We start from the raw sequence: 57,671 nt of genomic DNA, 5'->3' as shown, positions 1-57,671 counted from the left end.
CGTAAGGAGTCATGCAGTAATACTGCAGGTCCTTGATAGTATGCATTCCCTCCTCAGGCATATCCTGCTGTGTGAGCACCTGGGTCAGCTCCTTGGCGCGGTCGTTGCGGTAGTTGATGAATATCACCACGTCGCCCTCCTGTATCGTTCCGTTCACGTTGGCGTTTGAGATAGGCTTCACAAACTCGTCGGTCACGTCGGCAGCATAGCTCTCCTCCATAGCCTTCACCATGTCGGTAGCCTTTGTTCCCTTGCCCTCTACGAGCAGGTCGTAAGCCTCCTTCACGCGGTTCCAGCGCTTGTCGCGGTCCATGGCATAGAAACGTCCCACGATGCTTGCGATGTGGGCGTCGTTCTTCTCGCAGTGGTCAGTCAGCTCCTTGATGAATCCCACACCGCTCTTAGGGTCGGTGTCGCGTCCGTCCATGAAGCAGTGTACGAAGGTGTCCTTCAGTCCGTACTCCTTTGAGATTTCCACGAATTTGAACAGGTGGTCGAGAGAAGAGTGCACACCTCCGGTGGAAGTCAGTCCCATGAGGTGTAGGCGCTTGCCTGTCTTCTGTGCGTAAGAGAATGCGTTCACCACCTCAGGGTTCTTCAGAATAGAACCGTCGGCGCAGGCGCGGTTGATTTTCACGAGGTCCTGATATACGATGCGGCCCGCTCCGATGTTGAGGTGACCCACCTCAGAGTTGCCCATCTGTCCGTCAGGCAGACCCACGTCCTCACCACAAGCCATGAGCTGTGAATGGGCGCTTACTGCCGTAAGATAATCGAGATAAGGAGTAGGAGTGTTGTTGATCACGTCTCCCTTTCCATGTTTGCCGATACCCCATCCGTCGAGTATCATCAATAAAGCTTTCTTTGCCATGATAATTTTTATGTGTTATATTAAATGGTTGACAGTTGATGAGTTTGACGGGTTGACCGGAAGGCTTGTCCCTGTCATCACCCCGTATAACGGGTATAACAGAATGCATGTCTTGTAGACATCCCGTTTCTTTTGAGTGCAAAATTACAATATCTGTTTATATTTTCCAAGAAGAAAACTGCTAAATAGCTTTAACTGCCTAATGTCTTGACATATACCTATCCCCATTGTCAATCGTAGTTGGCAAAACTCCTTGAAGGCTTGTCCGTTCTCTGTTTTGACGTTTTTCTCCTTGCACAGCCCCGGCTTCTGTCCTGTTCGCCATCTTTCCTTCTTTCCGGTCCGTCAGTCTTCTTTCCGGTTCGTCAGTCCGTCCTTCTTTTCTTCTCCATTCCTTCCGTCTAAATCAGCTCAAAGTCAAATAATTAGTAAGAAAATCGCTGAAAAGTAGGAGGGTAATTAAAAAAACAGTAAATTTGTACCCAAACATTACCTTTTTTTTAGTATGAAGAAGATATACACACTATGCGCACTGGCATTTGCCGCTCTCACGGCATTTGCTTCTCCCGCAAGACCGGGACAATGGAAAACGGTACGTCTCGCTGACGGTACCGAAGTTAGAGTAGAGCTTAAGGGCGACGAATGGGGAAGCTATTGGCAGGCAGCCGATGGCAAGACATACGTGGAAGACGGTGAGACCGGTATTTTCAAACCGGTTGACGTGGCTCGTATGCTGAAGGCAACAGAGCCGATGAGACTTCAGAGAGCACAAGACCGTGCCGTCCGTCTGAAGAAACTCTACAACCAGAACCAGCTCCAGGCCAGCACTTCTCACAAGAAGGCAATCTCCGGAGGCAAGAAGAAGGGACTCATCATCCTCGTCAACTATCCTGACGGAAAGTCAGCACAGTTCCAGCCGGAGCACACCAGAGAACTCCTCCAGGAAGTTGCCAACGGCAAGAACTACACCAACAAGGAATTAGGCTTCACTGGTAGCGTGGCGGATTATTTCCGCTCTCAGAGTCTCGGCAAGCTCGATATCGAGTTCGATGTTGTAGGTCCATACATGCTTGCCCACAAGCGTTGGTATTACGGCACTAACCAGGGTTATTCCCACGACACCAAGCCAGGAGAGATGATTGCTGAGGCAGTATTGGCAGCAGATGCAGATGTAAATTATGCCGACTACGACTGGGACGGCGACGGAGAAGTTGACCAGGTGTTCGTGCTCTATGCCGGACTCGGTGAGCACGATGGCGGATCAGCAACAACAATATGGCCACATGAGTCTAAGCTCAGCGCTTCAGACTACAAGAAGGCCATCAACCTCGACGGTGTGAAGATCGATACCTACGCCTGCAGTAGCGAGTTGCAGAGAGGCAGTACCATCTGCGGTATCGGTACCATCTGCCACGAGTTCTCACACTGCCTCGGATTCCCTGATACCTACGACCCAACCAAGACACGTTTCGGAATGGGCACTTGGGACCTCATGGACGTTGGTTCTTACATCGACAACGGTTTCACACCTTCTTGCTACACAGGTCTGGAGCGTATGATTGCCGGATGGCAGAACGCCAAGGTGTTGGCAAACGACACCATTGTAAACAATATGGGCCCTATCTCAGAGGGAGGCGAGTTCTTCATCGTTTATAACGAAGGCTACAAGAATGAGTTCTATATCCTCGAAAACCATCAGAACGTAGGTTGGGACGCAAAGCGCAAGGGTACAGGTCTGCTCGTGAACTATGTAGACTACGATGAGAGAGTGTGGACCGGAATGGCTCCTAACGCCAACGGCGACTATGCGAGATACACCATCATCTGTGCCGACGGTTACAACTATGACCAGTATCCAGACAACAACTGCTTCCCATACGGCAGCGTGAACAGTCTGACAGACAATTCTGAGCCTGCCGCTACACTCAACCACGCCAACGTGAACGGCAAGAAACTCATGGGCAAGCCTATCACCGATATCCACAGAAATGCCGACGGCACAATGGGATTCACCTTCAAGCGTGAGGTGGAGCTGAGCAACACTCCGAATCCATGGGACAACCTGGTTGTTGACGGCATCGCTGAGGTCAACGCTGCTACACAGGCTAAGGCAGACAACCGCATCTATACACTCGACGGCCGTTTCCTCGGCACCGACATGAAGGCGCTCAAGAGCGGTATGTATATCGTGAATGGAAAGAAAATCCTAAAATAACAGAAAATGAAAAGAATCCTATTATCCATATCCGCGGTTCTCGCTGCCATCGCCATCCAGGCAATGCCGGTGAAGCCGGGAATATGTCGCAACATCACTCTCGCCGACGGCACAGTAGTCAAAGCTGAGCTCGTGGGCGACGAGCATCTCACATATTGGCGCACTGCCGACGGTGCCTGCTACAGACAGACACCGTCAGCTGGCGTGTTCTCTAAGGTGGAGCTTTCCGCTCTGCAGAGTGAATACGACGCAGTGGTGGCGCAGAAGGCAGCCCGTGAGAAAGCCATCCTGGAGTCGGCACGCACATCAATGCCGGTGAAAAAGGTAGAGGGAAGCAAATTCCAGGGCAAGAAGAAATGTCTTGTCATCCTTGCCAACTTCGCCGACACCAAGTTCAAGCCGGAGCATACGCTCGACCTCTACAAGCAGATCATCAACGGAGAGAACTACTCCGACGAGACGCTCGGATTCAAGGGTAGCGTGCGTGACTACTTCAAGGCTCAGAGTGGCGGACAGTTCGAGATCGACTTCGACGTGGTAGGTCCGGTAGACCTGCCGAAGGGATATGCCGGATATGGCAAGAACGACGCCTCGGGCAGAGACCAGGCGGCACTCGTATATCCTATGGTGGAGGATGCTGTGAACCTCGCCAAGGACCAGGTGACAGACTGGAAGCAGTATGACTGGGACGGCGACGGCCTCGTTGAAGAGGTGTTCGTCCTCTATGCCGGACACGGACAGGCAACATATCCTCAGGATCCGGACCTCGTATGGCCTCACAAGTCTGCCATCGACCCTATGACCGTTGCCGACGGAGTGAAGGTCAGCGTCTACGCCTGCAGCTGCGAGCTGGGCGCCACAGAGGCAATCGACGGTATCGGTGCCTTCTGCCATGAGTTCTCACACTGTATGGGACTCAAAGACCACTACGACATCAACGGTAGGGGATATGGAACAGGATTCTGGGACATCATGTGTTTCGGATGCTACAACGGCAACACATTCCTCCCTGCTGAATACAACAGCTATGAGAAGATGTTCTGTGGATGGAAGGAGCCTATAGTGCTCAACGCCGAACCGCAGAAGATCGAAGGCATGAAGGCTCTCGCTGCCGGTGGCGATACATACATCTTCTATAACGACGGAAACGAGAACGAGTATTATATGCTCGAAAACCGTCAGAAGACCGGTTGGGACGCCGCATTGCCAGGCGAGGGACTCATCGTGCTCCACGTGGACTACAGCAAGGGCGCCTGGGAAGACAATCAGGTGAACTACAACGCTGCCCGTCAGCGCATGACTGTGATTCCTGCCGACAACACTCTCGGTTCTACCGATGAGGACAAGGCTGGCGACGCATGGCCTTATCAGGGCAACAACAGTCTGACGAACTATTCCCGTCCGGCTTGCACCGTGTACAACGCCAATACCGACGGCACGGGCTACATGAACAAATATCTGCTCAACATCACACAGAACGCCGACGGCACAATCTCGTTTGAGTATACCACAAAGAGCGCCACAAAGCAGGACAAGCCGGAGGGAGCATTGCTCTATGAAACATTCGACAACTGCAGCGGCATCGGCGGTAATGACGGCATCTGGGATGGCGACAACGTGGGATTGGCAGACTTCTTCCCTGACAATGACGGATGGTCCGGCACTCCGAAGACCGGTGCCAACAAGTGTGCGCTCCTCGGTAACGCTACACGTAAGGCAAACGCCGTCACACCATCGTTCAAAATCTCTGAACCGGTAGTGATTTCGTTCCTCGCAGCCCCATACACAGGCAGCTCAGACAACAAGCTGATTCTGGCTGCAAACTATGGTTGCGACGCCGTGCTTGATGTCACAGAGTTCGCTCTCGTTCCTGGTCAGTGGACAGAGGTAAAGGCTAATGTCACCGGTTCTGGTGATGCCGCTATCCGCTTCAAGACCAACGACAAGGGCGTGTTCATCGACAATGTGTGCGTAATTCCTGTGAGCCTTGCCGGTATCAGTTCTGCCACTGCCGACCAGTCGCCAAAGAACGGCGAGATATACTCTATCGACGGTCGCTACATGGGTAAGTCAGTCAGCGATCTTCGCCCTGGCATCTATGTGATGAACGGTAAGAAGCTCGTGAAGTAACATTCAGAAACATTCCATTCAGACCTCGTGTCTGCACATAAAACAAGGATTGGATAATTGGAGAAGCTGAGACTCTCCGGTTGTCCAATCCTTTTATTATTTGGTGTTGGTCAATATGATTAAAAAAAGTTGCCCATAACGCTGATTCTTTGTAAAACCAAGAATTTTTGGAAAACTGTCAGATTGTCTGGTTTTTCGTCGCAATATTCTGACCGACAGGTAGTTGGCTGTCTTTCGATTGTCAGGCAATTGTCTGGATGGTTTGCTGATGAAAAGAATTATCAGGTGAAAAGAATTCTCAGGTGTGAGGAATTCAGACTACAGGAATTGCCTGCGTTGGCAGAATTCAGGAAACAGGAATATGGGTGTTACAATATGAACTTATTGGGCAGATGTCTGAAAGCAAATCTGCCCAACAGGGGCAAGCACGTTGCCCATGATGGGCAAGCACGTTGCCCCACTTGGGCAAGCAGCTTGCCCATTTCATGAAGTTTTTGGTTGAAAACAAGGGCCGACATAACAAAGAAATGTCAGCCCTTGTGTCTTTTGACCGTTTTGGGTTAAATCACTCCGAACTGGTGTAGGAACACGAGCAGGATGCAGATGGGGCAGAGGAATTTCATGCAGAACATATACACGCCGAAATACTTGCCCGGCATCGTGCCCCAGTTGGTGTATTGGTCCTTCACTATCTTCTTGGGAACATACCATCCCAAGAACAGACAGGTGAAGAATCCGCCCAACGGCAACAATATCTGACTTGTGATGGAATCGAGCCAGTCGAACAGCGACTTGCCGCCCAGACAAATGATATCCAGATCGCTCAACGACAGAGAGCACAATACGGCAATCACCATGCTGACAGCCGTCACGATGGTAGCAGAACGGTTGCGCGACACATTGAACTCCTCTTCTACGAATGCCGTGCTCACCTCATGGATGGAAATCAGTGATGTAAGAGCCGCCAGCGACAGGAGAATATAGAATGACAGTGCCACCAGATATTCCACAACAGGAATGCCCCCGAAAGCCTCCTGGAAGACGTTTGGCAGAGTGATGAATATCAGCGACGGACCGCTGTCGGGGCTTACGCCCACGCTGAATGCTGCAGGGAAGATAATCAGTCCTCCGAGAATCGCTATCACCGTGTCTATAATGCCTATCTGCATCGCAGAACTCGTAAGGTTTGTTTCTTTCGAAAAGTAAGAGGCGAAGGTGCACAGACACCCCATGCCGATGCTCAATGAGAAGAATGCCTGTCCCAGTGCGCCGAGGAACAGCTCCTTGGTTACCTTGCTGAAGTCCGGCTTGAACAGGTATTCCACACCCGCCCATGCGTTTGGCAGCATGCAGGATGCCACCACAAGTACTATCAGCAGCACGAACAGTGCCGGCATCATCATCTTTGAAGCCTTCTCGATGCCGTCTTTCACTCCTCTGATGATGATAAGATGTGTGACAATCAGGAATGTCACAGCCCAGAATATCGGTTTTACGGGGTCTTTCTCAAAGGTGTTGAAGAAGTCGGCAAAAAACTGCGGGTCCCCGTTCAGCTGTCCTGCCGCCGATGCGTAGATATATTCGAAACACCATCCCGACACCACGGCATAGTAGCCGTTGATGAGGAGTCCTGTCAGCACTCCCAGATATCCCACCAGTCCGAAAGGTGTCTTGCCGGCAAGTTTGCGGTAAGCCCTCGCCGTGTTTGAGGCGGAATGTCTGCCGATTATGAATTCGCTCATGATACATGGTATGCCAAGCGCAAGCACGCAGACCACATAGACGATGATGAATAGCGCACCGCCGTTCTGCCCCGCCATATACGGGAAGCGCCATACGTTGCCGAGACCCACTGCCGAACCCGCCGTGGCGAGTATCAATCCAAGTTTACTACCGAAATTAGCTCTGTTCCCTTTTTCCATAACTGTGCTTTCTTTTGGTTTTAGAAATGAATATGCTATCCTAATTGTAATATTGATTTAGTTAATTGTCGCAAATGTATCAAATATTTTTTACTTTTGCATTAAAATATCAATTAAAATGAGACGAATCCCACAATTAATGCGTTTTTACCCCTTGTCGTGGCTCTGCATAGCCATAATCTGGGTGGCGTGCTTCTGCACTCCGCCACATACATCACTCGACGATGTGCCGTTCATTGACAAATGGACACATATCGCGATGTATGCCGGAACGTGTAGTGTGATATGGCTCGAACACCTGCGCCGCTACCGCTCCTCTGCCAGTCCGCGCCGCCTGCTCCTCTGGGCTTGGCTCGCTCCGGTGATGATGAGCGGACTGATAGAACTTCTCCAGGCATACTGCACGGGAGGCAGGCGGAGTGGCGATTGGCTCGATTTCCTTGCCAACGCCACGGGAGCTACCCTGGGCTGTCTTTTGGGATATCTGGCGTATAGGGTGAAGTACAACAGATGAGCGGGACAACTTGAAATCTTAACCCCGATATTTTGATATTAGCATTATTTGTAGTACATTTGCACGTATATTAATCAGCTAAAAACACTTATGAAGAAAACGATATCATCATTCGCAATACTTATGGCAGTGATATTCCTCGCATCATGCGGAGGAAAGAAATTCCATGTGAACGGAAATATAACGGAAGCTAAAGACTCAATGCTCTATTTCGAGAACATGAGTCTCGACGGACCGGTTGCCATAGACTCCGTGAAACTCTCTGCCGACGGATCATTCAGCTTTAGCGACGATGCGCCGACAGCGCCGGAATTCTATCGCCTGCGCATAGCAAACCAGATCATAAACCTCAGCGTAGACTCCACCGAGACCATCACAGTGAAGGCATCCTATCCCAAGATGTCAACAGGATATACCGTGAGCGGAAGTGAGGAATGTGCCACCATCAAAGACCTGGCTATCAAGCAGATAAACCTCCAGTCGTTTGTCATCGGCATCGAGAACAACCCAGCCATCGGATACGACGCCGCCGAGGATACCATCCGTAAGGTGATAGAACAGTATAAGGATTTCATCAAGCGCAACTATATCTACAAGCAGCCGATGAAGGCATCCTCATATTTCGCCCTGTTCCAGGCTCTGGGACAGCGACTCATCTTCAATCCCCGTGAGAGCAAGGAAGACATCAAGGCGTTCGCTGCCGTTGCCACAAGCTGGGATACATACTATCCCGGTTCGCTTCGTGGCGAAAACCTCCACAACATTGCCATCGAGGGAATGAAGAATGTGAGAATCATGCAGAACAAGCTCGCCGAAAGCCAGCAGGGCATCGACCCTTCGAAGGTGCACACCTCTAATATCATAGAGATTGCTCTGCCTGACAACCATGGCAATATGCGCCGCATCACTGACTTGGTAGGCAAGGCAGTGTTGCTCGATTTCCATGTCTTCGCATCCGAAGGTTCCACACAGCGCATCATGAAACTAAGGGAACTCTACAACAAATACCACTCTCGCGGACTGGAGATTTTCCAGGTGTCGCTCGATCCAGAGGAACATTTCTGGAAGACACAGACCGCAGCGTTGCCATGGATATCCGTGCGTGATGCCGATGGAGTGGACTCCAAGCTCCTAATGCTCTACAACATCCAGAAGTTGCCGACCTTCTTCCTCGTAGACAAGACGAACACCCTCTATAAGCGTGACGAGCAGATCAAAGACCTCGATGCTGAAATCCAGAAGATACTCTGATAGTATCTTCGTTGGCGGGGAGCAGCGGCGAATGCGCCCGCTCCAAATAAAATGACAGACAATTCAACTGACTATATATATAAGGTATGCGCGCGCATACCTTATATTATTTGCACAAACTACCCATTGACATCAAACCATCCAGACAATCGAAAACAATTGTCTGGTCGCTAACTGCCTGTATGTCAATACGCTATACTGAAAACCAGACAATCTGACGATTTTTTCTGTTTTTTCGCTGTCATCATATTTTCTCCAGTCTGTCGTGGCATCTTAATATCTTGGTAAGCTGGATTCTGTTAGTCTGTGACACTGCAAAAACAATTGTTTCACACCCATTACAGCCGTGTGACATCTGTTATATTAATAAGTGTATATATGTCCGTCATCGTTGTACACTTATTGCTATCAGTGTGTAAGAAATAGGACCGTAATGTGAATAATTATGATTGTAAATATACATTTATACCTCTATTTTAGTTAAATTTTTGGGGAAAAGCAGTTTTTATTACCTTTAGTTTTGTTTGGAATGGAAATAATATATAAATTTGCAAAAACGTAACAATAATTTATTCATTCATTAATTTAGGGAAGAGAGTATTTATGGAAAAAAGACTAACAATGCTGTTGGCCTCCCTGTTCCTCTTCGTAGGAATGGCTCTGGCTCAAACAGAAGTCTCGGGTACCGTGATATCTCACGATGATGGTCAACCCGTTATTGGTGCTACAATCATGTTGAAGGGCACTAAGACAGGTACCGTTACGGATATCGACGGTAAATTCTCGCTGACATCAACCCAAAGTAATCCAACCATCATAGTGACTTATGTCGGTATGAAGGATGTAACCATGAAGGGCAAGAAAAACATGAAAATTGTTTTGGAGTCTAATGCACAAGAGATCGGCGAGGTCGTAGTTACAGGTATGCAGAAGATGGACAAGCGTCTGTTTACTGGTGCCACAACTAAGATTGATGCAAACAAGGCAAAACTTGACGGTGTGGCTGATATCAGCCGCTCGCTCGAAGGCCGTGCAGCCGGTGTATCTGTGCAGAACGTATCCGGAACGTTCGGTACCGCGCCAAAGATCCGCGTGCGTGGTGCTACCTCTATTTACGGTTCGTCTAAACCACTGTGGGTGGTTGACGGTGTCATCATGGAGGACGTGACGGAAGTAGACGCCGACGCTCTCTCTTCTGGTGATGCAGCAACACTTATTTCAAGCGCCATCGCTGGTCTGAACTCTGACGATATCGAAAGCTTCCAGATCCTGAAGGACGGTTCCGCTACATCTATCTATGGTGCACGCGCCATGGCTGGTGTGATCGTTGTTACCACAAAGCGTGGTAAGGCAGGTACCTCTAAGATCAGCTATACCGGTGAGTTCTCTTATCGCCTGAAGCCAAGCTACAAGGAGTTCAACATCATGAACTCTCAGGAGCAGATGGGTATCTTCAAGGAGATGCAGAACAACGGTTTCTTCTCGTTCGTAAGCTCATACCGCGCAAGCAACTCAGGTGTGTTCGGTAATATGTACCACCTCATGAACCAGTACGACCCTGCAACTGGCAAGTTCGGTCTCGACAACACTCCAGAGGCTATGAACGCTTACCTCCAGCAGGCTGAGTATCGCAACACTGACTGGTTCGACCTGTTGTTCAACAACTCGATTTCGATGAACCACTCTATCAGTATGAGTTCTGGTACAGAGAAGGCTCAGTACTATGCTTCATTCAGCTTCATGGATGATCCAGGTTGGTACAAGAAGAGCAACGTTAAGCGTTATACTTCTAACATCAACGCTCTGTACAACATCAGCAAGAAGGTTTCTTTGAACATGATCGGTAATGCTGCTTATCGTAAGCAGCAGGCTCCTGGTACCACAAACTCAAGCGGTATCAACGGTGTGACCGGTGACGTGTCGCGTAACTTCGACATCAACCCATATTCTTACGCTTTGAACAGCTCTCGTACTCTCGATCCAAATGCAGAGTATCAGAGAAACTACGCTCCGTTCAACATCTTCCACGAGCTCGACAACAACTACCTCAACTTCGACGTTGTTGACATCAAACTCCAGGCTGAACTCAAGTACAAGCCTATCCGCACAGTGGAACTCTCTGTTTTGGGTGCTTACAAGTTCTCTACCACCACACAGGTGCAGACAATCACTGAGAACTCTAACCAGGCACTTGCATTCCGTGCTATGGACGACGCTACAATCCGTGACAACAACTCATGGTTGTACAAAGACCCGGACAGCGCAAACTCACTGCCTATCACAGTATTGCCATCTGGTGGTTTCTACCAGGAGACAAAGTATAAGATGAACAGCTGGGACTTCCGTGCTACAGCATCTTATAACGACGTAATCAAGGACGACCACATCATCAACGTATATGGTGGTATGGAGATCAACAACGTTGACCGTAACAGCACATACTTCAACGGTGTTGGTATGAACTTCGGCAATGGTCTGCTCGGAAGCTACGACTACCGCTACTTCAAGCAGGCAAGCGAGGAGAACTCAATGTACTACTCTGTAGGCAACGGCTACAGCCGTGAGGTTTCTTTCTTCGGTACTGCTACATATTCTTGGAAGGGCCGTTATACAATCAACGGTACTGTACGCTACGAGGGTTCTAACCGTCTGGGTAAGGCTACAAGCGCCCGCTGGTTGCCTACATGGAACATCTCTGGAGCATGGAACGCTCATGAGGAGACATGGTTCGAGAAACTGAACAAGGTTCTCTCTCACGCTACTGTTAAGGCAAGTTACTCTCTGACCGGTGACAAGCCTGCCATCACAAATGCTAACGTAATCATCGGTAGCTACAACGTATGGCGTCCTTACACTGTTGACAAGGAGTCTGGTCTGCAGATCAACAGCTTCGCTAACCCTGACCTGACATACGAGAAGAAGCACGAGCTCAACCTCGGTATCGACCTCGGTTTCCTCAACAACAGAATCAACTTCTCGTTCGACTGGTATACTCGTGACAACTACGACCTCATCGGTCCGAAGCGTACAACTGGTGTAGAGGGTTCTATCCTCAACTATGCCAACGTAGCATCCATGAAGTCTCATGGTGAGGAGTTCACACTCAGTACACGTAACATTGTGACCAAGGACTTCACATGGTCTACTGACTTCATCTTCTCTCACACTAAGAGCCGTGTGACTGACCTCGACGCTCAGACACGTATCTACGACCTTATCTACGGTAACGGATTTACAATGAAGGGCTATCCTTACAGAGCTTTGTTCTCTATGGACTTCAAGGGCCTGAACAACTCAGGTCTCCCAACATTCGTAAACGAGAAGGGCGAGATCACTACAAGCGACATCGACTTCCAGTCTTACGACCTCTCTCATCTGAAGTATGAGGGTCCTACAGATCCTACAATCACCGGATCTCTCGGTAACGTGTTCTCTTACAAGAACTGGCACCTGAACATCTTCATGACATACTCGTTCGGTAACGTTACACGTCTTGACCCATCATTCGCTTACTCATATTCTGACCTCTCGGCTATGCCTAAGGAGTTCAAGAACAGATGGGTGGTTCCTGGAGACGAGCTGAGAACTACTATCCCAGCTATCGCCGACCTCAGAACAATCCAGAGCGATACATATCTGAACAGAGCTTACAACGCATACAACCTCTCTACAGAGCGCGTTGCAAAGGGTGACTTCATCCGTATGAAGGAGATTTCTCTCGCATACGACTTCCCTCTCAAGTGGATTAGCAAGATCGGTCTTACAAGCGCAAGCGCTAAGCTGCAGGCTACAAACCTCTTCTTGATCTATTGCGACGACAAGCTGAACGGTCAGGACCCAGAGTTCTTCAACGCCGGTGGTGTTGCAGCTCCTATGTCTAAGCAGTTCACATTCACATTGCGTCTTGGTATCTAATCAATTAGTATACATTAATAAGATTATAATATGAAATATATAAAGTATTTAGCGGTGTCGGCGCTTTGCGCAATGTCACTTACTTCTTGTAATGACTATCTCGACAGACTGCCGGACGACCGCGCAGAGGTGAAGACGGTAAGCCAGGTTAAAGAGCTGCTTACGTCTGCATACCCTGAGGGAAACAACAATACCATTATGGAGCTTATGTCGGACAACGTTTCTGACAACGGTACTTCTTATGCTTCTACTCCGTTGAAGGACGAGCTGTATCGCTTCGAGGACGTTGACGATACTGGTAACGACTCTCCATATTTTGTATGGAACCAGCTCTACAAGTCGGTGGCTACTGCCAACCAGGCGCTCGAGTATCTCGGACAGGTTACTCCTACTGAGGAGTCTGCAGCTGTAGAGGCTGAGGCTAAGATGATCCGTGCTTACTCTATGTTCCAGCTCGCCACTACTTTCTGTATGGCTTGGGACGAGTCTAAGGCTGATGAGTATATGGGTCTTCCTTATCCGAAAGAGCCTGCCAAGTTCATCGGCGGACAGTATGACCGCGGAACTCTCCGTCAGCTCTATGCAAACATCGACAAGGATATCGAGGAGGCACTTCCAAAGATTGACGAGTCTATCTACACTGTTCCTAAGTATCACTTCAACAGAAAGGCAGCTTACGCATTCGCAGCTCGCTTCAACCTGTATTACAACAACATGGACAAGTGTATCGAGTATGCTAACGAGGTTCTCGGCTCTGACCCACGTTCCGTACTGCGTGACTTCGAGCAGTACACTCAGTTCGGTGCTCAGGATATCGGTAACAAGTATATCCAGTCTGGCGAGAAGGCTAACCTCATGCTGTTGGCTTCTTACTCTTCTGAGGGTTACATGGTAATCTACCCTGTATATCCACGTTTCCAGCACAACCAGAGCGTTTGCTCTTACGGTACATTCTGGGCTAAGGCTCCTTGGGGCCAGGGTTCTGGTTCTGACGCACAGAAGGCACTGCTCTACTATGCTAACATGATGTACGGTAGCAGCACTGCTGTTCAGTTCCCAAAGATGTTGCCACAGATGGAAATCACCGACAAGATCAACCAGACAGGTTATCTCCACATTGTTGACCCGATCTTCACTGGTGACGAGACTCTTCTCTGCCGTGCAGAGGCTTATGCCCGCAAGAAGATGTACACTGAGGCTGTAGCCGACATCAATCTTTGGATTGAGAACCACTGCCGTGCTCAGAGCGGTGACGAGGTTCGTCCTGTGATGACAGAAGAGTTGATCAACGAGTTCATGGAGCAGCTCGACTATACTCCTGTAACATTGGAGTACTGGAGTGACCTTACAATCCGCAAGGAGCTTCACCCACAGGGATTCGAAATTGAGACAGGAACCCAGGAGAACATGATCAACCTCATCCTCCACATGCGTCGTCTGGAGACTATCTTCCAGGGACTCCGCTTCCCTGACTTGAAGCGTTACGGTATCGCATTCTCTCACCTCGTACAGCGTGAGGACCCACTCGTCTTCCAGACAGGTGACTTGAGAGGTGCCGTTCAGTTGCCAAACGATGTTATTAAGGCTGGTCTGCCAGCAAACCCACGTTGATTAAAATAATTAATTGGAAATATGAAAAAGATTAAATATTTAGGAATGCTGCTGATGATGTTCGCAGCAACTGCATCTTTCGTGGGATGTAGTGAGGACGACCTCGACTCAAAGAGCATCTTCGATACAAATCCTATCCAGCGTTCCGAATTCGATAACTGGTTGCTCAAGAACTATGTTCAGGAGTTCAACATCAACTTCCTCTATCACTACAACGACAAGGAGGCTGACCAGAACTATAACGTTACTCCTGCACAGACAGACAAGGCCATCGCTATCGCAAAGCTCATGCAGCACATGTGGCTCGGAGCTTATGTAGAGGTAGCCGGCGCTGACTTCCTGAAGACCTATACTCCACGAGTTATCCAGCTTTCTGGTTCTTATAAGTATGACACCAACGGTCAGATCGTGCTCGGTACTGCAGAGCAGGGTATGAAGGTGATGTTCTACGGCGTTAACGAGCTTGATATCGACAACGTTCGTGTGAACACTACCGATCCATACGAGTCAAAGGGCACAAAGCCTCTTGACCTGAACTACTGGTTCTTCCACACTATGCACCATGAGTTCTGCCATATCCTTACTCAGACCAAGAACTACTCAACTGATTTCCAGACTATCAGTGCCGGTGGTTACCACTCAACTGACTGGGTCAACGTAAAGGATAAGGATGCTGCTACAGAGGGATTCGTTTCTGGATATGCAAGCCAGGAGTACAACGAGGACTTCGCCGAGATCTATGCTTACTATGTAACACTGTCTGAAGAGGGTTGGAACAAGATCATCGAACAGGCTGGCGAGAATGGAGCAAAGATTATCAACAAGAAGCTTGATATTGTAAGAAGTTATTTCCTCAATAGCTGGAATATCGATCTGGATACGATGCGTTCTGTCGTTCTCCGTCGTTCAAACGAGGTAACTTCTCTTGATTTACGTAAACTTGATTAATGGAGGAGGATAAAAATATGAAGAAGATTTTAAGTCTTTTGGCTTTCATCATGGGAGTGTTCGCGTTCTCTTCATGTGTGTCTGATGTAGACGACGTGTTCAGCGACAGCGCGGCAAACCGTGCGCAGAAAGCTCTTACAGAGACAAAGACTCTTTTGGAGTCGGCTCCAAACGGATGGAGAGTTGAATATTATGGTGATGTCACATACGGTGGATACAATGTATTCATGAAGTTCGAGGGTGACAGCGTGACTGTAGCAAGCGAGAAGGTTGGCAAGGGTCAGGCTGCCGGTTATGATGCAAACGGAAATGCACTGACTTGCAAGTCTCACTTCAAGCTGGAGCAGAGTATGGGTGTCGTTCTTTCTCTCGACGACTATAACAGCATCTTCCATTACTTCGCAGAGCCTAATAATGATGACTTCGGTACTGCAGGTACCGGTTTCGAGGGTGACTTCGAGTTCCGCGTCGTTTCTGCTTCTGCAGAGAAGATCGAGTTGAAGGGCAAGAAGCATGGCGCCCGCATTTATATGTATCCTATGGCTGCTGACATGTCATGGGGTGAGTATATGAAGCAGGTTGACGAGGCTGAGGAGTTCATGACTTCACGTACATACACTCTGCAGTGGGGTGAGGATACAGAAAACGCTATCTATACCCAGTCTACCTATCGTTGTCTGAATTTCTACACAACTGACGAAGATGGCAAGGTTGAGGTTGTTGCTGCTCCTTACATCGTAACTCCAGAGGGATACAAGTTCTATAAGGAGGTTACTGTAAAGGATACCAAGTTGAACGGTTTCACCAAGGGTGACACTCAGGACTTCTTCGTGGCTACAGGTGTTGAGAACGTGAAGCTCTTCACAGAGGTTCCTACATTGTTCGATACATTCAAGCGTGGTCTCTGGTATCTCACATACGATGACATGGGAACATACGGCCAGAGCAAGTGGGAGACTCTCTTCGAGAAGCTCGGTAAGGCTGACAATGACAAGAAACGTGCACGCCTCTACTATGCTGCTGTAGGTTATGTTTCTGACAAGTATCCTGCTGGATTACTTATGGCTACAGCCACTGAGTCTCAGGTTATCATCGGTATGACATTCAATGCCGTTTCTGATGGCAACGGTGGTTACTATGGAGACCGTGTTGAGATGAAGTCAAATGTCGGTAAGAGTAACAACCCTGGTAAGAAGTACTACAAGAATGACAAGTATGGTGGTATGTCGGCAATCGACCCATTCTGCGGTGGCTTTGGCCACACATTCCAGATCACTACAGACAATGTACGTCATCCGTCTTACCTCATCCTGACAGACTTGAACGATCCTACTAACGTGATTAAGGTTTGGGCTCAGTCTAAGGGCTACCCATTTGGCGACCGCGACAAGGAAGAGAAAGAATAATCAGTGAATAAACAATAGGGTGGGCGAGACCCGCGTTTCGCTCACTCTATTCAAAAAGCAAAAAAAACATTTAAATTAATTTTTAGTATTATGAGAAAATTTTTACTATCTGCTTGCGCCGCAGTGGTTTCACTCGCAGCAAGCGCACAGGTTTTGCAGACACCTCTCTGTAAAACAGTGTTGAATAACAACGTTAAGTTTGATGACATGACTTCTGTCAAGGCTATCAAGAACGTACAGTCTAACGCTAAGAAGGCAGCTCCTGCCCGCATCGCTCACGACGGTATCTATGGTCTTTATATTTCAGGTTACACTGAACTCGATGACAAGTGGAGCTGCGACAGCGTTATCGTAGAGAAGGTAAATGTTAAAGACGAGGAGACTAATACAACTTACAACACTAAGTTCAAATTCTGCTCTGAGAACGCTCCTACTGAGTTCTATGGTGTGTATGATGCTGCTGCTGGTACAATTACTTGTCCTGTTCAGTACAGCGGTGGATACTCAGGCAATACTACTCAGGGTCCTGTAGACTATAAGTTCATTGTTGGTACTCTCCTTCCTTCTGGTGACCAATTCTCATTCTCTGAGGATCCATTCGTATTCACAGTTGATGAGGATGGTACTCTCCTGCTCAACATTGAGGATGGCGGTGCTCTCGCAAATATCATCGAGGGTATGAACACAATCTGGAACTTCTTCTTCAGCCTCGAGTTGAAGCCAGCCAATGCTGTTATCTCATATAGCAGACCGGGTCGTCAGCAGGGAACTTATGACGATTTCGTTCACGCTGCATACGTAGAGGACTATGGTAATAACGTTTCTGTTTACGGTTTCGCATGGTTCCAGCCTTCAAGCGGTATGGGTATGAGCACTATTACTCCTCTTGACATTGACAAGGATTTGAATGTTCTCCTTACAGGTCCACAGAATGCATTCTCTGTAGCACCATTTGGAATCCAGGATGAAGGAGCTGGTAAATATTTCAAGATCTGCGGAACTAAGCCTGCAGCAGAGGAAGGCTATGTAGAGGTTGATACTGGTGATCCTTCTTACGTTCATGGTAAGCTCTCTGGTAACAAGATCATTATGGACTCATTCCCTGTATTCACAAACTTCTGGAATGACCCTGCAACAGGTGAGCAGAGTGCTTATGGTTTCTGGTACTTGAACTATGTTATCGCTCTCGACGAGGGAGTATTCAAGGCTGATCCAAGTTATACTGGAATCAATGGCGTTACAGAGACTTCTGTAAAGAACGTTAAGACTTACAACCTCTTCGGTCAGGAGGTTCCAGCTAATACTAAGGGCTTGGTAATCCGTGGCGGCAAGAAGTTCTTCAACAAGTAATCAGTCTTGCTGATATTTGCCTTAAATGGCAAAAGTATATTGCCCGTGGCGTCTGTCACGGGCTTTTTTGTGCTCTTTTTCTTCTTCTTTGTTATTTTTGCTTAAAATTATTTTGACGTATCTCATTTCTTGCTATCTTTGTAAATTGAAATGAAGAACATGTTATATTGCCGAGTAATTTATTTTCGCAATCTATAATAATTTGCAATTAAAAATATGAAAAAGTCATTTGCTTTGACCATTGTGTCGCTTGCTCTTGCATTGTCGGCACAGGCAATCCGCCCTATCCACAAGGCGTTTCCAGTAAAACAAAGCGATGGTACCACCGTGATGCTCTATAAGAACGGTGACGGTCATCTCGCTTTCTACACCACAGAAGACCATCAGGTCGTTGTACGCAATGCCGACGGCACACTCTGCTATGCCAAGCTTGTGGGAACAGACCTTGTTGCTACCGACGTTGTAGTTCACGACATCACCAGCCGCACAGCTGATGAAATCGCTTTCGTCCAGTCGAATACGCTGAAGCCTACAGACCAGGCACTCGCCAAGCTTGCTTCTGCAAGGCCAAGACTTGCCGGCGCACAGAAGGTTGGAGGCTCGTCTACTTCAGACGGTCTCGGAAAGTATGGCACCAGCGCCACTGGCCCTATTCCGACAATCGGCAACATCAAGATTCCTGTAATTATGGTTGAGTACACCGACACCAAGTTCCAGCCCGAGATGACTACCGAGAAACTTAGCAAGATGCTCAATGCAGAGGGATATGCCGAAGACAACAAATGGGAGAAAGGTTCCGTTCGTGATTATTTCAAGGCACAGAGCCGTGGAATGTTCACTCCGGAATTCGTAGTGCTGGACAAGGTGCAGCTCTCTCAAGGATACGCATACTATGGCAAGAACTCAGGCGGTGCCCATGGAACCGGCGATGTCAACGCACTCGCAATGGTAAAAGAGGCTGTTTCGCTGGCAGTAGCAAACGGAGCCAATTTCGACCAGTTCAAGGTAAATGGAAAGATTCCTAACGTAGTTGTATATTATGCAGGTTGCGGTGAGGCAACAGGTGGCGACGACAACACCATCTGGCCACACGAGCTCGACCTTCCGTTGTCATACGGTAACATGAGCGGACATATCTTCAGCTCATATTTCGTGGGCAATGAGCTTTACGGAACAACAGAGCAGTATCTGCCAATGGGTATCGGAGTGCTCGTTCATGAGTTCGGTCATGCCATGGGTCTGCCGGATTTCTACGATCCGACATATTCTTACCAGGGCGATTCGGCTTTCGGCTATTGGTCAGTGATGGACGGTGGAGCATACGTAGACTATGCCTACGCTCCAATCGGATACAATGCCTATGAGCGCAGCTTCATGGGATGGCTCGACATCAAGGAAGTGCCGGAGTCAGGTCTCGTTACTCTCGCCAACCCTAATTCTGCAGAGGGCGATATGGCGGTAATGTTCCGCAATCCTAAAAACACCATGGAGTATTTCATCTTCGAGAACCGTCAGCCCGGCACATGGTATCCAGAGGACTTCGGTTCAGGAGTCCTGCTCACCCGTATCTCTTATAGTCCATCAGCATGGATGTATAACTCGGTAAACACCAACCAGACAAAGAAGCGTGCGATGGTAGTTCCTGCAGATGGAGCATTGCTCTCTGACGACCAGGGCAGTGAGTACACACTCTTCGGCAATGGAGTGAACTACAAGACAGAATATAGATACTTTGACGGTGGCACAGAGAACGACCGTCCTGCATACGGCATCATGAAGCAGCCGGACGGAAGCATCGTCATCAGCTTCAAGGACCAGAACGCCAAGCCGGAGCCTATAGCAGATGGTGGTGTCTATGAGAAGATTACCGATGTAAGCCAGCTTAATACAGACGACGTGGTGGTATTTGCAAATGAGGCAGCAGGCGTTGCAACAGCAGATGCCAAGAAGACACTCTTCACTGCAGTTTACACCAAGTTCGAGGACGGCAAACTATATGGCAACAGCATGGTTCAGGAGTTCAAGCTCACCAAGAACACTTCAGACTGGTATATCCGTTACAACACTACCGGCCACAAATATCTCTGCGCCACATCTTCCGGCGTTGGATCTACAACGAAGATTGACAAGAACGTATTCGCTTCTATCAACATTGAAGGAGGTGATGCCACTATCCAGTTCACCAAGACAAGATATGACAACAACAACTTAGCTTTCAGTCCTACCGGACTCTTCTTCTCTACCAACACCGGTATGCAGGGTGACTTCCAGATTTATCGTCTGATTCAAGGTTCCAACGGCATCAGCAATGCTATAGTTGACGAGAAGCCGGCAGACAACCGCATGTTCAACCTCGCCGGTCAGCAGGTGGGTGACGACTACAAGGGTATCGTAATCCAGAACGGCAAGAAGTTCATGAAGAAGTAATTCCTTGATATTATAACGCCGTGGCCACCTCCGTGGCGTCAGGCATATAATGACATAATCCAGCTCCCGCTTTGGTTCCGAAACAGGAATCCATGGCGGGAGCTTTCGTATATATATCCTCCCACCATTGCGTCTTCAGAAATTTCTATGCCTGGAAACGCTTGCGTATGTCGGATATAATTTGTAGATTTGCAAAATCATCGGCTTTATCACCGCCAATGATTATCTATTCACCTATGATAAACGAAATAGACCACATTTCCGTAGAGTCAGCCATGCAGGTTTACAACGGGCCCTCCATCGAGCACGACCTGCTGGTTTTCGACGACTTTGAAGAACTTCCAGTTATCGGCATTCCCAAGCGTATGGACTGTATTTTCCTCGCCGTATGTCTCGGCGGAGAAGCACATTATACAGTAGACACCGAGGAACGCACCGTCAAGGCAAACGATGTAATTATCATCAGCGAAGGACAGGTGCTCAACAACAGCTGGTTCAGCGACGACCTTTCAGGCATCGCCATCATGATGTCGGAAGATTTCTTCAACGAAGTGATAAAAGGCGTTCACGACCTCTCCTCACTCTTCCTCTTCTCCCGCAGCCATCCCGTTTTCGAACTCTCTGCCGAAGAAGTGGAAACCCTCATGACATATCTCCGTATCATAAAGCATAAAGTGGAGACCACTGACCACCACTTCCGCAGAGATGTGGTACGTTCCCTCATGGCAGCCATGATCTATGATATCAGCCATGTGATGTATGGAGTGCAGCAGGGCGACAAACGCAAGCAGACCCGTGCGGAGTCTATCTTCACAGAGTTCATCCGTCTGGTGGAGCAGAACTTCAGAGCCGAGCGCCGCGTGTCCTGGTATGCCGAGCGCCTCTGCATCACACCCAAATACCTCTCTGAGACCGTGAAGACCATCAGCCACCGCACGCCAAACGAATGGATAGACAAATATGTGACCCTCGAACTGCGTGTGCAGCTCAAGAACACGTCGAAGAGCATAAAGGAAATCGCCAAAGACCTCAATTTCCCCAACCAGTCGTTCCTCGGCAAATATTTCAAGGAGCATGTAGGCATGTCTCCTTCGGCATATCGCAAGAGTTGACAAGCCCCATAAATGCCTCTGATACAGCAATATTTTGCTTTCCAGAGGCTTAATGTCATAAAAAAAGGTAATAAATCAGACAATTTTCCCGATTATTGTAAGTAATTCGCTAACTTTGCCAAGATTTATTAGGTGCGAATTATCAAGTATAAGATATTATATAACAGATGTTGTTAAAACAATAAGTTTTTTTAGATGAACGTAATTACGAAAACAGTTCAATTGCCTGATGGCAGAACCATCAGCATTGAAACCGGGAAAGTGGCAAAACAGGCTGACGGCTCTTGTGTGCTCCGTATGGGCAACACCGTTTTGCTCGCCACCGTTTGTGCCGCAAAAGATGCAGTTCCCGGAACAGATTTCATGCCTTTGCAGGTAGAGTACAGAGAACAGTATGCCGCAGCAGGACGTTTCCCTGGCGGTTTTACAAAGCGCGAAGGCAAAGCAAGCGACAATGAGATTCTTACATGCCGACTGGTAGACCGCGCATTGCGCCCACTATTCCCAGCAGATTTCCACGCTGAAGTATATGTCAACGTGATTCTTTTCTCTGCCGACGGAGTAGACCAGCCAGACGCTCTGGCAGGTTTCGCTGCATCATGCGCCTTGGCATGCTCAGATATTCCTTTCGAGTGCCCAATCTCTGAAGTACGTGTGGCACGCATCAACGGCGAATATGTCATCAACCCAACCTTCGCACAGATGGAAGAGGCAGACATGGACCTCATGGTAGGTGCTTCTGCTGAGAACATCATGATGGTAGAGGGTGAGATGAAGGAAGTGTCGGAGCAGGATCTGCTCGGCGCTCTGAAGGCTGCCCAGGAGGCTATCCGTCCGATGTGCGAGCTTCAGACAGAACTGTCAAAGGAACTCGGCACCGACGTGAAGCGTGAATACTGCCATGAGGTGAACGACGAAGACCTGCGCAAGCAGATCAACGACGAGCTTTATCCAAAGGCATACGACGTTACGAAGCAGGCTCTCGACAAGCAGGCTCGTCAGGATGCTTTCGACAAGATCATAGCCGACTTCCAGGAGGCTTACACTGTCGCTCATGCAGACCTCACCGAAGAGGAGCTTGAGGAGAAGGTGGCACTCATGGAGAAATACTACCACGACGTGATGCGTGACGCAATGCGCCGTTGCATCCTCGACGAGGGCATACGCCTCGACGGCCGTAAGACCAACGAGATCCGTCCTATATGGTGTGAGGTCAGCCCACTGCCAATGCCACACGGAAGTTCTATCTTCACACGTGGCGAGACACAGTCGCTCACCACATGTACCCTCGGTACAAAGCTCGACGAGAAGATGGTTGACGATGTGCTCGACAAGAGCTACATGCGTTTCCTCCTCCACTATAACTTCCCTCCATTCTGTACTGGTGAAGCCAAGGCACAGCGCGGCGTAGGCCGTCGTGAGATTGGCCACGGCCATCTGGCATGGCGTGCGCTGAAGGGACAGATTCCTGCAGACTATCCATACACAGTGCGTCTCGTTTCTCAGATTCTTGAGTCAAACGGTTCTTCATCAATGGCAACTGTATGTGCCGGTACATTGGCGCTCATGGATGCCGGTGTTCCTATGAAGAAGCCTGTATCAGGTATCGCCATGGGACTCATCAAGAACCCGGGAGAAGACAAGTATGCTGTGCTGAGCGATATCCTCGGCGACGAGGACCACTTGGGCGATATGGACTTCAAGACCACCGGTACAAAGGACGGTCTTACTGCCACACAGATGGATATCAAGTGTGACGGTCTGAGCTTTGACATCCTTGAGAAGGCACTCATGCAGGCTAAGGAAGGCCGTGAGTACATCCTCGGCAAGCTCACCGATACTATCGCTGAGCCACGTGCAGAGCTCAAGCCACAGGTTCCACGTATCGAGGCATTCGATATTCCGAAGGAGTTCATCGGTGCCGTTATCGGTCCTGGTGGCAAGATTATCCAGCAGATTCAGGAAGAGTCGGGTGCTACAGTAACCATCGACGAGACAGACGGCAAGGGCAAGGTTCAGGTCAGTGCTCCTAACAAGGAAAGCATCGACAAGGCAATCTCAAAAATCCGTGCCATCGTTGCCATCCCAGAGGTCGGCGAGGTTTACGAGGGAACTATCCGCTCTATCATGCCTTATGGCTGCTTCGTAGAGATCATGCCAGGCAAGGACGGACTTCTCCATATCTCAGAAATCGACTGGAAGCGTCTGGAGACAGTAGAGGAGGCAGGTCTGAAGGAAGGCGACAAGATTCAGGTGAAACTGATGGAGATCGATCCTAAGACCGGCAAGTATAAGCTCTCACACCGTGTACTCGTTCCGAAACCGGAGGGATACGTAGAGCGTGAGCGCCGTCCGCGTCCAGAGCGTGGTGAGCGTCGTCCTCGTCCGGAGCGCGGCGAGCGTCGTCCACGTGGCGACCGCTTCAACAATGGCGAGCCACGTCGTTTCGAGCACAAGAGCAATGAGTCTAACGACTTCCACGATCCAATGGCGGAGCGTGAGCCAAAAGACTTCAATGACTCTCTCGATCACCTCGACTAAGAGAAATTCTATAATTTAGTATAAAGAAAATCCCCACGATGTCCGTAACGGATAATCGTGGGGATTTTCTTTGATGGTAGTGACTGATAGAGGTAATCCTCAAACAGTTCAAAGGTTGAATTATCTTATATTCTGATTTCTTTGGGTGTCAGAACATCAGGATTGTCAGAACATCCTGCTCACACGCTTTATGCCTTCAACAAGCGTGTCAACCTCTTCTCTTGTGTTGTAGAGGCCGAACGACGCCCTTACCGTACCTTGTATGCCCAAACGTATCATAAGCGGTTCAGCGCAATGATGGCCCGTTCTGACGGCAATTCCCAGGCGGTCGAGCAGCGTTCCCATGTCGAGATGATGGATGTCGCCGACGAGGAACGACACCACGGCGTCTTTGTGGTCAGCCTCTCCGAAGAAACGCATGCCCTCTATCTCCCTCATCCGTTTCATCGCATACTCCGTAAGGTCAGTCTCATGGCGCTGTATCTCATCCATTCCTATGCCCTGCAGATAGTCGATGGCAGTGGCAAGACCATGTGTCGCCACATAGTCAGGAGTGCCAGCCTCAAATTTGAACGGCAGTTTCTCAAACACCGTCTTCTCGAAGCTCACGCTCTCTATCATCTCTCCGCCACCCTGATACGGCGGCATGCGGTCGAGCCAGTCCTCCTTGCCGTAGAGCACTCCCACACCAGTAGGACCATACATCTTGTGTCCGCTGAACGCCATGAAGTCGCAGTCCAGATCCTGAACGTCCACCTTGAAGTGAGGAACGCTCTGCGCACCGTCAAGCATAAATGGCACACCATGTTCGTGGGCTATGCTTATCATCTCCTTCACCGGGTTTATCGTTCCCAGCACGTTGCTCACATGCGCCACGCTCACTATCCTGGTGCGTTCGCTGAAGAGCTTCCTGTATTCGTCCATCAGGATTTCACCCTTGTCGTTCATCGGTATCACCTTCAGACAGATGCCCTTCTTTGCCGCCTGCAGCTGCCACGGCACGATGTTGGAGTGGTGCTCCATGGTGGAAACTATCACCTCGTCGCCCTCGCCCATAAACTCATCGGCAAACGACGACACCACGAGGTTCAGCGCCTCGGTAGTTCCTCTGGTGAATATCACCTCGTTGGTAGACTTTGCGTTGATGAACGCTCTCACCTTCTCTCGTGCCGCCTCATGCAGGTCGGTGGCCTGTTGCGACAGGTAGTGGACACCACGGTGAACATTGGCGTTCACGTTGAGATATTCATCTCTCATCGCATCGAGCACACAGAGCGGCTTCTGTGTCGTTGCGCCGTTGTCCAGGTATACCAGCGGCTTGCCGTACACCTCGCGGCCCAGAATAGGAAAATCCTGACGTATCTTGTTAATGTCGTACATTGTCGTTATAGCTTTATTTCATAAGCCAGACGAGCTGGCTCTTCTACTTACACAATTTGCAGCCCTCACATTTGTTCAGTTCGCCTCTGAAGCGCTTTTCCACGAGATAGTGCAGACGGTCGCGCAGCGGCTCCAGTTTCATGTGGTCTATCACCTCGTTGATGAAGGCGAATTCCAGCAGCAGCTTTGCCTCCTTCTTGCTTATTCCGCGCTGCTGCATATAGAATAGGGCAGCGTCGTTGAGCTGTCCCACGGTGCTGCCGTGAGCACATTTCACGTCGTCTGCATAAATCTCCAGCATAGGCTGCGTGAACATGCGTGCCGTCTTGGTGGTGCATAGGTTCTGGTTTGTCTCCTGCGATGTGGTGTGCTGTGCACCGTGGCGCACGAGCACCTTTCCGGCGAAGGCTCCCACGGCATTTTCATCGAGCACATATTTGTATAGCTCGTTGCTCGTGCAGTGGCCCACCTTGTGGTCAATCAGCGTGTTGTTGTCCACGTGCTGGTCCTTGTCGGCTATCACGCATCCGGCGAGGTTGCATTCGGCACCCTCACCCTCGAACGCGAGGTCTGTGCGGTTGCGGGTCGTACCATTGTGCAGCGTTATCACGTTGTGGTTCACCCTGCTGTTAGCCTGCTGGCTGATGAACACGTTGCTCACCCTCACGTTCTTGGCATGAGTCTCCTCCAGGCAGTAGAGGTCAAGTCCGGCATTCTCTCCCACATAAGCCTCTATCACCTGTGTGGCGAGGAAGCGGCGGTCGTCGGCGGCATGGTCGCAGAAGAGCAGTTTTATTTCAGCACGGTCTTCCACGATGATCAGCACCCGGCGGTTCACCATCAGGTCAACGTCAGATCTCAGTATGTTTATCACCTGTATCGCCCTGTCCACCACAGTGCCCTTCGGCACGTATATCAGCAGGCCGTCCTGCGCCAGCATGGTGTTCAGCGCCGTGATGCCGTCCTCCTCCGTCTTCGCTATCTTGGCGTAGTATCTGCTTATCAGCTCCGGCTTCTCGGCGGCGATTCTTGCCAGAGAGTCCACAATCACTCCCTCTGGCAGTTCCTTCTTGGGCAGTGCCTTGTCGTAGAAACTGTCGTTCACCACGAAGTATAGCGAAGTGCTAAGGTTCGGCACATCGCATTTGAAAGCCTTGTAAGGGTCAACCGGGATTTCCAGACGGTTGATGTTCAGACCATAGTCTGGTTCAAACAGCGATGGAATGTCGGTGTATTTGTATCTTTCCACCTTCTTCGTAGGAAATCCGAGACGCTTGAAGTTCTCGAAAGCCTCGTCCCTCACGGCGTTCATCACCTCGCAGCTGTGTTTCCGCAGCATGTCGCGGCATTCGCCGTAGAGATCGATATATTGTTTTTCGCTTTGCATATCTTACAGTTCTCCTATTTCTTCCTTTATCCAGTCGTATCCTCGGGTCTCAATCTCCTTGGCGAGCTCCGGTCCTTCAGTCTTCACGATGCGTCCCTTGTATAGAACGTGAACAACGCTTGGCTTTATCATGTCGAGCAGTCGCTCGTAGTGTGTGATGACGATGGTGGAAGTCTCCGGCGTGTGCATCTTGTTCACGCCCTCTGCCACGATGCGCATGGCGTCAACATCGAGTCCCGAGTCTGTCTCGTCCAGAATGCTCAGTTTCGGTTCGAGCATAGCCATCTGGAAAATCTCGTTGCGTTTCTTTTCTCCGCCGCTGAATCCCTCGTTCACGGAGCGGCTTGCCAGTTTGCTGTCCAGCTCCACCACCTTGCGTTTCTCTTTCATCAGCTTGAGGAATTCGCCCGCTGTCAGCGGCTCCTTGCCTTCATATTTGCGCTTTTCGTTGATGGCAGCCTTCATGAAGTTGTTCATCGACACTCCCGGAATTTCCACCGGATACTGGAATGAGAGGAACAGTCCCTCGTGTGCACGGTCTTCAGGCGACATCTCCAGCAGGTTCTTGCCGTTGAAAATCACTTCGCCTTCAGTAACCTCATAGAGAGGATTGCCCACGAGCACGGCGCTCAGCGTACTCTTTCCCGAACCGTTAGGTCCCATTATGGCGTGGGTCTCACCGTCCTTCACCGTAAGGTTGATGCCTCTAAGTATCTCTTTGTCGCCGATCTTGGCGTGCAGGTTTTTTATCTCTAACATATTATCGTTCTTTCTTTTTGTTTCCTTATATTTTTTGCAAGTCATTATCCCACGGTGCCTTCGAGCGATACGCTCAGCAGCTTCTGTGCCTCCACGGCAAACTCCATCGGGAGCTTGTTGAGCACCTCCTTGGCATATCCGTTTACTATCAGTCCTACAGCCTGTTCTGTCGGTATGCCGCGCTGGTTGCAGTAGAAGAGCTGCTCCTCGCTTATCTTGCTCGTAGTTGCCTCATGTTCCACCACTGCCGAGTCGTTGTGGATGTCCATATACGGGAAAGTGTGCGCTCCGCAGTCGCTGCCCAGCAGCAGTGAGTCGCACGATGAGTAGTTGCGGGCGTTTTCGGCGTTCGCCGTGGCGCGCACCAGTCCGCGGTATGAGTTCTGGCTGTGTCCGGCAGATATACCCTTGCTGATGATGGTGCTCTTGGTGTTCTTTCCGATGTGTATCATCTTGGTGCCTGTGTCAGCCTCCTGGTAGTTGTTCGTCACGGCAACACTGTAGAACTCAGCCTGCGAGTTGTCGCCGCGCAATACGCACGACGGATATTTCCATGTTATTGCCGAACCCGTCTCCACCTGTGTCCAGGATAGTTTGGAGTTCACTCCGCGCAGGTCGCCGCGCTTCGTCACGAGGTTCAACACGCCGCCCTTTCCGTTCTCATCGCCCGGATACCAGTTCTGCACGGTAGAGTATTTCACCTCCGCATTGTCCTTCACGATGATTTCCACTATGGCGGCATGCAGCTGGTTCTCGTCTCTCATCGGTGCTGTGCATCCCTCCAGATACGACACGTAGGCATCGTCTTCAGCGATTATAAGCGTGCGCTCAAACTGTCCTGTGTTTCTTGCGTTGATTCTGAAATAAGAGCTCAGCTCCATCGGACATCTCACTCCTTTGGGGATGAAAACGAACGAACCGTCGCTGAACACGGCACTGTTGAGGGCGGCGAAATAGTTGTCGCGGTATGGCACCACGCTTCCCAGATATTCCTTCACCAGGTCGGGGTGCTCCTTTATCGCCTCGCCGATAGAACTGAATATTATTCCCTTCTCGGCGAGTTTCGCCTTATAGGTGGTCTTCACCGACACGGAGTCCATGATGGCATCCACTGCCACTCCGCTCAGCGCCAGACGCTCTTCGAGGGGAATACCCAGCTTGTCGAAGGTCTTCATCAGCTCCGGGTCAATCTCCTTGTTCACTGGTTTCTTTGCCAGCGGGTCGGCATAGTATGATATTGCCTGATAGTCAATCTCCGGCAATTTCACGTGTCCCCATGTTGGCTGTTCGAGCGTCTTCCAGTAGTTGTATGCCCGCAGTCTGAATTCGAGCATCCATTCCGGTTCGCCCTTCTTCTTTGAGATGAGTCTCACGATGTCCTCGTTCAGACCGTTCTCGATGACGTCTGTGTGCACGTCGGTGGTGAAGCCGAACTCATATTTCTGCTCCGCCACCTGCTTTACAAACTCGTTTTTTGTATCTTTAGTTTCCATACTTCTTTTGATGTTCACACATTATTATATGTTGAATTTGCAAAGTTACTAATTATTGCCTCTTTATTTGCAGCGTTTGATGATTTTTTACCACTTTGCCGACACACTTTCTGATATCCGGTGCTTTTTTCTCTTTTTCAGTCGCACTTTTCAGTCATAATGACCTATTGTGGGTGAATGGGGCAATAGATTTTCGGGTTGGGGTTAGAGATGAAAATAAGGGTAGGGTAGAATCTGTGCTGACCGACTCGCCAGCTTTAGAAAAGCGGCATAATACGGCAAGATGAAAAAGTTTCCTTATCCCACACCAATCAGCATGGGATAAGGAAACGGTATGCTGTGTCATCTCAACCAAGCCTCCGGGTTGAGTTTTGTGAATCCTTTGTGTAGCTGGAACTGCAACACGCCGTTGCCGTCCACTGCTCCAATCGACTGTCCGGTGGACACGCTCTGGCCGACGTGTACGTTGACTGAAGAAAGGTTGCAATATACCGAGATATACTGTCCGTGGCGTATCATTACGCCCTTCACACCCATCACGGTGAAGATCTTGCTCACCTCGCCGTTGAATATCGACCTCACGCCGGCTCCGGCGCCACACTTTATGTTGATGCCCTTGCTGTCGAGTCTCACGTTGCTGAGACCCTCCACGTTATACTGTCCGTAATGTGTGATGATGCGGCCCGATGCCGGCATAGGCAGACGACCGCGGTTGCTCTCGAAATTATGGTTCAGCGCACGGTCAGCGCTGCTCACCGACGCAGCCACCCTGTTCTCTTCGTTTGCCTTTGCCACCTCAGAGTCGTGTCTCCTTTTGTCGGCAGCCGCCTTGCGCTCAGCCGCCTCACGGTCAGCTTCCGCCCTGCGGGCAGCCGCCTCCGCCTTGGCACGCGCCTCGGCATCCCTCTTCTCGGCAGCCGCCTTCGCAGCCTCCGCCTTGAGGCGAGCTTCACGCTCCTTTGCCTCCTTGATGCGACGGGCGTTCTCTCTGGCAGCCGCCTCCGCTTCCGCCTTCTTGCGTGCCAGTTCAGCCTCACGTTTGCGCTTCGCCTCTGCGGCAGCGGCAGCCTTGCGTCTTGCTTCCGCTTCGGCACGCGCTTTCGCCTTAGCCACCTCTTCGGCGATGAGACGGTCAATCTGTGAGTTCAGCGCAGCGTCCTTCTTGCGCTGTTCGTTGATTATGGCCTGTATCGTCTTCTGCTGTTTCTGCAGCGAGTTCACCATTTTCTGCTGCTCTGTCTGCTTTCCTTGCAGTGCAGTCTTCTCCTGCTGTCCCTTATAGAGCATTGTGTTCTTCTCGCCCTTCACGGTCTCCAGCTGCTTGTGCTTGTTGGTTATCTGGTTCTGCTTGTTCTTCACCATCTCGCCCTGGGCACGCTGGTATGCGGCGTATTCCCTTACGAATCTCAGTCGGCGATACATCTGTGTGAGACTGTTGGCGCTGAAGATGAACATCAGTTTGTCTTGTATCGTACGGGTTCTTGCCAGGTAGCGCATCGACTTGATGTATTTCGCCTTTCGGTCGTCGAGCTGCTGTTCCAGGGTAGACAGCTGTGCTTTCAGCATAGAGATGTTACCTTCGATATGGGTGATATCCTTCTGTATGCCGTCGATTGTCTTCTGGTGCTGGTCAATCTCGCCGTTGATGGTCATGAGGTCGTCGAGTCGTTTCTTCACGTCAGCCATGTTGGCACGCAGCTTCTGTTCCTGTTCGCGAATCTGCTTCTGAACAGCCGCGCGCTGGTTCTGCAGTCCGCGTATCGATGCATTTGTGTATGTGGGTTTCTTTTTTCCCTTTGCGGTGCGTTTCTTTCCGCCTTTTGCCGCGTTTCTTTTCCCGCCTTTAGCCGCAGTGGAGGCTTTGCGTACGGGCTTCTTCTTGGCCACGGCAGTCGTCGTGGTCTTCTTCTTCGTCTGTGCGTCAGAGGTGGCAAACGGCATGTTCGCCACGGTGAGAGCCAATATTAAAATGATTAAACGATACATTTTCCTTTGGTATATCTTATCTTTTTTTTGTTTATCCAATCCTCCTACAGTCCGCCCAGCTGGTTCATGATATCCTCAACGCTCACCTGCTTGTATTTCGATGAAACCGTTGTTTTTGCCTCCCATTTGTCGTCGGTATCCAGAGAGTTGAGTTGCAGACGGAGCGACATCTTGTTGGCGTTGCGCACCGCCTTGGTGCTCATTGTCAGGAGGATGTCGGTAGGGAATTTCTTCGTACCGAGCGCCTTGAAGTTAGAATATCTGCATGTCACCGATGCTGCATCGCTTTTGTTGGCGTTATATTTCGCCTTCACCGAATTGATGAGAGCCGTGTTCGGGTCAGCAGTCCATTCGTATGACATCTTGTTGTAGGCGAGCGCCACATGGTTGCTGTTGGAAGCCCCGACATTGAGCGTCACGTTGAAGTTTTTCAGCGATGAATCCGTGGTTTTTTGTGTTCCAGGCACGAAAAGCTGGTTCCAGAACAATGCCTGCAGCGCATAGAAGTCCAGTCCGTTGCGCTGAAGGAAATCCACGCTGTCATACGAGGTCTTCACGTATTCCTTGTGTATTCTGTCCACGAGCAGTACGTAGTCTTTTGTGAATTCCAGTCTTCCGGCCTCCATGATGCCGAATGGAGTGAGTTGTATTCTTATCACCTCGTCCTTTCTCATGTGTAGCGACCCGGCCACGGAGATGTCCTTGCTGCCCGTGTTCATGGTGAACTTTATCTTCGACACGATATTCCTGGCGTATGCCGCATTGTCGGTCACCTTTCTCAGGAAGTCCATCTTTGCCGTTTCCATCGCCCTTTCGCTCTTGGCGTTCTTGCCGTGGGAGTTGCCGGCGGCGGTTGCCGTAGTGTTCCTTATCTCAGCGCCGTCATTGGTGACAGCCTTCTTCGTTCCGCATGATGTAGTGAGTGCGGCTATAGTCAATGCCACACCGAGGATTGTGAATTTACCGTATTTTCTCATTTTTCCGTTGGGATATATTTCTTGTATCTGATCTTTTGTTCTATCGCTTGCGCATCGCCTCCGGCACTTATTGCCTTTTTCCACATTTCTATAGCCTTGTCCGTCTCGCCGAGCTTTATATATATGTCGCCGGCGTGGTCTAGCAGCACGTCGCTGTTTGTGGTGTCGTTGGCAATCGCCTGTTCGATGTATATCTGTGCTTCGGCATATCTCTCCATGCAGAAGAGCACCCAGGCATAGGTGTCGAGGAACGTACTGTTTGTAGGTTCCGCCTTCACCGTCTTGTAGCTCATGTGCTCCGCCTTTGAGAGGTCGCCTCCGCTCACGCTGATGTAATAGGCGTAGTTGTTGAGGCATTCCACATTGTCCTCCTTCCATTGCAGACAACTGTCGAAGGCAGCATAGGCACCGTCGGTGTCACCCTTCTCGTGCAGGATGTTTCCTATATATTCATACATGTCAGACACGATTGACGGTTCGCTTGTGTCGGTGGCTTGTGCCACACCCTTTCTGAATATGTCGAGAGCCTTTTCATCCTCCTCCTTCTGTATGTATGCGAAGCCGAGGAAATAATAAAACACTATTTCATCGGGACAATATTCCACTGCCGGTTTGCAGATCTTTATCAGTTCGTCCTTGTCCTCCTTGTCCCATAGCGTGCGTATGAGTTCTATTCTCGCCCCCTTGTTGTCGGGTTCGATTTCGAGAATCCTGTTCAGCGCCGACACCAGACTGTCTTGTGGCATCTTCTTCAGCGACACGTAGGCAGCATAGATTTCTGCTATTTTCGTGTCTTTCTGTTTCTGAGAGAGCAGTCTGTTGAAGATGTTCAGGATTTTGGTGCTGTCGCCGCCGGCATCCTCACTCTTAGATATTATATTCCTCAGTATCGTTACCTTCGTATCTGTGGCGGTCTGTGGAGAAACAAGCAGTTGCTCTTCTGTGATATTTGCGATGGAATCGAGCTTTTCAGCCCTGTAGTAGTCCACCATCGATAGCTTTGCCAGTTCATTTTCCGGTTCCTCTTTCAATACCTTTTCCAGTATCGAGAGAGCCTGCTTCTTCTTGTCGTGCTGCAGTAGCCAGTTGGCTGTCATCACCTGATACGACAAGTCGTTAGGGTATCGGTCCACGAATTTGCGCAGCGTGTTGTATTCCTCTTTCGTCTTTCCCTGCATGGAATAGATGTGCATCTTGGTGAGCACCGTCTTTTCGCTCTCGCCGTCGGCAAGCTCCATCCTCTCCATCGTGTTTATCATCTTGGAGTAGTTCTTCTTCTCGTTATAGAGTTTGAGGAGAATTTCCAGCACCTCCGTGCGGTCAGGGTTGGCGGTATACAGCTTTTCGTAAGACTTTATCGCGTTGTCGTAGTCCTTGGTGCTAATGTATGTCATGGCGAGCCTCTCCAGATATGTGTTGTTGTCGGGGTTCAGCTCAGCCGCCCTTTTGATGTCGGCGATAGCCATCTCCTTGGAGTTCAGCGACTCGTCGTAGTTAGACAGTGCATAATGCACCTCTGCCGCATTGGGGTCTATCCTCTTGCAGTGTAGCAGCAGCATGTATGCATCGTCGTAGTTTCCGAGCGCCTGCTGCTTTGCCGCTTCCTCATAGAAGTAGCGCAGTCGCAGTTTCGTGTTGAGACAAGTGTCGGCGGATGGTGTGCTTGCCTCCTTGTCGCTTGTCCTGTTTTCAGCGACAATGGTCTTGTTGCCCGAGGCAGTACGCCCCGTGCCGCAGCCTATGAGCGTGGCAACGCCCAGCAATGCCGCCATCGTAATCAATGTGGTATGTCTTGATATTGTCATTTTACTCCCGTGTGTCCGTATCCGCCGGTTCCCCTTTCAGTGTCGTCAAGTTCCTCCACTTCGATGAAATCAGCGTTTTCGTGCTTTGCGATAATCATCTGTGCGATTCTCTCGCCATCGTTCACGATGAAGTCGGTGTCGGAGAAGTTCACGAGCAGCACCTTCAGTTCGCCGCGGTAGTCCGCGTCGATAGTTCCCGGAGTGTTGAGCACCGTGATGCCATGCTTCAGAGCCAGTCCGCTTCTCGGTCTTATCTGTGCCTCGTAGCCAGCCGGCAGCGCCATATACAGCGCTGTAGGGATCAGCATCCGCTGCATCGGCTTCAGCGTTATCGGTTCGTCGATGTTTGCTCTCAGGTCCATGCCTGCGCTCAGAGGCGTGGCATATTCGGGCAGTGGGTGATGTCCCTTGTTTATTATCTTAATTTTAATCATAACTGCAAAAATAACCATTTCCTTATAAATAAACGCCATATAAGTCAATATTTTAGCGTTTTTCAACTAATATCCAATCTTTGCCGTATCTAAACGATGCGTAATTCGCAAATTATTAGTAACTTAGCACCCGAATTCCAAAGGGCTGCCACATTTTGGGCAAGCCAAATCATAAATATGTATTTAATTTGAAGACATTTGAAGAACTTGGTGTCAGCGAAGAGATTCGCCGCGCCATCGCAGAACTGGGCTTTGAATCGCCCATGCCAGTACAGGAAGAAGTAATCCCCTATTTGCTTGGAAACAAAAACGACGTCGTCGCCCTCGCCCAGACCGGAACGGGCAAGACGGCAGCATACGGTATACCTGTGTTGCAGAAGATAGATCCATCCGACCGTTCCACACAGGCGCTCATCCTGTCGCCGACACGCGAACTATGCCTGCAGATTTCCGACGACCTGAATGACTTCGGCAAATATATCGGCGGACTCAACGTGGTGCCGGTGTATGGCGGCACGTCGATACAAAACCAGATACACTCGCTCAGACACGGCGCCCAGGTTATCGTTGCCACACCGGGACGACTTATCGACCTGATGAACCGCGGTGCAGCGAAGCTCGACAACGTGAAGAACGTGGTGCTCGACGAGGCAGACGAGATGTTGAACATGGGATTCTCTGAGAGCATAAATGAAATCTTCGACGGCATGGAGTCGGGCGACCGCAACACGCTGCTCTTCTCTGCCACCATGAGCAAGGAGATAGAGAAGATAGCCCAGAACTATCTCCACGACGCCAAGGAAATCGTGGTAGGAAGCCGCAACGAGGGAGCCGAACACGTGAACCACATATACTATATGGTAAACGCCAAGGACAAATATCTCGCCCTGAAGCGTATCGTGGACTACTATCCCAAGATCTACGCCATCATCTTCTGCCGCACGAAGAAAGAGACCCAGGAGATTGCCGACAAACTGATACACGACGGATACAACGCCGAATCGCTGCATGGCGACCTGTCGCAGCAGCAGCGCGACCTGACGATGCAGAAGTTCCGTCAGCACCTCACGCAGTTGCTCGTGGCTACCGACGTGGCAGCCCGCGGACTCGACGTCGACGACCTGACACACGTCATAAACTACGGACTGCCCGATGATATCGAGAGCTATACCCACCGAAGCGGACGAACGGGAAGAGCCGGCAAGAACGGCACTTCGATAGCCATCGTCCATACCCGTGAGCGCGGAAAGATGCGTGCCATAGAGAAGGTGATACAGAAAGATTTCGTGGAGGGAAAGATTCCTACAGCCGAGGAGATATGCAAGAAGCAGCTCTATAAGGTGATGGACCAGATAGTGAAGGCCGACGTGAATGAGGAGGAGATAGAACCGTTCATGGCAGACATCAACCGCTATTTTGAATATGTAGACAAGGAGGATATAATAAAGAAGATCGTCAGCATGGAGTTCGGCAAGTTCCTTGCCTATTATGCTGATGCTCCAGAGATTCTTCCGCCGTCGGCATCATCCCGTGGCGACCGCAAGGAACGCTCTACCCGCAAGCGCGGCGAAGGCGGCAAGCGCGAGCCACACAAGGCGGAGCCGGGATACCAGAAACTCTTCATCAATCTCGGCAAGACCGACGGTTTCTATCCTGGAGAGATAATGCAGTTCCTCAACCGCAACATCAAGGGCCGTCAGGAAGTGGGACATATCGACCTGCTCGACCGCATCTGCTACATCGAGGTGCCTGAGAAGGATGCCACCAAGGTGATGCGTGCCATCGACGGCACTACATACAAGGGACGCAGCGTGCGCTGTAATGACGCTGACGATACCGGACGCCCAGCCGGCAAGCAGTCGGGACGCGGCTCGCGAGGACAGGCTGGAAAATTATCCGACCGCCCCACAAGAGGCAGGAAAAAACACGATGAAAACGATGATTTCGGTAAGTTTGAGAAGAAATCAAAGCGTAAGAACAACAAGGTGGACAACGGTGGCTTCAATGACAACGGCAATGAAAGTGACTGGCGCCAGTTCTTCCGTCAAGACGATGTGAAGCTCGTAGGCGAAGAGCCGGATTTCTCTGAAGAGGGATGGGCACGCCGTCGTCCGAAGAAGAGCTGATACTCTCTCTCTCCGTATTACAATATGTTGCGGAGCTTAATTGATACAATTCGCCCCATCTTGTATAGGTCCTCGTCTTACCGATGGCCATTCAAGATGGGGCGATTTGTATTCAGTCAGCCGAACAGTCCGGCGATGGTAGGCTTTTTGGCTATCGTGCTCGATATCCTTATCGTCCAAGCACCACATTCCTGCCTAATGTTCTGAGGCAGGATGTTGGAGTCGCGCAGTTTGCGAAGCCATTCTCTGAGTGGTCTTCCCGGGTGAGCCTGTTCGTCGGCAAGCAGTCCGGCTTTGGCAAGTTCGCGGTTAGCCTCCATTTCATTAATCTCTTCCTTTCCCGAGCGAATCATGTATTCATCCAATACCTTGATCACTCCACTGATATTTTCCCTGGTAGTAGTCATAACATCATATATTTTAAGTTGATAAGAAAACTACTACAAAAATAGGTATATTAAATGATAAGTTGTTTGAAAAACCTGTGAATTAATGACTATTTAATACTAATGTAAACATTATTGCTTTCAAAGTGTATATTTATTTAGAGAATAAACAGAAAATTTCTATTTTCCCCTCATCCGTCTGTGATGATCAGTAATGTTTACGCAGATTATCATTCATCAGTATTGAGTCGCCTACGATGAAGGTCTTCACCTCTCCGTTCGGCTTCTTTATGATGCACATGCTTTCTCGCATGTACTGGTTGCGGCCGTTGGAAGATTGTGTGGCAGACTCTGTGAAATATTCATTTATGTTTTTACATAGTGATATGAATTAAGGTTGTTTTTGCAATATTCGGAAAAATAATTGAGATTTGCAAATAAATCATGGAATATCGTCAAAACTGTCAGATTGTCTGGTTTTTTGCTGTAATATTCTGACATACAGATAGTTGACTGTCATGCGATTGTCAGGCAATTGTCTGGATGGTTTGCTGATGAGAGGAATTGTCAGATGGATGGAATTGCATGCATTGGCTGAACTCCGTAAATGGGCAGGTATCGGGAACCAAATCTGCCCAACAGGGGCAAGCACCGTGCCCATGATGGGTAAGCACGTTGCCCCAGGTGGGCAAGCACCGTGCCCAATTTTAATCCAAATCGGTCATTAGACCTTGTTTGTATTTTGAGTTTAATCAACAGAAAGATTATACTGCCGCAGTCACCTGAGTCTATGCTAATAGTCGGTGAACTGGCGCAAGAAAATCGTGGTAAGATAAATATCTGATCAACTTCTTTGTAATAATGAGCCCAGTATTGTGCCGGGCTTATTTTATTCATATATATTGGTATGTAGCATCCCGGCAATGAAAATTAATGAATTTATTTTGCATTGCTCTCGATTTGGATAAAACTTCTCGCTCGGAAATGTGAATAAATTCCCATTTCTCTCGCTTAATCAGTTTTTTGCACTATCTTTGCAGACATGAGAAACAAACTGATCTTACTATTCTTTGCCTTCAGCGTCTGCCTTGGCGCTACGGCACAAGACAAAAGATACCACGGCGACGGTATCGATGATGTGTTGCAATATACTCCGATGGCAGCTTCGTTTATCCTCAAGATGGCTGGCGTGCCGAGCCGCAGTTCGTGGGAACAGCGCATATATAAGTCTGGAGCCACTTTTCTTCTCTGTGCCGGCACGACATACGCTCTGAAGCATACTATCCACTCACGCCGTCCCGACGGCACAGACAACCGTTCTTTCCCTTCTGGTCACACGGCAGTGGCTTTCTGTGGCGCTACGGTGCTGCATAAGGAATATGGCAAGGTGAGTCCCTGGATAAGCGTTGCAGGATATGCAGTGGCTACGGCAACGGCAGTAGACCGCGTGCGCCGCAACCGTCATCATTGGGTAGACGTGGCGGCAGGAGCGGCAATCGGTTATCTGTCTGCCGAGGCTGGCTATTGGATAGTGGAGAAGATTGCCGGAAAGAAGAAAAAGAAGGTTGATGGCGTGGAGCCTTCTGACGATGAACAGAAAGTGCAGATTGGTGTGTCGCCCGATGGTCTGGCTATGGTGATAAAGCTATAGCCGGAGGCGGACAATAGTAAACCCGAATCGGTCATCAGACAAAGCCCTAATGACCGATTGGGGTTAATACAGCAGCACCAGTCCTGCAAAAGCTGCATATACTATCATCTTTATCGGGTTTATCTTCATGAAGTATGTGCCAATGAAAGTGGCGATGAACAGGAAGCAGCTGATTCCGAACTGCCATGGGTTGATGTCGGGAGTGCTGAAGTTCTCTTTCGACAGCAGCAGCAATGTGGCAGCGCCGAGCAGTCCCACCACGGCAGGACGCAGTCCGCTGAGCACACTCTGTACGGGAGTGGTGCTCATATATTTCAGAAACATCTTCGCTATCAGTATCATCAGTATCAGCGACGGCAATACCAGAGCCGTCGTTGCCGTCACGCTTCCGAGCACCGACATTCCCTCGCCGTATCCGGCATTGTGAGCCGCCGTGTATCCGCAGTAGGTAGCCGAGTTTATTCCCACCGGTCCCGGTGTCATCTGGCTTATCGCCACGATGTCGGTAAACTCCGCTGTCGTGAGCCAGTGATGGTTGTGTACCACCTCCGTCTGTATCAGCGACAGCATACCGTAGCCGCCGCCAAATCCGAAGAGTCCTATCTGGAAGAACGTTATGAATAGTTTCAGGTATAGCATAATATTATTTTTATTCCGTGGGCTTGATATATTGTCCGTAGACATATCCGCATATTCCGGCGAGCAGTATTATCAATATCGGTGATATTCCCATTAGGTATATCGCCAAGGCGCATCCGATCGGAATCCAGCAGTTGTTAAGCGTAACGTTAGCCGACTTCGCCAGCTTGAATGTAGGGACGGCAATGAGAGCCACCACGGCAGGGCGTATTCCGCGGAACATCGCCTCCACCACCTTGTTGTGTTCAAACTGATGGAAGAACATCGCGATGAGCAGTATGATGATAAACGAGGGCAGTGCCGTGGCAAGACACGTCACGAGGGCGCCGGGCAGTTTCTTCAGCCTATAGCCGATAAACACGCTCATGTTTATGGCGAGCACTCCCGGACAGCTCTGCGCTATGGCGATGATGTCGATGAAGTCTTCCCTCTTTATCCAGTTGTAGTTGTCCACCACCTCCTTCTCTATTATCGGAATCATGGCATATCCGCCACCGAGGGTGAACAGTCCTATCTTGAAGAAAGTCTTGAAAAAGGTCAGATACAGGTTCATATCTTGTATTATTAAAAGAACCCTCCCCTCAGTGTGTTAGCCTTCGAGGGGAGGGTCGTCGTTTCCTTATGTCAGTAGAACCGTAGTGCGGTCATTCCGCGCGCTGCGGTTCCGTCCGTAAGATTCGTTTCCTCTTACTTCGTCTTGTTCTCAATCCACTTGCGTGCGTTCACGAATGCCTCGATCCATGGCGTCACGTCGTCGTTGCGGCGGTCGGCAGGATACCAGGCGTTCTGCCATGGGAAGATGGCACGCTCCAAGTGAGGCATCATAGCCAGATGGCGGCCGTCTTTAGAGCAGATACCAGCCACGTTGTAGTCCGAACCGTTAGGGTTGCCAGGATATCCGGCGTAGCTGTACTTGGCAATCACATTGTATTCCGACTCAGCCTCAGGCAGCGAGAACTTGCCCTCGCCGTGGGCCACCCAGATACCCAGCTTGTTGCCGCTCAGAGTATTGAACATCACGCTGTTGTTCTCCGGTATGGTGAGACAGAGGAAGTTGCTCTCGAACTTGTGCGACTTGTTGTGGAGCATGCGTGCGCGCTGCTTGTGCTCAGGGTTGATGAGGTTGAGTTCCACCATCAGCTGGCATCCGTTGCAGATACCGAGCGACAGGGTGTCCTCACGGGCATAGAACTTGTCGAGTGCCTCCTTAGCCTTAGGGTTGAAGAGGAATGCACCTGCCCATCCCTTGGCAGAACCGAGCACGTCGGAGTTAGAGAATCCACCGCAGAACACAATCATGTTGACATCCTCCAGAGTCTCGCGGCCGCTCACGAGGTCGGTCATCATCACGTCCTTCACGTCGAATCCGGCGAGATACAGAGAGTAAGCCATTTCGCGCTCACCGTTTGTGCCCTTTTCGCGGATGATGGCAGCCTTCACGCCAGACGCCGTGCGGCGGTCGGCAGAGATGCCATACTGCTCGAGCTTGCCGGTGAAGTCTTTGTTGAACTTCATCTCCAGCTTCTCCTCCTTATAGTTGTTGTAGCGCTCTGCAGCACATCCGTTCATGCTCTGGTCGCGGTCGAGCAGATAAGAAGTCTTATACCATACGTCGCGCAGCTTGTCGATGTCGAACTCATGCTTGTAGTCGCCAGCCTTCACCGTGATGGTGCGCTCCTTTGGAGTAGGATATCCGATCTTGGCGAAGCTTACGCCTGCCTCGTCCATGAATTCCTTGAACTCCTGCTTGTGGTCGTCAGAAATCTGTACCACCACTCCCGGGTTCTCAGCCATAAGCATCTTCACCACGTCGTCGCCTGCTATGTCGTGCAGGTTGATGTGCATACCGCCCTTGGCGTTGGCGAAACACATCTCAAGCAGTGTGGTGATGAGACCACCGGCGCTGATGTCGTGGCCTGCCATTATCCAGCCCCTCTTTATCATCTCCTGCACGGCGTTGAATGCATCGGCGAAATACTCCGGGTTCTTCACCGTAGGCACGTCGTCGCCCACCTTGCCGAGGCTCTGTGCGAAAGCACTTCCGCCGAGCATCAGTTCGTCGAACGAGAAGTCGATATGATAGATAGAAGAATTCTTGTCGTTCACTACCACCGGCGATACCACCTTGCGCACGTCGCTCACTTCGCCGCCGCTCGTCACGATGACAGTTCCCGGAGAGATGATCTTCTCGCCGTTAGGATACTGCTGAGAGAGCGACAGAGAGTCCTTTCCTGTAGGCACGTTGATGTGGAGAGCGCAGCAGAAGTCGCTGAGCGCCTTCACTGCAGCATAGAGACGGGCGTCCTCGCCCTTCTGTGAGCGGCAGGGCCACATCCAGTTTGCCGACAGGCTGAGGCTGTCCATGCCGTCGGCGAGCGGAGCCCACACAATGTTGGTCAGTGATTCAGCCACCGACAATACCGAACCTGCCTCCGGGTTGGCGAGTCCAGCCTGCGGAGCGTGTCCGAGAGCTGTTGCGATACCCTTGTGGCCGCGGTAGTCGAGAGCCACTACACCACAGTCGGAGAGTGGCAGCTGTATCTCGCCCTGACACTGCTGGCGGGCGATCTTGCCGGTTACGGAGCGGTCTACCTTGTTGGTCAACCAGTCCTTGCATGCCACCGACTCCAGCTGGAGCACACGCTCCACGTATTCGTCGATAGACTTCAGAGAGTATGTAGCGTCCTGATAGTGGTGTTCCACTGTCACGTCGTTCATGTATGTCACAGGAGAGTGTCCGAACATCTGAGCCACATCCAGGTCGAAAGGCTTCACACCGTCGCCCTGCACGAATGAGAAGTGTGCGTCGCCGGTAGTCTCGCCGACAACATACAGCGGAGCACGCTCGCGCTCGGCAATCTTGCGCACGTGTTCGATGTGCTTCTCGTCGATGAGCAGTCCCATGCGCTCCTGGCTCTCGTTGGCTATTATCTCCTTTGCCGACAGCGTCTTGTCGCCGATAGGCAGTTTGGTCATGTCGATGCGTCCACCACATTCCTCAACCAGCTCCGACAGACAGTTCAGATGACCTGCCGATCCGTGGTCGTGGATGCTGACAACAGGGTTGGTGTCCTCTTCGCAGAGAGCGCGCACGAGGTTGTATGCTCTCTTCTGCATCTCCGGGTTGGCACGCTGCACGGCGTTCAGCTCGATGCCGTTGCTGTAGCGGCCGGTGTCAACGGATGATACCGAACCGCCACCGAGACCGATGCGATAGTTGTCGCCACCCACAACGACAACCTTGTTGCCCTTCTGTGGTTCTTTCTTCAGACAGTCGCGCTTGGTGCCGTAGCCCACACCGCCGGCAAGCATGATCACCTTGTCGTAGGCATATTTCGTTTCTGCCTCGTCGGTAGTGGTAGGCTCCTGATGCTCGAATGTGAGCACCGAACCGCAGATGAGCGGCTGGCCGAACTTGTTTCCGAAGTCGGAAGCACCGTTTGATGCCTTGATGAGAATCTGTTCAGGCGACTGATACAGCCAGTTTCTCACCGGCATGATGTCCTCCCAGTCGCGCTCGCCGGTGTATTCCTTGGCGGCGTCTTCGCCACGTGCCACCTTGCTCGCCTTGAGGCTTAGCTCGTCTTCCTTCAGACGAGGATAGGCTGTCATGTAAACGGCTGTTCCGGCGATAGGCCATGAGCCTACACCGCCGCCCATACGGTCGCGGATCTCACCGCCCGTACCCGTAGCGGCACCGTTGAAAGGCTCCACTGTAGTAGGGAAGTTGTGTGTCTCCGCCTTCAGCGAGATAACGCTCTCCACGTCTTTCACCTGGAAGTAGTCAGACGTAGACTGGTCTGCCGGTGCGAACTGCTCCACAACCGGTCCCTGCGAGAACGCCACGTTGTCCTTGTATGCCGAGAGAATCTTGTTGGGGTTCTCCTTTGTCGTCTTCTTGATCATGGCGAAGAGCGAACTTTCCATCTCCTTGCCGTCGATGATGAACACACCGCCGAAAATCTTGTGGCGGCAGTGCTCCGAGTTGATCTGTGCGAAGCCGAACACCTCAGAGTCGGTCAGCGGTCTGCCCAACTGCTTCTCGATTTTGTGCAGGTATTCTATTTCCTCTGGCGAGAGGGCAAGACCTTCCTGCTCGTTATACTCCTCGAGGTTGTCGATGCGCTTGATAGGCTCCGGCTCGTGATTTACGGTGAACACGTCCTGTCCGATGCCGTCGTACATGCGCTGCAGCATCGGGTCGTGGTCAGCGTCGGCCGAGCTCACGGGGAAATACTCCTCAATACGCGAAATGCCGTGGAGATTCATGTTCTGTGTTATCTCAACGGCATTCGTACTCCAAGGAGTAATCATTTCACGGCGTGGTCCCACGAAGAAACCCTCGAGGCTGTCTGCCTTTTCGAGCACGGCGTCTCCGAAGAGCCAACAAAGTTCGTTAATCTCATTGCTGTCGAGCTGATGGTCAACCTGTGTTGCTATCACGCTCTTTGAAGGAGTTCTGAAAAAAAGAATCATAACGTTTATAGATATCTTTTAATATGTTTGTTTGTCTTACTAACAAATGTTATGCGTGCAAAGGTAAAAAAAATATTGCAGACTGAAACAATTGGCGGCAAGAAAATGTGCTTTATACCTCCATATACATTTTCCTGATAATACATTATCAGCCATAAACATTATCAAAATCAATGCCCTTCAATCCAAAATCCTTCATCTTCCGTTCTGTTTCAAGACCTACAACTATCATCGGATGCTTGTTTTCATATTTTCCATAGAAGTTGTCCGTTCGCATGATAAAATCATTTGTTTACCCGTTGGCGGAATTAATTTAGTGCACACTTAATTCTAATGACCGATTCTGGTTAAAATCGGGCACGCTGCTTGCCCAACTGGGGAAAGCTGCTTTCTCATCATGGGCACGCTGCTTGCCCCGGATGGGCAGATTTGGTTTCCGATACCTGCCCGATACATTCCCATTTACGGAGTTCAGCCAACGCATGCAATTCCATCCATCTGACAATTCCTCTCATCAGCAAACCATCCAGACAATTGCCTGACAATCGCCAGACGGTTAACTATCTGTTTGTCAGAATATTACAACAAAAAACCAGACAATCTGACAGTTTTTCAGAAATTCTCGCTTTTGCTGAGATTCAGCGATATGGGCAACTATTACTCATAAAAAACATTGGGACTCAAGTATCGTCATTCTGTCTTGGGAAACAGGTAAAAGTATGATGTTCAGACTTTGTTCTTTTCATACTTTACACAAAACGCCGTCATCAGCACAGCCGCACCAAGTGCCATCGGAGCTCCCACAATCGCCGCATACCTGTCGTCGAGACCTGCCGCTATAGGCAGTCCGCCAAGGAAAGCCCCCACGGCGTTTCCCATATTGAATGCCATCTGTATGCAGGCGCCGCCGAGCATCTCGCCGCCGGGAGCGTGTTTGAGGATGAGATACTGCTGCGGACTGCTCATGGCGAACATGCTGAGCACCGAGAACACGGTGAACGCTGCTGCTACCCAGCCGTTGTGGGCGAAGATGAATACCGACATCAGTGATGCGGCGGCAAACAGCATCATCGCCGTGGCCACCCTGCCCGGAGTGTAGCGGTCGCTGAGCTTTCCGCTGACGAGATTGCCCACCACCATGCCGAAACCGGCGAGAATCATTATCGCCGACATATATTCGTATGGTATGCCGCCGTCGCTGGTCAGTATCGGGGTGACGTAGCTGTAGAAGCAGAACACGCCGCCGTTGCCGAGCATCGTGGCACCGAGAATGAGCCACGGCGCACCGGTCTTCAGAAAGCGGAACTGTCCCTTGTATCCGTTGCTGGGTGTCACCTCCAGCTGAGGCACCCATTTCCATATATAATATATCACGAGCAGCGAGTAGAAAGATATGATTATAAACGGCATGCGCCATGAGATGTGGGCGCTGAGCGCCGTTTCGAGCGGTACTCCCAGCAGGTTTGCCACCGTCATGCCTGCAATCATCGTAGACACGGCACCCGTCTTGTGACCCTCATCGGCAAGGCGCACGGCAACGATAGACGCCACTCCGAAGTATGCTCCATGGGGGAGTCCGGAGATGAAACGCGCCACGAGCAGCATCTCATAGCTCTGTGCCACCGATGATATCAGCGCTCCGATGAATATCAGGCATACCAGAAACAGCAGTATGCTCTTGGGCCGGAACTGTTTCGCCACGGCAAGCAGCGGTGCGCCGCAGGTCACTCCCAGGGCGTATGCAGACACCAGATGTCCGGCCTGCGGAATGGTTATGCCCAGTGCATTGGCAACGTCGGCCAGGATGCCCATCATCACAAACTCCGTCATTCCCAGTGCCAGCGTTCCGAAGGCAAGGGCAATCAAACTCTTTTTCATTGTCTTTTGTTGTTGTTATCCGATTTTGCATTCCGCCCCGGCAGTAGTTTGTTGTCGTTTTCAGGGCGCTGTCTTCTTACCGGCTGCAAAATTACGACAAAACTATCAAAAACGAGGCACCAGGCGGAAGAATGTTTTCCCGTGTCGCCCATTATCCTCAAAGACACGTGAAGGTACCGGCTATATAGTATGGCGTGGCAATCGGCAATTTCCTCCACCTATATATAATAATCCCATATCGGTCATTAGGCGTTCAATGCAATATATTATGACTGTTTGCAGTCTTTTGTCTTTTATATTGTAGTTCAATCCTCGGAAAAGACATAAAACTATTGAATAGTTTTCAACTTGTTGAGAAAATAGCATAAAAATAAGGCTGTTTTTGAAAGTTTGTTGATAATAAATAGTAATTTTGCGGTATAAATTAAATATTATGACACATAAAGAGTTGAATCGCCTAAAACTGTTGCTTGTTGAGAAAAAGAAAACAGGCTTATGGCTGGCTGAGCAACTTGGAAAAGATAAAACAACCATCTCAAAATGGTGCACCAATTCAAGCCAGCCAGACGTTGAGTGTTTGATTAAAATATCAAAGTTGCTCAATGTCGAACTTTCGGATATATTAATAGTTGATAATGAAGAAATATAATGGAACAAAATATAATCCAAACTGACATCCATCGAGCGGTAGAAGCTATAAAAGTAGCTATTCTGCAAACGAGGCGTAAGGTGATGATTCAAGCCAACAAGGATTCTTTGGCCTTGAATTATTCCATCGGTGGATATATATCATGTCGTAAACAAACCTCACATTGGGGTGATAAAGTTCTTGATACGATTTCTTCACAGCTACAACAGGAATTGCCGGGACTTAGGGGCTTTACAAAAAGCAACCTAAAGAAAATGTGTGTGTTTTATGAAGGATGGAAAGAGTTTTTTGGAATAATATTCTTTAAAGGGAATAATAGTGTAAAATCAAATAAAATCTCACCTGTTTCGGCAGACAATGATGAAATAACAATTGGTCAGTTAATAACTGACCAATTTGATAAAGCAACACTGGAAGCTTTCCTTACAGTGCAGTTTACCCATCATTATGAGATACTTAGACGATCAGAGTCAATTAATGAACGTCTTTTTTATATAAGGCGTGTTGCAAGTGAGTTTTGGAGTGTTGACAAACTTAAATATAATATACGTGAGCAACTGTATTTGAAGGAAGGCACAATGCCCAATAATTTTGCTGTAACTTTGCATGATGGCGAACAGAAACAAAAGGCAATGAGGGCGTTTCGCAAGAACTACAAACTTGATTTCATAGAGATTGATGATGTAGATGAATGGGATGAGCACAAGGTGGAAGCCAAGATCGTTGAAAATATAAAGCGGTTTATCATGGCTCTTGGTGCCGACTTTTCTTATATGGGCAACCAGTACAGATTAATCGTTGATGACAAGGAATATTTTATAGACCTCCTTTTCTTCAACCGTAGATTAAGATGTCTGGTAGCGATAGAGTTGAAGTGGACAGAGTTTCTGCCTGAATATGTTGGAAAGATGAACTTCTACCTGTCTGCTCTTGACGACCTTGTGCGCTTGCCCAATGAAAATCCGTCCATCGGAATCATTCTTTGTCGAGGACAAAAGCAACGGACGGTGGAGTATGCTCTGCGAGACACAAGAAAGCCAATGGGCGTTGCAACATATAGGGCAGCAAATGAGCTACCAGAAGAGTATGGAGAAGTCCTTGGAGGATTGGAAGGACTGAAAGAGTTAATGTAGAAATAAAAATTTTATGGCCAAAAAGATATATAAGTTTATAGATTTAAAACCACTCTTCTAAAAGAGCAAAATACAGGCAAGCCCTAATGATTGATTCGGGATAAGCCCTCCTTTTTTGGTTAATATACGATAACTTAATCGCTTTCAGGTTAAAATGTTTTAAGTGGAGTAAATAAAAAGCGGTTATGCACGTCTTTATTAATAAATTCGTGGCGCGATTCCCGTGTCATCCCCCGTTGAGGCCTTTTGAGGGATGGGAAAGCCACAAAACATTGATAACAAAAAAATAAAGGAAAATAACTATGAACAAGAAAATTTTAGCTATGACATTTGCTGTTGGCTGTCTCGTGTTGGGTAGCTGTGCCAGCAAGAAAGACCTTGAGAACTGTCAGAACGAGAATAAGGAGCTGACAAAGAACTATCAGGATTCCAAGGAGCAGCTCGCTGCAAGCCGCGCTCGCGTGGCAAGCCTCGAAGACCAGCTCGCCCAGGCAAAGAAAGACTATGCCGCCCTGCAGGGTTCGCTCGACAAGAGCTTGGCAAATGCGGGACAGAACAATATCAGCATCGAGAAGCTCGTAGACCAGATCAACGAGTCTAACCAGTATATCCGTCACCTCGTTGAGGTGAAGAGCAAGAGCGACTCTCTCAACATGGTGCTGACAAACAACCTCACCCGTTCGCTGAGCAAGGAGGAGATGAAGGAGGTTGACGTGCAGGTGCTGAAGGGCGTCGTTTACATCTCGCTTGCCGACAACATGCTCTACAAGAGCGGTAGCTATGAAATCAACGACCGTGCTGCCGAGACTCTGAGCAAAATCGCCAAGATCATCAAGGACTACAAAGACTACGACGTGCTCATCGAGGGTAACACCGACAATGTGCCTGTGAACAGCAGCGCCGCTTCGATGAAGAACATCCGCAACAACTGGGACCTCTCTTGTCTGCGCGCCTCAAGCGTGGTTCAGGCTTTGCAGAACCAGTATGGTGTAGATCCTAAGCGTCTCACAGCCGGTGGACGTGGTGAGTATAACCCTATCACCAACAACAATTCTGATGTTGCAAAGCAGCGCAACCGCCGCACTCAGATCATCATCACTCCTAAGCTCGACCAGTTTATGGACCTCATCGACAAGGCTCCGGAGGAGAAGTAAGGATTCTTATATCATTGAACATACCATAAAAAGCGTACCGTTCTGCAAAGGCTGGTACGCTTTTTATAGTTTGTAGGGCCAGATTGCAGTCTGGCGAGAACACTCTTCCTGCCTGTTTTCCTCACTTCTTTCTTGTAGATGCTTCCCTCTTTTCTGCTATAACCAGATTTCCGCCAATCATAAATATAATTCAGAGTTGTCGGATTATGCCGATAAGACCCTAAATCGGTCATTTAGGGCTTGCTCGGATTTTGTTTGTCAGAAGAGAGGATCTTGTTTGTCATCAGCTGCTTGTTCTGGAAGCGTCAGTTCCGGGATTATGGTGTCGGATTCTTTTGAGTTGTCGCGCAGGAAGAACATACAGTAGTATATCGGCATATATATGATGCCCTTGTCCGAGTGTACCTTCTGTTCATTGCTCAACACCACGCCACGGTTGATGTTGTAGTCTGGTGTGGCAAGGAATTTGTCCAGTGCGCTGTGTATGCGGTAGTCCTTTCCTGATTTCACTTCTATCGGCAATACGGTGAGGCGTTCGTAGTCGTCGATGAGGAAATCCACCTCTCCTTTCTGCTTGTTGTCATAATAGTGGAGCGAGAACCCGTGTGCATGCAATTCCTGAGCTACAGCCGACTCGTATACCGCTCCCAAGTTTACGCTGCGCTCATCTTTCAACACAGCCTTGATGTTTGTTCCGTAAAGCAGGTTGGTCAGCAGTCCTACATCGCTGAGGTACAGTTTCAGAAGATTCTTGCTTTCAGATTCGGCAAGTGGAAATTTCGGGTTGCTGATGGCATTCACCGGCAATGCAACTCCGGAATTCGTGAGATATTCAAACTCTTCAGCGTAGTCGCTGAACTGCTTGTGTGATTTGGTGTCTTCTATGTTCTTTACTATTATCCTCTTCTTCTTGTTCTCCATGTTCGAAGGCACCATATCGTAGATTTTCCGAATTACGAGCTTGCGTTCATTGTCATATTGTGAGGCGTCAATCCTATACAGCGCATGGATATCGCGCTGGATGGCTCTTACCTGGGCTATGTTGCGGTTTTCCTTGAATTTGTTTATTGCATCAGGCATTCCGCCAACAAGGAGATATATCCTGAACTGCTGCAGCAGGTAGTTGTGCATGGAGTCGTTGAGTGATTCATGTGATGAAAAACACTTGCGGATGCCTGCTATCGTTTCCTCACCGCATCCCATCGCCCATAAGAATTCTTCGAAGTCCAGCGGATACATCTGCTCTATGGATATGCTGCCAATTGGCACCGATGGGGTCTGCGATAGGGCAACGCCCAATAGCGAACCGCTTGCCACATATCTGTATTTCCCGTCTTCGTTCAGGAATTTCAGCAACGTCAACAGATGCGGATACGACTGTATCTCGTCAAGGAATACCAGCGTGTCATTCTCGTTACCGAGATTGTCGCCGGCAATTGCGCCAAGTTGCAGATAGAAATCCTCTTTGCTTCTTATCGTGGCAAAGATGCGTTCGCCCTCCTGGTCGGCTTTCAGGTTTATCTCTACAAAATGCTTGAACAGATTCTTTCCGATATGCCTTATCAGATAAGACTTGCCAATCTGTCTTGCACCATTAACAAGGAGTATTTTTCGCGTTTCCTTGGTAAGGAATTTTTCCAGTCGTTCCGTAAACTTCCTCTTTAACATGATATGTGGATTGAGTTTCTGCAAATGTACTAATAATAAGCGACTTACGCAAGCATTGGGGAATTATTCCATGAAAAACGGTGTCAAAAAAGGGAATTATTCCATAAAAACCGACCTCATATTGGGGAATTATTCCGTGTTTTTGATGCGCATTATGGGGAATTATTCCGTTTCCCCGCTGTCAGATGCTTGTCGTTTGCTATCCGTTAGGGTTGGATAGGAAGCGCCGTCTGAATGTTTGCCAGAGGCGGAGCCTTTCCTTGCGATTTGTCTTTTCTTGCAGTGTTTGCAGGTTTCTTCTTAGCATTGATATTATGTCATTGGAATATACTCTCGACGGTCAGGCTGTGATGCTCAATGCGAAGAGTCTGAAGGGTCTGAAGAAGGGTGCTTACATCATCAATGACAGGAAGTTCATCCTCAAGTAAAAGAACAATTAAACCCAAAACGGTCATTAGGCCGTTTATTGTATTTTATATTTACTGCTTGCAGTCTTTTGTTTTTTATAAGGCGTCTTTTGCTTGTTTTTAATTCGTAATAGCTCGCTATTACTCATTAAAAGCCAAACAAAATCCACTCTTCTAAAAGAACAAAATCCAGGCAAGCCCTAATGACCGATTTGGGTTAAACAAAAAACGGTCATTAGGGCTTGCTCGGAATTATATAATTCATGATGCCCTAATGACCGTTTTTTTGTGATTCAAGTATTGTCAGCTGTTCATCTTATCTTGTGATTTTCCAGCTCTTGCCACCCTGCTTCACTATTATGATGCCGTTGTGGTTGGCGGTGTCGGTGATGCGTTCGCCGTTGATGTTGAAGGTCAGGCGAGGCTCTTTGGAGTTGGTAATCGTTGCGGCGTCGCTGATGCCGTCGGTCATCTTCTTGCCGCTTACTGTCATCTTCTTAATCTCCCATGTAGAGGCGATTGTAGAGGTGCTGGTGTATCTGAATGCCACGCGTATCTTCTTGCCGGCGAATTCGTTGAGGCTTATGTCTCCTGATTCCACGAAAGTCCAATTGTCGCCCGTAGGCCATGTGAAACCGCTGAGCACCGTTGCCGTTCCGTCGCAACGTACCTCCACGCTGAGCCTGTCTGTAATGTTGTCGGTCTTTATGAAGTTCACTGCTTGGTTGATGTTCATCTTTGCCGATTCACAGCCCGTGAGGTCTATCTCCGGCGATACGAGATAAGAGTCGGCCTCATGGCAGCTGCCTTTGAATGCCGTTCCCTTCCATCCGTATGTGTCTGTTATCACCCAGATGTTGCTGTTGTCAAGCGGGTTGTTCACGTCTTCGATTGTGAAACCACACTCGCCCTTGGTGAAATCGTATGAGGCAATCACGTCGGAAGGGGTGACAGGTGTGTCATCGCCCTTGTAGTTGTCTGAACAGGTGGTGGTCATAGGATCGAAGGCGTAGTCTATGCTGTCGCCCCAGATATATTCCATCAGGTTAGGGAAGTCAACGAACGGGTTGCGGTTGCCTTGTATCTCGCTCACCTTGTTGTTTCTCGTTATCTCCAGTTCGTTTGGCATGTCTGCCTTTGCCCATTTTATGTATAGGTCGTAAGCCCATTTCTGTAGGGTGGGGTAGTCGTTCTTCTCCAGAATCTGCAGTCCCACTCCCGTCCAGGGCAGTCCGCTGTAGCAGGTTGCCATATACATGTATCCGCGTGCGAAGTCGCCTTTCCACTCATCGGCAGGCTCCCAGTATTTCTTGCCGTCGTTGCCGTTGCCCACCTTCGTCCATCCGTTTCCTGTGTCGCCGCTCACCACTTCGCCCATCGGGTAGTTGCTCTTGCTGCTGTTTATCTTGCTCTCGCAGGGCATGAGGTTGTAGAGGTCTTTGTATGCCTGGTTTTCTGTCTTTCCCCACCAGCTCTTGGGGAACGAGTGCTCGATGTTCATTCCGGCTCCCGCTGCTCCCTGGCTTGTGCTCATCGGCCATGTGCTCTCATTGGAGTAGCGGTCGATGAAGCGTCCGTCGCTGGTGCGGTCGGTAATCCAGAATCCCCACCAGGTATTTCCGCTACCAGAGCCATAGCTCAATACTTTGGCGTCTTTGATGATGTCGTGGACTGCGCTTTTCAGTTCTGCACCCTTCTTTCCCTTCAGTGAGTCGTAGTAGCCCTCTGGAATCTGTGCCAGGGATGCTACGCTGGAACAAGCCAGTGCAATCAGCGTGGCTAATGTTCTGAATTTGCTTTTCTTCATGTCGTCGTTTTATGTAGTTTTATTTTCTTTGTTATTCCCTTCCTTGCGCCATTTTTCTGCCGTGTGGCAGGCAGGGGCAAAGGTAGCATGGCGTTTATTTCTTTATCGTCTCCTTATGCAGAAATTCGGCAAACTGCTCCTTGTATCCGTTGAACACGTTGACGTCGACGTCTCCCTGTATTCCTCTCACCTTGCCGTAGGGCGTGAGCTGCCAGAAGGCGAGCCTGACGTCAGGACGGTATTGTCCGTAGCGCGCAATCCATACGGGGTAATTGCCCTTGATGTCGGGAGCGGCAGACAGATATCTGTTCACGAAATTCTGGCTCACGTAGAGCACGGGCTTCGTGCCGGTGGCGTTGCGCACGATGTTGAGCCATGTCCTGATGGCACGGAACATCACTTCCGGTCCGCCCATCTGTTTTATCTGGGCGTCGCTTGGCTCCACGTCGAGAACGGGAGGCATGTCGCCGACTTTCAGAGCCGTGTGTCTAAGGAAGAAATGCGCTTGCGCCGCAGCACTGCTCCTTGTCGAGAAGAAGTGGTATGCCCCTACGGCGATGCCTCTCTTCTTGGCGTTGACATAGTCGGAGGCGAAATATCTGTTGCGCACGGTGACGCCTTCCGTTGACTTTATGTATGCGAATGAGATGCGGTAGTTTATGTCGCCGGCACTTCTCCTTCCGGAACCCAGTCCGATGACTCGCACCTTTGTCCAGTCGAGATGGAATTTCTTCTTTCCCTTCTCGTGTTGGTATCTCGACACGTCGATGCCGTATATCCTGTCGGCTGTATGCACCATCTTCTCTCCGCGGTATCTGTCCTTCCGCCAGTCGCCGGCTTTCACCTTGCCGTTCTCTGCCACTCCGCAGCCGAAACCGTTGCGGCGGTCGGCGGTCCACTGGCCGGTATAGAATTCTCCGTCGGCATTTCTCCATGTGCCGTGTCCGTCGGCAAGCAGGTCTTCACTGAATCCTCCGTGGTATATTCCGAGAGAGTCCTCTCGCGTTCCGCTCACTATCGTGTCGGCGTGCCATAGTGCGGTGATCCGTCTGCCCAGAGAGTCGGTCGTAGTGCCGTAGCCACAGCGTTTGCCGTCTTTCCACATTCCGCTGTACACGATACTGTCTTTCAGCGACAACACTCCGTAGCCGTTCCGCTTGCCGTGTGCCATCTCTCCGCGGTAGCAGTAGTCGCCGTGGTATAGGGTCACGGTGTCGATGGGCTTGCCGTCTTTGCATGAGATGATGGCGAGTGCCGTCAAGGCATATATAATAAGGTGGGATATTTTCATTTCACTATTCCTCCCTTGTTGTTTATTCCGATGAAATATCCGTTGCGGTTGAATATCGGCGCGCCCTCGGGAGCCAGCAGCTCTGGTGTGGCATGGCGCTCGGTTGAGATGGTGGTGCCTCTGAAAATGTTTGGCTTCTGGAGCGCTGTGCTGGGCAGACTGTTCTTTGTCAGTCCGAAGACTCCGGCTATGGATATGGTGTCGCCCTTTTCGGGGATAAGGCAGAATACGTCGAATCCATACAGGCTGTTTGCATCTTCGGGCATGAACTTGCCTTTCGTCTGCAGCACGATGGTGCTTCTTGATGTCTTTCCCGACTCCTCAGGCAGGATGCGGCATGCTATTCTGTTCGCCTTCTTCGCGTTGACGGGGTATACCAGCGTATATCTGCTTTTGCGCCTTATCTTGAGTCCCTTTTTCTGTTGCAGCGATTTCAGCAGGTTGATGCTGTGCTGCAGACTGTCTTTTTTCTTCTTGTTCTCCTCAGCGTATGCGGCGATGGCGTTGTATCCTTCGTCTTTCACGTTGTGGGTATTCAGATAATAATCCATTTCGGTCTCCCTCTTCATGTCGGTGGCAAGCATCTCTTCGGCTCTTTTGATGGTATTCTCAATCAGGGTGCCGATGTTCCTGTTTGCCATGGAAATCAGTCTTGCGTCGGTGGAAAATGGACTGACGGTGAGTATGCGGCCCTGGCATGAGGGCATGAATGTGAACCTGTTTATCCAGCATCCGCACACCATTGCCTTGCGCTCCGTGTCGCTGTCGGGCTTTACGCTAACGGCATGGAGCGTGGTGTCGGCATTGATGTCGTTGCAACAGGCTATCACTCTGCCACGGCTCAGAATCTCGTAGTATTCACCGCATTCTACGGTAACCACGCTCCGTTTCATGCTGTCGTAGCTTTCGGGCAGCAGCGAGGGTACCGTAATAAAAGCAATCGCTGCCAGTATTACTACTGGTAGCGACCACAATATTGTCTTCTTTTGTTTATTAGTCAATCTCTTCATCAGCTTCATAACCACCCATCTCACGGATGGCGTTCTTAAGCATTGTGTACTGTTGGTATAGGTTGTTTACTGCCTCTTCGCCCTTGGTATAGTCGTGCATAGGACTCTTGAGGAAGAAACTCAGGAAACGCTGCGTGCCATAGCGTCCGGCTCTTGCGGCGAGGTCGCTCAGCAGACAGAGGTCGAGCAGCAGAGGGGCAGCGAGGATGGAGTCGCGGCAGAGGAAGTTTATCTTCACCTGCATTGGGTAGCCCATCCATCCGAAGATGTCGATGTTGTCCCAGCCCTCCTTGTTGTCGTTGCGTGGAGGGTAGTAGTTGATGCGCACCTTATGATAATACTGTGTGTCCTCGTCGTTGCCGTGGCCATAGAGATCGGGCTGCACGTCGGGCTTCAGGATTGTCTCCAGTGTGGAGAGCTTGCTCACCTCCTTGGTGTGGAAGTTTGCCGGCTCGTCGAGCACGAGACCGTCTCTGTTGCCGAGGATGTTTGTAGAGAACCATCCGCTCAGTCCCAGGCAACGGGTGCCGATGATTGGGGCGAAACCGCTCTTTACGAGGGTCTGACCGGTCTTGAAGTCCTTGCCCGAGATAGGCATCTTCGTCTTCTCGGCAAGTTCCCACATGGCTGGAATGTCGACAGTTGTGTTTGGCGCACCCATGATGAACGGTGCTCCTTCGGTGAGGGCGGCATAGGCGTAGCACATTGATGGTGCCACGTGTTCGCGGTCGTCTTCCTTCATCGCCTTCTCCAGAGCTTCGAGCGAATAGTGGATCTTCTCGTCCACCGGAACGTAGATTTCCGTTGAGGCAGCCCAAATCACCACGATGCGTGAGCAGTTGTTCTCCTTCTTGAAGTTGCGGATGTCTTCACGCAGTGCTTCCACCATCTCCCAACGCGTCTTGCAGTCTTTCACGTTGTCACCGTCGAGGCGTTTGGCGTAGTTCTTGTCGAAGGCGGCCTTCATAGGCTTGATCTTCTCCAGCTCGTCCTTCACGGGGTTGATGTCTTTCTCCTTCAGCACCTCGGCATACATCGCAGCCTGATAGGCATTCTGTGGGTATACATCCCATGTGCCGAACACGATGTCGTCGAGACTAGCCAGTGGCACGATGTCTTTGTAGTGCAGATATTTCTTCTCGGTTCCCTTGCCTACGCGTATCTTGTCGTATTGTGTCATGGAGCCGATGGGCTTGGTCAGACCGCGACGTGTCATCAGCACACCTGTCATGAATGTCGTGGCAACGGCACCGTTGCCAACAATCATTATTCCTAATTTGCCCTCAGCGGGCTTTACGCTTGTTTGCATATCGTTTTTTTATGATTCTGTTAATGTGGTAATTATTATCGTTTGTCGGCAGCCTAGTGTAACAGGGCCAACATTATGCAAAGATAGTCATTCTTATTGATATGCTTGCAATATTTCAAAGTGATTAACATTTGAACGTCTGTTTGCGAAATTATTTTGTTGCTGTATTGATGTCTTCTCTTTTTTTTCTTGGGCAGTGAAACCTTGTAATACAACCGGTTCCTTCAGTTCTTTGATCTTGTTGCTCACTGATACAGTCATTCAGTATTGTCGTTGTGTCCCCGCTTCAGGCATTTGCCGTTCCTCTCCGCTTACAGTGGTTTCCAGTCTTGTTTTGTCCCATTTTTGGGCACATTTTCTTTTCAAGTAGTGCCCAAAATCTTCCATTTTCCATGACAGTGAGAATAAAGTGCCCATCAGCCTTCGGCGACAGGCACAGGTCTAAAATAGAAAGCGGATATCACTCTAGGAACACGGATTTGTCATCACGGAGTAACAACTTTTATATAAGACAAAAACCAGGATACCCACCCTGAAGCCTTTCAGACAAAAACCAAGATAAGCCCCTGTATGCTTTTGCGAGCCTCACGGCTTGATTCCTGCCGTCCAGTTAGCCCTTACGAGAGCACGCTCTCGCCGGTCACCCTGTCCGCCATGAATCGGTGGTGACTTTTTGTCACCACCTCGCAAAAGCATACAGGCGATAAACCAAGACAAACCTGCTGCGCAGTAAAGTATTAATATAACTCAGCCAATTGCCATCAGCCCCCACCTGGCCTCCCCCGTAGGGGAGGGACAGATATCCTTGCAAGTAATGTTATCGTCAGTAGTCGTCTGATTATCAGAGGCTTATCAATAGCAATAGTAACTGTCCCTCCCCTACGGGGGAGGCTAGGTGGGGGCTGATATGATTGTCTGAAGAAGTCTTTGACAAAGCATAGTAACTTGTTCCTTCCCTTGGGGAATGTCAGGATGGGTTATCCTGCGGGGAAGGTTAGGATGGGTTCGAGACCGAGAGGGGGCTGATGCCATCAGACTTGTTTTCATTTTCTGCCATTATACTTGCGGTTTATTATGGTTTTTGTATAAAAAACCATCAACCGAATCATTTGCTAAGTAAAAGGGAGAGCCCCGCACTTTCAAATCTAAGAAACACCCAAACAGGAATCATTGAAAATTTCATTTCGCGCGCATATATAATTATAATGTGAACCCTACACCTTTCCCTTCAATTCTGTCAAATAAAAGGAAAACCGTCATTTTTTTCTCATTTTCTTTTGAAAACATTTGGATGGTATGAGAAAAACCCATACCTTTGCATCCGCTTTTGAGAACGAACGCTGTTACAAAACAGTTATTAAGTCAGAAAGGGCAGACAAAAGAAAGAGTTCTTTGAAAAGATTACAATAAACAGAGAAGTAGTAGTACAAGAAGCAGGCTTCTTTTCCACCTTATATTATATAGGGGTTATGGATAAAGGAGTTCTGGGTAGAACGAAACCTATCAATTTCTGAAGGTGATACCGGATGATTTTCGGAGGCATTCTGAACAGAGACAAAACGAACTTTCCTTCGGGAAAGGTCATTATAAAGATATTATACAATGGAGAGTTTGATCCTGGCTCAGGATGAACGCTAGCTACAGGCTTAACAC

At 49.7% G+C, this 57,671-nt stretch carries 39 protein-coding genes (1 of these 39 running past the window's edge); 17 read left to right on the top strand and 22 right to left on the bottom strand.

The annotated features are described in order from the left end of the window. Positions 1–871, bottom strand: the 5' portion of a protein-coding gene (gene gpmI / locus ST42_RS06460; RefSeq protein ID WP_044072911.1) for a 2,3-bisphosphoglycerate-independent phosphoglycerate mutase. It extends 656 nt beyond the left edge of the window; only the first 871 of its 1,527 coding nucleotides appear in the window; it begins with the start codon at positions 869–871; its stop codon lies off the left edge, out of view. 505 nt (positions 872–1,376) lie between these two features. Between gpmI and ST42_RS06455 the strand changes: the two genes are divergently transcribed. Together ST42_RS06455 and ST42_RS06450 are read left to right on the top strand one after the other, a co-directional pair. Next, positions 1,377–3,086: a M6 family metalloprotease domain-containing protein gene (locus tag ST42_RS06455; RefSeq protein WP_044072910.1), complete on the top strand. Its 1,710-nt coding sequence runs from the start codon at positions 1,377–1,379 to the stop codon at positions 3,084–3,086. A gap of 6 nt (positions 3,087–3,092) precedes the next feature. Next, positions 3,093–5,216 (top strand): M6 family metalloprotease domain-containing protein, encoded by a 2,124-nt coding sequence (locus ST42_RS06450; RefSeq protein WP_022316500.1) that lies wholly within the window; start codon positions 3,093–3,095, stop codon positions 5,214–5,216. Positions 5,217–5,776: 560 nt separating this feature from the next. Here ST42_RS06450 and ST42_RS06440 read toward each other — a convergent pair. Continuing rightward, complete coding sequence (locus ST42_RS06440) at positions 5,777–7,138, bottom strand: sodium-dependent transporter (RefSeq protein ID WP_044072909.1); 1,362 nt, start codon at positions 7,136–7,138, stop codon at positions 5,777–5,779. 118 nt (positions 7,139–7,256) lie between these two features. On the opposite strand from ST42_RS06440, the gene ST42_RS06435 reads away from it, so the two are divergent. The 10 genes from ST42_RS06435 (at position 7,257) to pnp (ending at position 24,213) form a co-directional block, all read left to right on the top strand. Continuing rightward, the gene (locus ST42_RS06435; protein WP_022316834.1) at positions 7,257–7,652 is read left to right on the top strand and encodes a VanZ family protein; all 396 of its coding nucleotides are present in this window, start codon (positions 7,257–7,259) and stop codon (positions 7,650–7,652) included. Between the two features lie 90 nt (positions 7,653–7,742). Continuing rightward, positions 7,743–8,903 carry a thioredoxin-like domain-containing protein gene (locus tag ST42_RS06430; RefSeq protein WP_042517937.1) on the top strand — a complete coding sequence of 387 codons (1,161 nt, stop codon included), beginning with the start codon at positions 7,743–7,745 and terminating at the stop codon, positions 8,901–8,903. A gap of 603 nt (positions 8,904–9,506) precedes the next feature. Beyond that, entirely contained in the window at positions 9,507–12,818 is a 3,312-nt protein-coding gene (locus tag ST42_RS06425; protein ID WP_044072908.1) for a SusC/RagA family TonB-linked outer membrane protein, read from the top strand. A 30-nt stretch (positions 12,819–12,848) separates the two neighbouring features. Next, positions 12,849–14,429 carry a RagB/SusD family nutrient uptake outer membrane protein gene (locus ST42_RS06420; RefSeq protein WP_044072907.1) on the top strand — a complete coding sequence of 527 codons (1,581 nt, stop codon included), beginning with the start codon at positions 12,849–12,851 and terminating at the stop codon, positions 14,427–14,429. A gap of 21 nt (positions 14,430–14,450) precedes the next feature. Beyond that, positions 14,451–15,377, top strand: coding sequence for a zinc-binding metallopeptidase (locus ST42_RS06415; RefSeq protein ID WP_044072906.1), 927 nt, complete (start codon positions 14,451–14,453; stop codon positions 15,375–15,377). Positions 15,378–15,394: 17 nt separating this feature from the next. After that, positions 15,395–16,783 (top strand): DUF4302 domain-containing protein, encoded by a 1,389-nt coding sequence (locus ST42_RS06410; protein ID WP_197068920.1) that lies wholly within the window; start codon positions 15,395–15,397, stop codon positions 16,781–16,783. A 90-nt stretch (positions 16,784–16,873) separates the two neighbouring features. Next, positions 16,874–18,133: a hypothetical protein gene (locus tag ST42_RS06405; protein WP_156139313.1), complete on the top strand. Its 1,260-nt coding sequence runs from the start codon at positions 16,874–16,876 to the stop codon at positions 18,131–18,133. A 216-nt stretch (positions 18,134–18,349) separates the two neighbouring features. Further along, the gene (locus tag ST42_RS06400) at positions 18,350–20,560 is read left to right on the top strand and encodes a M6 family metalloprotease domain-containing protein (protein ID WP_052488264.1); all 2,211 of its coding nucleotides are present in this window, start codon (positions 18,350–18,352) and stop codon (positions 20,558–20,560) included. 236 nt (positions 20,561–20,796) lie between these two features. Beyond that, positions 20,797–21,672, top strand: a complete 876-nt coding sequence (locus tag ST42_RS06395) for an AraC family transcriptional regulator (protein ID WP_042517991.1) — start codon at positions 20,797–20,799, stop codon at positions 21,670–21,672. A gap of 195 nt (positions 21,673–21,867) precedes the next feature. Then, positions 21,868–24,213 (top strand): polyribonucleotide nucleotidyltransferase, encoded by a 2,346-nt coding sequence (pnp, locus tag ST42_RS06390; protein WP_044072903.1) that lies wholly within the window; start codon positions 21,868–21,870, stop codon positions 24,211–24,213. Between the two features lie 165 nt (positions 24,214–24,378). On the opposite strand, the gene ST42_RS06385 is transcribed toward pnp, so the two are convergent. The 8 genes from ST42_RS06385 to dut form a co-directional block, all read right to left on the bottom strand. Continuing rightward, positions 24,379–25,593 (bottom strand): aminotransferase class V-fold PLP-dependent enzyme, encoded by a 1,215-nt coding sequence (locus tag ST42_RS06385; protein WP_042517947.1) that lies wholly within the window; start codon positions 25,591–25,593, stop codon positions 24,379–24,381. A gap of 43 nt (positions 25,594–25,636) precedes the next feature. Beyond that, complete coding sequence (sufD, locus tag ST42_RS06380; RefSeq protein WP_044064616.1) at positions 25,637–26,980, bottom strand: Fe-S cluster assembly protein SufD; 1,344 nt, start codon at positions 26,978–26,980, stop codon at positions 25,637–25,639. Positions 26,981–26,983: 3 nt separating this feature from the next. Further along, on the bottom strand, positions 26,984–27,739 hold the full coding sequence (sufC, locus tag ST42_RS06375) for a Fe-S cluster assembly ATPase SufC (RefSeq protein WP_044064615.1): 756 nt from the start codon (positions 27,737–27,739) through the stop codon (positions 26,984–26,986). A 44-nt stretch (positions 27,740–27,783) separates the two neighbouring features. Continuing rightward, on the bottom strand, positions 27,784–29,232 hold the full coding sequence (gene sufB, locus ST42_RS06370; protein WP_044064614.1) for a Fe-S cluster assembly protein SufB: 1,449 nt from the start codon (positions 29,230–29,232) through the stop codon (positions 27,784–27,786). Between the two features lie 342 nt (positions 29,233–29,574). Continuing rightward, a complete protein-coding gene (locus tag ST42_RS06365) occupies positions 29,575–31,218 on the bottom strand; it encodes a murein hydrolase activator EnvC family protein (RefSeq protein WP_044072902.1) in 1,644 nt (547 codons plus the stop codon). 44 nt (positions 31,219–31,262) lie between these two features. Beyond that, the gene (locus ST42_RS06360) at positions 31,263–32,195 is read right to left on the bottom strand and encodes a DUF4292 domain-containing protein (RefSeq protein WP_052488263.1); all 933 of its coding nucleotides are present in this window, start codon (positions 32,193–32,195) and stop codon (positions 31,263–31,265) included. Further along, positions 32,192–34,000: a tetratricopeptide repeat protein gene (locus ST42_RS06355; RefSeq protein WP_044072901.1), complete on the bottom strand. Its 1,809-nt coding sequence runs from the start codon at positions 33,998–34,000 to the stop codon at positions 32,192–32,194. The genes ST42_RS06360 and ST42_RS06355 overlap by 4 nt, the downstream gene beginning before the upstream one ends. Then, positions 33,997–34,434: a dUTP diphosphatase gene (gene dut, locus ST42_RS06350; RefSeq protein WP_044072900.1), complete on the bottom strand. Its 438-nt coding sequence runs from the start codon at positions 34,432–34,434 to the stop codon at positions 33,997–33,999. The genes ST42_RS06355 and dut overlap by 4 nt, the downstream gene beginning before the upstream one ends. Before the next feature lie 188 nt (positions 34,435–34,622). Between dut and ST42_RS06345 the strand changes: the two genes are divergently transcribed. Then, on the top strand, positions 34,623–36,560 hold the full coding sequence (locus ST42_RS06345) for a DEAD/DEAH box helicase (protein WP_044072941.1): 1,938 nt from the start codon (positions 34,623–34,625) through the stop codon (positions 36,558–36,560). Positions 36,561–36,676: 116 nt separating this feature from the next. Here ST42_RS06345 and ST42_RS06340 read toward each other — a convergent pair whose 3' ends face one another. Continuing rightward, positions 36,677–36,967 carry a hypothetical protein gene (locus ST42_RS06340; RefSeq protein ID WP_042517962.1) on the bottom strand — a complete coding sequence of 97 codons (291 nt, stop codon included), beginning with the start codon at positions 36,965–36,967 and terminating at the stop codon, positions 36,677–36,679. A gap of 1,021 nt (positions 36,968–37,988) precedes the next feature. Here ST42_RS06340 and ST42_RS06335 point away from each other — a divergent pair. Further along, positions 37,989–38,597: a phosphatase PAP2 family protein gene (locus tag ST42_RS06335; RefSeq protein ID WP_044072899.1), complete on the top strand. Its 609-nt coding sequence runs from the start codon at positions 37,989–37,991 to the stop codon at positions 38,595–38,597. A 63-nt stretch (positions 38,598–38,660) separates the two neighbouring features. Here the strand turns inward: ST42_RS06335 and ST42_RS06330 are convergent, their stop codons facing one another. The 5 genes from ST42_RS06330 to ST42_RS06315 form a co-directional block, all read right to left on the bottom strand. Further along, positions 38,661–39,236: a chromate transporter gene (locus ST42_RS06330; RefSeq protein WP_044064606.1), complete on the bottom strand. Its 576-nt coding sequence runs from the start codon at positions 39,234–39,236 to the stop codon at positions 38,661–38,663. A gap of 10 nt (positions 39,237–39,246) precedes the next feature. After that, positions 39,247–39,789 (bottom strand): chromate transporter, encoded by a 543-nt coding sequence (locus ST42_RS06325; RefSeq protein ID WP_044072898.1) that lies wholly within the window; start codon positions 39,787–39,789, stop codon positions 39,247–39,249. Positions 39,790–39,923: 134 nt separating this feature from the next. After that, positions 39,924–43,712 carry a phosphoribosylformylglycinamidine synthase gene (gene purL, locus ST42_RS06320; RefSeq protein ID WP_044072897.1) on the bottom strand — a complete coding sequence of 1,263 codons (3,789 nt, stop codon included), beginning with the start codon at positions 43,710–43,712 and terminating at the stop codon, positions 39,924–39,926. A 148-nt stretch (positions 43,713–43,860) separates the two neighbouring features. After that, positions 43,861–43,989 carry a hypothetical protein gene (locus tag ST42_RS14440; protein WP_262503198.1) on the bottom strand — a complete coding sequence of 43 codons (129 nt, stop codon included), beginning with the start codon at positions 43,987–43,989 and terminating at the stop codon, positions 43,861–43,863. 449 nt (positions 43,990–44,438) lie between these two features. After that, entirely contained in the window at positions 44,439–45,590 is a 1,152-nt protein-coding gene (locus ST42_RS06315; protein ID WP_044072896.1) for an MFS transporter, read from the bottom strand. Positions 45,591–46,023: 433 nt separating this feature from the next. On the opposite strand from ST42_RS06315, the gene ST42_RS06310 reads away from it, so the two are divergent. From ST42_RS06310 to ST42_RS06300, 3 genes are all read left to right on the top strand, one after another. After that, positions 46,024–46,239 carry a helix-turn-helix transcriptional regulator gene (locus ST42_RS06310; protein WP_042517970.1) on the top strand — a complete coding sequence of 72 codons (216 nt, stop codon included), beginning with the start codon at positions 46,024–46,026 and terminating at the stop codon, positions 46,237–46,239. Further along, on the top strand, positions 46,239–47,372 hold the full coding sequence (locus ST42_RS06305; protein WP_044072895.1) for a PDDEXK nuclease domain-containing protein: 1,134 nt from the start codon (positions 46,239–46,241) through the stop codon (positions 47,370–47,372). Before ST42_RS06310 ends, ST42_RS06305 begins: the two co-directional genes overlap by 1 nt. A gap of 302 nt (positions 47,373–47,674) precedes the next feature. Beyond that, positions 47,675–48,526, top strand: a complete 852-nt coding sequence (locus ST42_RS06300) for an OmpA family protein (protein WP_022316861.1) — start codon at positions 47,675–47,677, stop codon at positions 48,524–48,526. Positions 48,527–48,784: 258 nt separating this feature from the next. Here the strand turns inward: ST42_RS06300 and ST42_RS06295 are convergent, their stop codons facing one another. From ST42_RS06295 to ST42_RS14305, 6 genes are all read right to left on the bottom strand, one after another. Next, positions 48,785–50,194 (bottom strand): ATP-binding protein, encoded by a 1,410-nt coding sequence (locus tag ST42_RS06295; RefSeq protein WP_044072894.1) that lies wholly within the window; start codon positions 50,192–50,194, stop codon positions 48,785–48,787. A gap of 723 nt (positions 50,195–50,917) precedes the next feature. Further along, positions 50,918–52,408, bottom strand: a complete 1,491-nt coding sequence (locus ST42_RS06290) for an endonuclease (RefSeq protein ID WP_044072893.1) — start codon at positions 52,406–52,408, stop codon at positions 50,918–50,920. Between the two features lie 94 nt (positions 52,409–52,502). Beyond that, complete coding sequence (locus ST42_RS06285) at positions 52,503–53,699, bottom strand: GH25 family lysozyme (RefSeq protein ID WP_044072892.1); 1,197 nt, start codon at positions 53,697–53,699, stop codon at positions 52,503–52,505. Beyond that, positions 53,696–54,709 (bottom strand): hypothetical protein, encoded by a 1,014-nt coding sequence (locus ST42_RS06280; protein ID WP_156136983.1) that lies wholly within the window; start codon positions 54,707–54,709, stop codon positions 53,696–53,698. Before ST42_RS06280 ends, ST42_RS06285 begins: the two co-directional genes overlap by 4 nt. Beyond that, entirely contained in the window at positions 54,693–56,018 is a 1,326-nt protein-coding gene (locus tag ST42_RS06275; protein WP_044064595.1) for an inositol-3-phosphate synthase, read from the bottom strand. Before ST42_RS06275 ends, ST42_RS06280 begins: the two co-directional genes overlap by 17 nt. A 1,456-nt stretch (positions 56,019–57,474) precedes the next feature. Beyond that, a partial coding sequence (locus tag ST42_RS14305; RefSeq protein ID WP_231556946.1) for a hypothetical protein occupies positions 57,475–57,671 on the bottom strand: 197 nt, incomplete at its 5' end.

Source organism: Prevotella pectinovora (assembly GCF_000834015.1).
Classification (GTDB): Bacteria; Bacteroidota; Bacteroidia; order Bacteroidales; family Bacteroidaceae; genus Prevotella; species Prevotella pectinovora.
This window is presented reverse-complemented; position numbering and strand designations above follow the sequence as displayed.

What these genes read in the sequence shown, in the direction of transcription:
- ST42_RS06455 (WP_044072910.1), top strand. Translation starts at nt 1,377, where the DNA reads ATGAAGAAGATATACACACTATGCGCACTGGCATTTGCCGCTCTCACG.
- ST42_RS06450 (WP_022316500.1), top strand. Translation starts at nt 3,093, where the DNA reads ATGAAAAGAATCCTATTATCCATATCCGCGGTTCTCGCTGCCATCGCC.
- ST42_RS06440 (WP_044072909.1), bottom strand. Translation starts at nt 7,138, where the DNA reads ATGGAAAAAGGGAACAGAGCTAATTTCGGTAGTAAACTTGGATTGATA.
- ST42_RS06435 (WP_022316834.1), top strand. Translation starts at nt 7,257, where the DNA reads ATGAGACGAATCCCACAATTAATGCGTTTTTACCCCTTGTCGTGGCTC.
- ST42_RS06430 (WP_042517937.1), top strand. Translation starts at nt 7,743, where the DNA reads ATGAAGAAAACGATATCATCATTCGCAATACTTATGGCAGTGATATTC.
- ST42_RS06425 (WP_044072908.1), top strand. Translation starts at nt 9,507, where the DNA reads ATGGAAAAAAGACTAACAATGCTGTTGGCCTCCCTGTTCCTCTTCGTA.
- ST42_RS06420 (WP_044072907.1), top strand. Translation starts at nt 12,849, where the DNA reads ATGAAATATATAAAGTATTTAGCGGTGTCGGCGCTTTGCGCAATGTCA.
- ST42_RS06415 (WP_044072906.1), top strand. Translation starts at nt 14,451, where the DNA reads ATGAAAAAGATTAAATATTTAGGAATGCTGCTGATGATGTTCGCAGCA.
- ST42_RS06410 (WP_197068920.1), top strand. Translation starts at nt 15,395, where the DNA reads ATGAAGAAGATTTTAAGTCTTTTGGCTTTCATCATGGGAGTGTTCGCG.
- ST42_RS06405 (WP_156139313.1), top strand. Translation starts at nt 16,874, where the DNA reads ATGAGAAAATTTTTACTATCTGCTTGCGCCGCAGTGGTTTCACTCGCA.
- ST42_RS06400 (WP_052488264.1), top strand. Translation starts at nt 18,350, where the DNA reads ATGAAAAAGTCATTTGCTTTGACCATTGTGTCGCTTGCTCTTGCATTG.
- ST42_RS06395 (WP_042517991.1), top strand. Translation starts at nt 20,797, where the DNA reads ATGATAAACGAAATAGACCACATTTCCGTAGAGTCAGCCATGCAGGTT.
- pnp (WP_044072903.1), top strand. Translation starts at nt 21,868, where the DNA reads ATGAACGTAATTACGAAAACAGTTCAATTGCCTGATGGCAGAACCATC.
- ST42_RS06385 (WP_042517947.1), bottom strand. Translation starts at nt 25,593, where the DNA reads ATGTACGACATTAACAAGATACGTCAGGATTTTCCTATTCTGGGCCGC.
- sufD (WP_044064616.1), bottom strand. Translation starts at nt 26,980, where the DNA reads ATGCAAAGCGAAAAACAATATATCGATCTCTACGGCGAATGCCGCGAC.
- sufC (WP_044064615.1), bottom strand. Translation starts at nt 27,739, where the DNA reads ATGTTAGAGATAAAAAACCTGCACGCCAAGATCGGCGACAAAGAGATA.
- sufB (WP_044064614.1), bottom strand. Translation starts at nt 29,232, where the DNA reads ATGGAAACTAAAGATACAAAAAACGAGTTTGTAAAGCAGGTGGCGGAG.
- ST42_RS06365 (WP_044072902.1), bottom strand. Translation starts at nt 31,218, where the DNA reads ATGTATCGTTTAATCATTTTAATATTGGCTCTCACCGTGGCGAACATG.
- ST42_RS06360 (WP_052488263.1), bottom strand. Translation starts at nt 32,195, where the DNA reads ATGAGAAAATACGGTAAATTCACAATCCTCGGTGTGGCATTGACTATA.
- ST42_RS06355 (WP_044072901.1), bottom strand. Translation starts at nt 34,000, where the DNA reads ATGACAATATCAAGACATACCACATTGATTACGATGGCGGCATTGCTG.
- dut (WP_044072900.1), bottom strand. Translation starts at nt 34,434, where the DNA reads ATGATTAAAATTAAGATAATAAACAAGGGACATCACCCACTGCCCGAA.
- ST42_RS06340 (WP_042517962.1), bottom strand. Translation starts at nt 36,967, where the DNA reads ATGACTACTACCAGGGAAAATATCAGTGGAGTGATCAAGGTATTGGAT.
- ST42_RS06335 (WP_044072899.1), top strand. Translation starts at nt 37,989, where the DNA reads ATGAGAAACAAACTGATCTTACTATTCTTTGCCTTCAGCGTCTGCCTT.
- ST42_RS06330 (WP_044064606.1), bottom strand. Translation starts at nt 39,236, where the DNA reads ATGCTATACCTGAAACTATTCATAACGTTCTTCCAGATAGGACTCTTC.
- ST42_RS06325 (WP_044072898.1), bottom strand. Translation starts at nt 39,789, where the DNA reads ATGAACCTGTATCTGACCTTTTTCAAGACTTTCTTCAAGATAGGACTG.
- purL (WP_044072897.1), bottom strand. Translation starts at nt 43,712, where the DNA reads ATGATTCTTTTTTTCAGAACTCCTTCAAAGAGCGTGATAGCAACACAG.
- ST42_RS14440 (WP_262503198.1), bottom strand. Translation starts at nt 43,989, where the DNA reads ATGCGAACGGACAACTTCTATGGAAAATATGAAAACAAGCATCCGATG.
- ST42_RS06315 (WP_044072896.1), bottom strand. Translation starts at nt 45,590, where the DNA reads ATGAAAAAGAGTTTGATTGCCCTTGCCTTCGGAACGCTGGCACTGGGA.
- ST42_RS06310 (WP_042517970.1), top strand. Translation starts at nt 46,024, where the DNA reads ATGACACATAAAGAGTTGAATCGCCTAAAACTGTTGCTTGTTGAGAAA.
- ST42_RS06305 (WP_044072895.1), top strand. Translation starts at nt 46,239, where the DNA reads ATGGAACAAAATATAATCCAAACTGACATCCATCGAGCGGTAGAAGCT.
- ST42_RS06300 (WP_022316861.1), top strand. Translation starts at nt 47,675, where the DNA reads ATGAACAAGAAAATTTTAGCTATGACATTTGCTGTTGGCTGTCTCGTG.
- ST42_RS06295 (WP_044072894.1), bottom strand. Translation starts at nt 50,194, where the DNA reads ATGTTAAAGAGGAAGTTTACGGAACGACTGGAAAAATTCCTTACCAAG.
- ST42_RS06290 (WP_044072893.1), bottom strand. Translation starts at nt 52,408, where the DNA reads ATGAAGAAAAGCAAATTCAGAACATTAGCCACGCTGATTGCACTGGCT.
- ST42_RS06285 (WP_044072892.1), bottom strand. Translation starts at nt 53,699, where the DNA reads ATGAAAATATCCCACCTTATTATATATGCCTTGACGGCACTCGCCATC.
- ST42_RS06280 (WP_156136983.1), bottom strand. Translation starts at nt 54,709, where the DNA reads ATGAAGAGATTGACTAATAAACAAAAGAAGACAATATTGTGGTCGCTA.
- ST42_RS06275 (WP_044064595.1), bottom strand. Translation starts at nt 56,018, where the DNA reads ATGCAAACAAGCGTAAAGCCCGCTGAGGGCAAATTAGGAATAATGATT.